Origin of the sequence: Saccharothrix sabaoui, from assembly GCF_051756985.1 — a bacterium.
GTDB lineage: Bacteria > Actinomycetota > Actinomycetes > Mycobacteriales > Pseudonocardiaceae > Actinosynnema.
Genome location: NZ_JBPKJK010000007.1, coordinates 57,672 through 107,669, shown reverse-complemented (window position 1 = coordinate 107,669; position 49,998 = coordinate 57,672). Strand labels below are relative to the sequence as shown.

The 49,998-nt window shown below is 70.4% G+C and carries 39 protein-coding genes and 3 pseudogenes (1 of these 42 cut by a window edge); 15 read left to right on the top strand and 27 right to left on the bottom strand.

Annotated elements, in window-relative coordinates; genetic code table 11:
• Positions 1 to 11: 11 nt before the first annotated feature.
• From ACR807_RS04100 to ACR807_RS04055, 10 genes are all read right to left on the bottom strand, one after another.
• The gene (locus tag ACR807_RS04100; RefSeq protein WP_438919831.1) at positions 12 to 1,070 is read right to left on the bottom strand and encodes a DUF4192 domain-containing protein; all 1,059 of its coding nucleotides are present in this window, start codon (positions 1,068 to 1,070) and stop codon (positions 12 to 14) included.
• Between the two features lie 101 nt (positions 1,071 to 1,171).
• Positions 1,172 to 1,372, bottom strand: a complete 201-nt coding sequence (locus ACR807_RS04095) for a hypothetical protein (RefSeq protein WP_438919830.1) — start codon at positions 1,370 to 1,372, stop codon at positions 1,172 to 1,174.
• A 738-nt stretch (positions 1,373 to 2,110) separates the two neighbouring features.
• A complete protein-coding gene (locus ACR807_RS04090) occupies positions 2,111 to 2,662 on the bottom strand; it encodes a hypothetical protein (protein WP_438919829.1) in 552 nt (183 codons plus the stop codon).
• 298 nt (positions 2,663 to 2,960) lie between these two features.
• Positions 2,961 to 3,506, bottom strand: a complete 546-nt coding sequence (locus ACR807_RS04085) for a hypothetical protein (protein WP_438919828.1) — start codon at positions 3,504 to 3,506, stop codon at positions 2,961 to 2,963.
• 121 nt (positions 3,507 to 3,627) lie between these two features.
• Positions 3,628 to 3,798, bottom strand: coding sequence for a hypothetical protein (locus ACR807_RS04080; RefSeq protein WP_438919827.1), 171 nt, complete (start codon positions 3,796 to 3,798; stop codon positions 3,628 to 3,630).
• 255 nt (positions 3,799 to 4,053) lie between these two features.
• Positions 4,054 to 5,475, bottom strand: a complete 1,422-nt coding sequence (locus ACR807_RS04075; RefSeq protein WP_438919826.1) for a hypothetical protein — start codon at positions 5,473 to 5,475, stop codon at positions 4,054 to 4,056.
• Between the two features lie 79 nt (positions 5,476 to 5,554).
• Entirely contained in the window at positions 5,555 to 7,024 is a 1,470-nt protein-coding gene (locus ACR807_RS04070) for an ATP-binding protein (RefSeq protein ID WP_438919825.1), read from the bottom strand.
• A 256-nt stretch (positions 7,025 to 7,280) separates the two neighbouring features.
• Positions 7,281 to 8,531, bottom strand: coding sequence for a hypothetical protein (locus ACR807_RS04065; protein ID WP_438919824.1), 1,251 nt, complete (start codon positions 8,529 to 8,531; stop codon positions 7,281 to 7,283).
• A 307-nt stretch (positions 8,532 to 8,838) separates the two neighbouring features.
• Positions 8,839 to 9,519 (bottom strand): hypothetical protein, encoded by a 681-nt coding sequence (locus ACR807_RS04060; RefSeq protein WP_438919823.1) that lies wholly within the window; start codon positions 9,517 to 9,519, stop codon positions 8,839 to 8,841.
• A gap of 3 nt (positions 9,520 to 9,522) precedes the next feature.
• Positions 9,523 to 10,137: a hypothetical protein gene (locus tag ACR807_RS04055; RefSeq protein WP_438919822.1), complete on the bottom strand. Its 615-nt coding sequence runs from the start codon at positions 10,135 to 10,137 to the stop codon at positions 9,523 to 9,525.
• 848 nt (positions 10,138 to 10,985) lie between these two features.
• Here ACR807_RS04055 and ACR807_RS04050 point away from each other — a divergent pair.
• Positions 10,986 to 13,166 (top strand): ATP-binding protein, encoded by a 2,181-nt coding sequence (locus ACR807_RS04050; RefSeq protein ID WP_438919821.1) that lies wholly within the window; start codon positions 10,986 to 10,988, stop codon positions 13,164 to 13,166.
• Between the two features lie 853 nt (positions 13,167 to 14,019).
• Here the strand turns inward: ACR807_RS04050 and ACR807_RS04045 are convergent.
• From ACR807_RS04045 to ACR807_RS04035, 3 genes and pseudogenes are all read right to left on the bottom strand, one after another.
• Entirely contained in the window at positions 14,020 to 14,376 is a 357-nt protein-coding gene (locus ACR807_RS04045) for a hypothetical protein (RefSeq protein WP_438919820.1), read from the bottom strand.
• A gap of 328 nt (positions 14,377 to 14,704) precedes the next feature.
• Positions 14,705 to 15,628: an alpha/beta fold hydrolase gene (locus tag ACR807_RS04040; protein WP_438919819.1), complete on the bottom strand. Its 924-nt coding sequence runs from the start codon at positions 15,626 to 15,628 to the stop codon at positions 14,705 to 14,707.
• Between the two features lie 102 nt (positions 15,629 to 15,730).
• Positions 15,731 to 15,865, bottom strand: a pseudogene (locus ACR807_RS04035) (IS5/IS1182 family transposase); the annotation flags it as partial.
• Between ACR807_RS04035 and ACR807_RS04030 the strand changes: the two are divergent.
• The 3 genes and pseudogenes from ACR807_RS04030 to ACR807_RS04020 form a co-directional block, all read left to right on the top strand.
• A pseudogene (locus tag ACR807_RS04030) lies at positions 15,864 to 16,400 on the top strand (transposase); the annotation flags it as partial. The pseudogenes ACR807_RS04035 and ACR807_RS04030 sit on opposite strands and share 2 nt — an antisense overlap.
• A gap of 200 nt (positions 16,401 to 16,600) precedes the next feature.
• Entirely contained in the window at positions 16,601 to 17,818 is a 1,218-nt protein-coding gene (locus tag ACR807_RS04025) for a PP2C family protein-serine/threonine phosphatase (protein ID WP_438919818.1), read from the top strand.
• A 400-nt stretch (positions 17,819 to 18,218) separates the two neighbouring features.
• A complete protein-coding gene (locus ACR807_RS04020) occupies positions 18,219 to 18,629 on the top strand; it encodes an STAS domain-containing protein (protein WP_438919817.1) in 411 nt (136 codons plus the stop codon).
• A 399-nt stretch (positions 18,630 to 19,028) separates the two neighbouring features.
• On the opposite strand, the gene ACR807_RS04015 is transcribed toward ACR807_RS04020, so the two are convergent.
• The 7 genes from ACR807_RS04015 to ACR807_RS03985 form a co-directional block, all read right to left on the bottom strand.
• Positions 19,029 to 19,241: a hypothetical protein gene (locus tag ACR807_RS04015; protein ID WP_438919816.1), complete on the bottom strand. Its 213-nt coding sequence runs from the start codon at positions 19,239 to 19,241 to the stop codon at positions 19,029 to 19,031.
• Positions 19,229 to 19,549 carry a hypothetical protein gene (locus ACR807_RS04010; RefSeq protein WP_438919815.1) on the bottom strand — a complete coding sequence of 107 codons (321 nt, stop codon included), beginning with the start codon at positions 19,547 to 19,549 and terminating at the stop codon, positions 19,229 to 19,231. The genes ACR807_RS04015 and ACR807_RS04010 overlap by 13 nt, the downstream gene beginning before the upstream one ends.
• Positions 19,550 to 19,839: 290 nt before the next feature.
• Positions 19,840 to 20,229 carry a hypothetical protein gene (locus tag ACR807_RS04005; protein WP_438919814.1) on the bottom strand — a complete coding sequence of 130 codons (390 nt, stop codon included), beginning with the start codon at positions 20,227 to 20,229 and terminating at the stop codon, positions 19,840 to 19,842.
• Between the two features lie 1,096 nt (positions 20,230 to 21,325).
• Positions 21,326 to 21,454 carry a hypothetical protein gene (locus tag ACR807_RS04000; protein WP_438919813.1) on the bottom strand — a complete coding sequence of 43 codons (129 nt, stop codon included), beginning with the start codon at positions 21,452 to 21,454 and terminating at the stop codon, positions 21,326 to 21,328.
• Positions 21,455 to 21,533: 79 nt separating this feature from the next.
• A complete protein-coding gene (locus ACR807_RS03995; RefSeq protein ID WP_438919812.1) occupies positions 21,534 to 22,055 on the bottom strand; it encodes a hypothetical protein in 522 nt (173 codons plus the stop codon).
• 587 nt (positions 22,056 to 22,642) lie between these two features.
• Entirely contained in the window at positions 22,643 to 23,011 is a 369-nt protein-coding gene (locus tag ACR807_RS03990) for a hypothetical protein (protein ID WP_438919811.1), read from the bottom strand.
• A gap of 486 nt (positions 23,012 to 23,497) precedes the next feature.
• Positions 23,498 to 25,933 (bottom strand): DUF7617 domain-containing protein, encoded by a 2,436-nt coding sequence (locus ACR807_RS03985; protein WP_438919810.1) that lies wholly within the window; start codon positions 25,931 to 25,933, stop codon positions 23,498 to 23,500.
• Between the two features lie 1,024 nt (positions 25,934 to 26,957).
• Between ACR807_RS03985 and ACR807_RS03980 the strand changes: the two genes are divergently transcribed.
• On the top strand, positions 26,958 to 27,458 hold the full coding sequence (locus ACR807_RS03980; protein WP_438919809.1) for an RICIN domain-containing protein: 501 nt from the start codon (positions 26,958 to 26,960) through the stop codon (positions 27,456 to 27,458).
• On the opposite strand, the gene ACR807_RS03975 is transcribed toward ACR807_RS03980, so the two are convergent.
• The 3 genes from ACR807_RS03975 to ACR807_RS03965 all read right to left on the bottom strand — a co-directional run bounded on the left by ACR807_RS03975 (position 27,455) and on the right by ACR807_RS03965 (position 29,581).
• Positions 27,455 to 27,988, bottom strand: a complete 534-nt coding sequence (locus tag ACR807_RS03975) for a sortase domain-containing protein (protein ID WP_438919808.1) — start codon at positions 27,986 to 27,988, stop codon at positions 27,455 to 27,457. The genes ACR807_RS03980 and ACR807_RS03975 overlap by 4 nt on opposite strands.
• 68 nt (positions 27,989 to 28,056) lie before the next feature.
• Positions 28,057 to 28,395 (bottom strand): hypothetical protein, encoded by a 339-nt coding sequence (locus ACR807_RS03970; protein ID WP_438919807.1) that lies wholly within the window; start codon positions 28,393 to 28,395, stop codon positions 28,057 to 28,059.
• Between the two features lie 550 nt (positions 28,396 to 28,945).
• Complete coding sequence (locus tag ACR807_RS03965) at positions 28,946 to 29,581, bottom strand: HAD family hydrolase (RefSeq protein WP_438919806.1); 636 nt, start codon at positions 29,579 to 29,581, stop codon at positions 28,946 to 28,948.
• Between the two features lie 262 nt (positions 29,582 to 29,843).
• Between ACR807_RS03965 and ACR807_RS03960 the strand changes: the two genes are divergently transcribed.
• The 5 genes from ACR807_RS03960 (at position 29,844) to ACR807_RS03940 (ending at position 41,196) form a co-directional block, all read left to right on the top strand.
• The gene (locus tag ACR807_RS03960; protein ID WP_438919805.1) at positions 29,844 to 30,902 is read left to right on the top strand and encodes an alpha/beta fold hydrolase; all 1,059 of its coding nucleotides are present in this window, start codon (positions 29,844 to 29,846) and stop codon (positions 30,900 to 30,902) included.
• Positions 30,903 to 31,180: 278 nt separating this feature from the next.
• Entirely contained in the window at positions 31,181 to 34,003 is a 2,823-nt protein-coding gene (locus tag ACR807_RS03955) for a DUF6603 domain-containing protein (protein WP_438919804.1), read from the top strand.
• A gap of 13 nt (positions 34,004 to 34,016) precedes the next feature.
• Positions 34,017 to 36,137, top strand: coding sequence for a hypothetical protein (locus ACR807_RS03950; RefSeq protein WP_438919803.1), 2,121 nt, complete (start codon positions 34,017 to 34,019; stop codon positions 36,135 to 36,137).
• Between the two features lie 17 nt (positions 36,138 to 36,154).
• Positions 36,155 to 39,577 (top strand): hypothetical protein, encoded by a 3,423-nt coding sequence (locus ACR807_RS03945; RefSeq protein ID WP_438919802.1) that lies wholly within the window; start codon positions 36,155 to 36,157, stop codon positions 39,575 to 39,577.
• The gene (locus tag ACR807_RS03940) at positions 39,574 to 41,196 is read left to right on the top strand and encodes a hypothetical protein (protein WP_438919801.1); all 1,623 of its coding nucleotides are present in this window, start codon (positions 39,574 to 39,576) and stop codon (positions 41,194 to 41,196) included. Before ACR807_RS03945 ends, ACR807_RS03940 begins: the two co-directional genes overlap by 4 nt.
• A gap of 142 nt (positions 41,197 to 41,338) precedes the next feature.
• On the opposite strand, the gene ACR807_RS03935 is transcribed toward ACR807_RS03940, so the two are convergent.
• A complete protein-coding gene (locus tag ACR807_RS03935; protein WP_438919800.1) occupies positions 41,339 to 41,911 on the bottom strand; it encodes a DUF6247 family protein in 573 nt (190 codons plus the stop codon).
• A 953-nt stretch (positions 41,912 to 42,864) separates the two neighbouring features.
• Here ACR807_RS03935 and ACR807_RS03930 point away from each other — a divergent pair.
• The 4 genes from ACR807_RS03930 (at position 42,865) to ACR807_RS03915 (ending at position 45,081) form a co-directional block, all read left to right on the top strand.
• Complete coding sequence (locus ACR807_RS03930; RefSeq protein ID WP_438919799.1) at positions 42,865 to 43,014, top strand: hypothetical protein; 150 nt, start codon at positions 42,865 to 42,867, stop codon at positions 43,012 to 43,014.
• A gap of 931 nt (positions 43,015 to 43,945) precedes the next feature.
• Positions 43,946 to 44,182 (top strand): hypothetical protein, encoded by a 237-nt coding sequence (locus tag ACR807_RS03925; RefSeq protein WP_438919798.1) that lies wholly within the window; start codon positions 43,946 to 43,948, stop codon positions 44,180 to 44,182.
• A 255-nt stretch (positions 44,183 to 44,437) separates the two neighbouring features.
• Positions 44,438 to 44,689, top strand: a complete 252-nt coding sequence (locus ACR807_RS03920) for a WGxxGxxG family protein (protein ID WP_438919797.1) — start codon at positions 44,438 to 44,440, stop codon at positions 44,687 to 44,689.
• Between the two features lie 257 nt (positions 44,690 to 44,946).
• Positions 44,947 to 45,081, top strand: coding sequence for a hypothetical protein (locus ACR807_RS03915; protein WP_438919796.1), 135 nt, complete (start codon positions 44,947 to 44,949; stop codon positions 45,079 to 45,081).
• 8 nt (positions 45,082 to 45,089) lie between these two features.
• Here ACR807_RS03915 and ACR807_RS03910 read toward each other — a convergent pair whose 3' ends face one another.
• The 3 genes and pseudogenes from ACR807_RS03910 to ACR807_RS03900 all read right to left on the bottom strand — a co-directional run bounded on the left by ACR807_RS03910 (position 45,090) and on the right by ACR807_RS03900 (position 49,225).
• On the bottom strand, positions 45,090 to 46,223 hold the full coding sequence (locus ACR807_RS03910) for a cytochrome P450 (RefSeq protein WP_438919795.1): 1,134 nt from the start codon (positions 46,221 to 46,223) through the stop codon (positions 45,090 to 45,092).
• A 1,408-nt stretch (positions 46,224 to 47,631) separates the two neighbouring features.
• Positions 47,632 to 48,645 (bottom strand): annotated as a pseudogene (locus ACR807_RS03905) (IS481 family transposase); the annotation flags it as partial.
• A gap of 148 nt (positions 48,646 to 48,793) precedes the next feature.
• On the bottom strand, positions 48,794 to 49,225 hold the full coding sequence (locus ACR807_RS03900) for a transposase (protein ID WP_438919794.1): 432 nt from the start codon (positions 49,223 to 49,225) through the stop codon (positions 48,794 to 48,796).
• 367 nt (positions 49,226 to 49,592) lie between these two features.
• Between ACR807_RS03900 and ACR807_RS03895 the strand changes: the two genes are divergently transcribed.
• On the top strand, positions 49,593 to 49,998 hold the 5' portion of the coding sequence (locus ACR807_RS03895) for a calcium-binding protein (RefSeq protein WP_438919793.1). The gene runs 620 nt beyond the window's last position; 406 of the gene's 1,026 nt are visible here — the first part of the coding sequence; it begins with the start codon at positions 49,593 to 49,595; its stop codon lies off the right edge, out of view.

Here is a 49,998-nt window from a genome sequence, read left to right as displayed (position 1 = left end):
GTCTGCCGGGGTTATTCGGGTTCGATCAGTCCCCTGCGCTCGATGTCCTCGACCGCTTGGTGCACGAGAGGGCGGAGGGCCTCTGGAGGCATCTGGAGGTCCAGGGCGGTGCGCAGCAGTCCGGCGAGGCGGTGGCCGGGGCGGGCGGTCTCGGCGCGGTCGAGCGCCAGGGAGGTGAGGACGCCATCTCCGCGCAGATAGGCGGACATGGCCAGCAGGGCGGCGGGCTCGGCGCACTGGGGGGCGGGGCACTGCCGGGTGAGTTCGGTCCACAGTCGTTCGGCGGCACGGGCATGCTCACCGGCGGCGGTGGCGATGCACGAGTCGCGCACCAGGCTGTCCGACAGGGCCACGGCCAAGGCGGCGACGTCCTGGTCGGAGAGCGCCCCGGAGCGTGTAGCGGTTCGCTTCACGTACCGCATCACCAGGCGGTAGGAGTCGTTCGTCGATCGCGGCCGGTCGTGCCGGCCGACCAGCTGGTCGATGAGGCTCGCCCGGCGGGCCAGGGCCTCTTGGGGGTCGGGGCGCAGTGTGGCGGTCAGGTCGTCGCGGCTGCCGAATGTGCGCTGGCCTTGCATTACGGAGGTCACGGCGAGCACGGAGGTGTTCGGGTCCGGCACGGTGCCGGTGTGGGTGGGGTCGTCGTAGTCGTGCCATCGGGCTCCGGCGGTGATCGTCGAGGTCCAGAACATGTGCAGTGGCATGTCGTGCTCGGCGAGTGCGGCCCGTATCTGTGCGACCAGGGCGTCACGCGGCAGGAGGTCGTCGTCGGGCTCACCGCCTCCGACGACGACTCCGAGGGCGATCGCGCCGGGGTGGCGCGCCGTGATCACGGTGACCTGGCCGATCAGGTTGCTGGTGAGCGTGTCGGAGGGCAGCGGGAAGCACATCGTCATCGTGATCGTGGCACCGGCGAGGACGTTGATCACCACGGCGTCGGCCGGGTAGTAGCCCATCAGGTGTGGCGCGGCGGCGATCAGGTCGCCGGGCTGGGTCAGTGTGGCCGGCGCGACCTGGTCCAGCGGGGACGTGGACGAGCTCGGGGTCGGTTCGGGCGTCGGATCGGACATCACAGGTGTGCTCCTTGAACAGATAGTGAGGATGTGATCGGGCAGTGCGGATGCCGCGAGGTGGCCGTGATCGGGCGCCTCGTGAGCGGGACCGGACCGGGTCAGGGCTTGCCCTGTTCGGTGGGTCGGTCGTGCGGGGCGGTGCGCTCGACGCGCATGCCGGCCTGGGCGGCGAGCAGGACGTAGACGTCGTCGGCGACGGAGAAGCCGTCCAGCGCGTGCCATTCCCAGCCGTCGTAGGGCACCTGAGTGCCGTCGAGGTGCTGCATGACGCCGGCGGGCAGGTATTTCAGGTGGTACATGCCTCGGGCGCGGAATGTAAAGGACGACTTCCCCGTCGGTGGTGTCGAAACGCGCGATCGGCGCCCTGTCGAGGACGGTGAACTCATTGCAGCGGCACAGGAAACCGGCCGGTGGACTGCAGGCTGCCGAGGCTGCTGTGCGTCCTGCGGGCCGGGTGTCGTGGACGGTGTCGCCGACTGGGGCGCCGATGGCGGTGACCAAGGGCCAAGCTCACTCGGCAGCGCAGTAGGGTTGTGAACTGGCGGTCCTTCACGGTGTGGCGGTTGCGCCCGAGTCGGTGCGGTTTCCATTCGACATCGGACGGAAGCGCGCGCGGCGACCGCCTGGGACAGCTGCGGCATATCCGGTTTGTTTGTTCGCCGGGTGCTTTGCGTGATGACAAGTCGGCGTCGAGTCGCGGGCCGCGCACAAGCCACAACAAGATCAACAACTTTGCACTATGGTATCCATGGATTTTTCGAGCTACGGCGGTGTCGAGTGCGGTCATTCCGGCTCTGCCATCGGTCAGCCGGGAGACGGTGGGGAAGGCGCCATCGTCGCCGTGCCCGGCTCGTGCAGCGGCCTGATCGTTGACCGCTACTGCCGTCGGCCGGTGTCGACGGGGCGTCGACGGGCGGCGTACGGGGCAGTGCGGAGTGGGCATGCCGCCACCGCGACGGCCACCGTGGTCTTGACGGAAGCGGCATGGTGGAAAGCGGATGTCTGCCCGGGGTGGTAGCTCCGGCTTCTCACGCTGGTCACCGCGCTCGGTGGTGGCTGGGGTGGTTGTCGCGTACTGCTGCGAGGCGCAGCTCCAGCGAGCGCAGGTTCCGTGAGTCGGCGGGGCTGGTGGCGCGCGTGCGGGTGCGTCGCACGAGGTCGACCGCGAGGTCGATGCCGCCGAGGATGGTCAGACTCGACTGCTTCCCCGCGGTGAACCAGCCGTGTGCGGTGTCCACTCGGCACAGCGCGGCCAGTGAGGGCACCGCGTGGGTGAGCAGCGTGTCGATCTCGACCTCGGGAACGACGAGCCGCACGGCCGCGCCGTCGACCAGGTGCGCGGTCAGCGCGGCGAGGGCGTCGTCGACGGCCGAGGCCATCGCCCGGCAGGTGGCGGTCTCGGCCGCGGACCGGCCGTCGGGGCAGGTGTCCTCCCACGTGTCGCGGGCATCGGCCAGGCGCCTGATCACCTCGACCAGGCTGTCGGGGGCGATGTCGGATATCGCGAACGCGGCGACGCGCTCGTCGTCCCAGGCAGGGTCGGGCGACTCCACGTCGAGAACGTCGAAGTCGGGGTTGTCACGCTTCACTCGGGTTACCTCATGAACTTTCCAGTGTCGAAGGGGAGATGACCGTTTCCCGGGTGGTGTGTCGGTCAGTGGAGCGAGGGTTCGTTGCCGTGGCCGCCGGCTGGCGCGTGGCTGTTGTGCGGTCGCGCAATGAGACCTCCAGCGTTGCGACGAGCATGATGACTTCGGCGCAGGCCGGGTGCGACCAGGTGCTCGGCGGGCATCGGCTCGGCGAGCACCTGGGCGAACGTGCCCATCGGGGCGTGGACCAGGGCATCGGTGTCGGGAGACGGGCTGCCGCTTCGGTGACCGGAGACGGTCATTCGATGCCTGCCGGAACCTCGTCGGCGATGGGAGCGCGCACCATCGCCGCCCCGGGCGGCCAGGGCGTCCACGAGTCATCGCCGGCCGTGACGATGACCGCTTGGGCGCGCTGCTGGAACTGCTCGGAGGTGATGCAGCCGACGGTGGCCTCCAGCGACAGCAGGTAGTGCTCGGCCTCGGCGTGCCGGTTGGCCGCGACCACCTCGGGCACCCTGTTCAGGGAGGTGACCAGCAGTTCGGGCAGTGTGTCGCCGTAGGTGAGGCGGGCCATGCGCCGAACGGCTGCGAGGCGTTCGTGCAGGTTGTGCACGTGGTGCGGCGGGCCGTCGGGCATGAGCGTGAAGGACGTGCGTCGTACCTGGTTGAGGACGATGTAGTCGTGTTCGTCGACGAGTTCGTAGCGGAGGCCGTCGGCGGTGTCGGTGATGGACGTGATCCGGTAGCGCCCCCAGTGGTCGTCGAGTGATCCGTGGTAGTTGACCCATCGGCCGACTTCGGCATGAAGCGGCGAGGTCGCGGCTGAGGCGTGCGGTGGCTGCATCGGCGTCTCCTTCTGGTGGGTTGACGTGATTCGGGGTTGCGGTCGGCCCGGCGAGCCGGGTCACCCGGTTGTGGCTCGGATCGCCGTGGCCGGTCTTGACACGCTGAGGTGGTCAGGACGTCTACTCGGCCCACTGGGCGAGTTCGACGGTGTGTTCGGCACCGGAACCCGGTCCCTCCCAGTACCGGTCGTCGACGTCGATGAGGCGCACCCGGGCGGTTGCGTCGCCGTTGTCGTGGAGCAGTTCGGCGGTGGCGCCGGGGTAGTGCGTTGACATGTGAATCTGGCTCATCGGTGCCTCCGGTGGGACGTCGGTGGATCGCGGCCCGGTTAGCACAGCGGGGGAGGGCCCGAAGGGCGTCACGCGCGCGGTGCTCGTTCATCCGGGCGGGATCGCGTAGCGACCGAGCGCAGCGAGGCTGGTCTCGCCTGGATGGACGGGCATGGAGTGCGTGACGTGAAGCCCTCGCCCGGTGTGCTGCCCTTGGCGCGGTTCACCGACGTCTCCCACCGGAGGGGCGTGTCTACGGCTTGGGGGCTGTGACGGTCAGGGACGAGCGGCGTCGAACTCGTGGACGGCGCGGTGCGAGAGGGCCCGGAGTCGAGCGGTGACGGTCTCGTGGTCGACGCCGGCGAGGCTGGAGGGCAGGATCGCCCACCGGTCGGTGGCGATGTGTCCGGCCTTGAGGAGCGGGGAGTGCGGGCCGTCGATGGTCTTCAGTTCGATCGGCGGGGTGTGCCCGGCCGTGGGATTGATCAGGAGCAGTCCGCTGCCGTGTGCGGGTGGGGTGGTGATGTCGTTGACGGGGATGGCGAGGCGTTCGGTGCCGCCGACGGTGCCCAGCGCCAGGTACTGCACCGGGCCGGTGACCTGCACGACCGTCAGTTCCCGCCCCCAGGCCGGCTGGTCGAGGAAGGCGATGACGTCGCCGGGCTGGACCCGGCGCAGCAGTTGCAGCTCGATGGGGGCGGGGGAGAACAGCTCCGCCAGCAGCGTCGCCGACTTCCGCAGCATCCCGGCGCGGTCGGCGGGGATGTACCAGGCGTCGATGTCGTCGAGCTGATCGGCGCGGTGCCGCAGCGCGTCGACCGCCCGGCGGGGCTGCCCGTTCAGGGCGGTCAGCGTCGCTTCGACGATGACCGCGGTGGACACCGCGTCCTCGACGCGGGTCTCGGTGGGGCGCTGGTCGGCGCGGCCGGTCTTGCGGCCGCCGTTGAGCTCGTCGAGCACGGTCCTGATCGGGCGCAGGAACGGTTCGGGTTTGCGGCCGTGCACCCAGGGCAGCGGTCCGTCCAGGATGTCGCGCAGGAGGGTGACGACGCTGTGGGAGGCGGCGTCGCGGGCGGGTGCGGCGGCGAGCGCGTGCAGCATCGCCGCGGTGTGCAGTGCCCGTGCTCCGGCGGCCAGGGCCGGTTCGGCGGTGACGTGTCCGGCGAGCAGGGGGTCACGCCAGGAGGCGACCTGTTCCAGGACTTCCCGCGGGTCGCGTCCCCAGTCGATCGGGGCGCCGGTAGTGCCGGGCAGGCGTTCGAGGGCGTCGAGGTAGTCGGCGAACGCCTCGTCGGACAGGTCCAGGCCGGCGTGGGTGGCGTCGGCGTGTGCGTAGGCGAGGGCGGCGAGCGTGGGCACGTGGGTGGCGGTGGCGATGTGCACGACGTGGCGGCGGCCGAGGCGGGTGGCGGGGGTGGAGCGCGCGGTGAACGACAGCAACCGGCGGGTGGGCGACAGGCGCAGGTCGGTGGCGGTACCGATCATGGCGATGGTGCGTGCCCGGCCGGTTTCCCAGGACCTGGTGGCGTGTGTGGAGGGCGGTGGGGTGGCGTCGCGCAGCACACGCAGCACCTCGTCGATGCCCGTCCACGGCGCTTCCTCGGAGACCTCGGGGCGCAGGGTGCGGCGTCGCAGCAGCGGCAGCGGGGCGTCGATGATCGGCTCGATGTCGATGTCGATGTCGGGGTCGGTGCTCATGCGGTGGTCCTTGCTGGTCGGTGATATCCGGATCGGCAGGGCGGTATGACTGGCGGTATGGCGGGGGCCGCCGGCCTGTTCAGGCCGGGGTGGGGCGGCTGTGCAGGCGCAGGGCGAGCGCTTCCTCGACGTGGCGGGGCTCGGGGTGGGTGCAGGCGTCGAGGTCGGCCAGTGACCAGGCGACGCGTCGGACCTCGTCGACGCCGTGCTCGCTGAGCACTCCGGCCCGGTGGTGGCGGTCGAGCAGCTCCCAGGAGGTGCGGGGGAAGACGCTGCTCATGGCCAGGGCGGCGGCGGGCACCTCGGCGTTGGTGGACACCCCTGTGTCGCGCCATCGGTGGGCGGCGCGCAGGCGCGCCGCGGCGACTGTGTCGGCCAGCACCGGCAGCGTCACCGCAGCCTGCCCGTGCCGGTCTTGTTCGGGCCGGTGGTCGCGGTCGGAGCGGATGACGTGCAGCCGGACGGAGACGCGGTCGTAGACGAGCGGCGGCACCTGCCGCATCTCGGAGGCCAGGTCCGGGCAGGACACCACGAGCAGCGGGTCCGCGGTGAACGAGGTGGGCGTGCCGTCGACGGCCAGGACCACGTCGCGGTGGTCGAGGACCGGCAGCAGCGCCTCCCACTGCTCCGGTGGGCGGCGTCCGGCGGAGGTCAGGTGGAGCACGCCGTAGGTGGTCAGCAGCGCCGCTCCGGGCCCGTGCGAGCTGCCGATCAGCGCCGATACCGACGCGCCGCCGTAAGGAGCCCGGTAGGGCGGGGTGTGATCGAGCGGCACGTCGTGGGCGGGATCGCCGTGGCGTCGGTTCCGGGCCAGGACGAGTGCCTGCTGGTCGGTCAGCGCGGGCAGCAGGGCTGCCAGTGTGTGGGCGAACAGGCCACGGTCGGCGGGGTCCGGTCCGGTGAGCAGCACGTGGTGTCGACCGGCGGCTGCCGCCGCCAGCCCCCGTGCGGCCCACGGTGAGAGCGCCACGTCGTCGAGGACGGGCGTGATCGAGCGCTCGGGCGGCTGCCAGGTAGAGGGGGCCTGGGTGAGTGCGTCGCGACGGCCGTGGGCGTAGGCCACCACCGAGGCCAGGGTATCCGCGCCGAGAACCCGGATCCCGTCGAGCGCGGGCGCACCGGCCAGCCCCGCGGCGGGAACGATGACCCGGCGAAGGTCGGTTCGGTCTTGGAGGGACCGCAGGCACGCCTGGATGTCCGATGTCGGGTGCACGCTGCCGTCGAGGCCCAGACCGCCCAGGAAGACGGTGTCCTCAAGCGGCGGCATCTGGCCGGAGGCGGTCAGCACCGCGACGGCGACGGCGAGGTCGTGCACCGGGTACTCACCCCCGGTGGCGGGGTCGCTGTCGATGCTCACCGGCCTGACCGGGTAGGGCAGGTCGGAGTTTCGGATCGCGGCCTTGACCCGGTCCCACCGCTCCGGTCTGACACGACGACGGCCCGGCGGAGAGGTGTGGGCGTGGTGGCCGACTTCGACAACGGTGGTGATCACGAGGTCCTGAGCGCCGCCTGCGATCGGCAGGAGGGAGCGGATATGAGCTGTGGCCATGGTCTTCCCTATGGATAAACCGAAAAGATCGGGGGGAGTGCGCGGACAGGACCGCGTCGAGGGAGGCGGTGGGGGAGCCCGTCGGGCAGGCGGTGGTGGTGAGCCCGCGGTCGGAGGGCCGCCCGAACGCTGTGGTTGGCCGCACCCGCCGGGGCGGGGCCTGGTGACGAGCTCTGGCACCGGCAGCACGGGCCCACCCGGTCTGGACTGGGTGGGCCCGTGCTGTGCACGCGGACGCCTGGGAGGCGGTGGCCTGCTACTTGACCAGGGCCATGGCGCGCAGGGCGAGGTCGTCGAGGGCGTCGGCGCGGGCGGGGTCGGCCACGGTTTGGCTGTAGCTGGTGATCGCGTTCGCGATGCCCGCCGCGGTGGGCTGGGCTGCGGCGATGAAGTGCCGCAGCACGCCTTCGCGTTCGGCCTCGGTGAACCCCAACTCGCGGCCCAGCACCTGCACGGTCGTCTGCGGCTCGGTGACCGGCGCCCCGGCCTGCTCCTCCAGCGTCGTGACCTGTCGGGCCAGGAACGCAGGTGAGAGCCATTCGCGGACGTGGTCGCGGGCCTGTGCTGCGATGACGTCGAGCTGCTTCTTGACGGTGTCCTGCGACCAGCTGATCGTGCCGCCCTCCATGCGCTGCCCGAGGTGGACCTTGCGGAAGGCCAGCGCGGGCAGGGTGAGGCCGTTGCGGCAGATCCGCACGAACAGCTCCGGCTTGAGCGTCACCGATCCGGAGCCGACCTCGGAGTTGGAGAAGCGGAACCCGGCGAAGACCACAGGCTCCGAGCCGGGCTCGTAGCCCTGGCCCTCGGCGGCGGCCAGGCGGCGCCCGGTGTCGAGGTCGGTGGTGACCCGCTGCCGGTCGGCTTCCAGGTCGGGGTTGGTGAAGGGGTTGCGGTAGCCGGCCAGCAGGCGTGGTGCCAGCCGCTCCACGGTGGGGGAGTAGACCTTGCAGTGCATGGAGGAGTCGGTCAGGTCGCAGGAGCGGATCTCGACCTGCACGTCGGCCTGCTTGATGCCGTCGAGCACGGCGGTGAGCAGGTCGAGGTTGTCGACCATGCCGAACCGGTCCGACAGCATGGCGCGAAGCACTCCCGGCTCGCCGTCCTGGCCGCGGAAGAGCCGCAGCAGGAACGAGCGGGAGTCGGCCGGGTAGACCACGCTGGTCGCGCCGGTGGCGGTGCGCTTGGACTTGCCGTGCAGCAGGCCGTTGACGTTGGCGTCGAACAGGTCGGGCCGCTCGGTGCGCAGACGCCGCAGGTACTTCGAGCCGATGCCCAGCTTCGCCGCGATCGTGGTGTCCGCGGCCGCGGTGGGCACGTAGAGCCCGTCGACCAGGGTGACGCCGTGGTCGTCGACGACCGGCTCGACCCCGGACAGCTCGATCGCGCCGCCGCGGGCCCGCAGGGTGGTGGCAGGGGCCACCACGTCGATCTTGGCGGCGTTCTGGGTGCGCAGCATGTGCAGCATGTGCTCGAAACCGGCATTGCGCACAGGGGTGGTCAGGGACACGAGAAGCTCCATTCCGCGAGGGCCACGCACGCCGTGGCGTACGTGGCCCTCGCATTCGGGTGATCGACAGCGGCGTGGTCGCTCGCCGTCATCGGGTGTGGTGGCGGTGGTGCCCCGCCCCGGTGTCGGCGGGGCGCGGCCGATCGGCCGTGGCGGCCGCAGGAGGGCACGCTGCGCTGATGGCGGCGTGCCTCTCGTGGCGTCGCGCTACGGCAGGCCGTCCCTGCCCCGCCGAGGCAGGGGGAGGCGGACAGCGGCGCAGGTGAGCGCCGGAGTGGGGTGAGATGACCTGCCTGGGGTGCCGCGGTCAGCCGCAGTCGCACTCGGCGGTGCCCGCGCTGGTGACGAAGGCGCAGCGCGGGGTGTGGAACGTGGTCAGGATGACGCCGCCGTCGTCGGACCGGATGACGATCAGCGGGTGGCCGTTGCGTTCGGCCCACCGGAACTGCTTCGGGTCCAGGCGCACCGGGTCGGCGTCGTAGCCGACGATCGTGGCGACCAGCGTCTGGAGGATTTCCCACAGGTCCGGTCCCGGTGTACCGGTGCTCTGCGGTGGTGCGGGGTGCTCGAAGCGGGCGAGCAGGCCGCCGTCGCAGTTCGACAGGTCGATCCCCGTACCCGGCCCGAGCACCCCGGCCAGCGCCCGCAAGGCCGGGTACACGAGGTGCTCGGGCTCGGGGTGGTCGGTGCCGATCCGGACGCTGTAGGCGCCGCGGGCGGTCAGGGAACCACCGGGACGGCGGCGCACGGCCAGCCGCAGCTTCTGCGCGGCGGTCATCGCATCGTCGTCGAGGTCGACGCCCAGCGAGTGGAACCACTGCCCCAGCAGTTCAACGGCGTCACCGCCGGACACGCTGCGTTCCGGGTCGTCGTGCTCAAGGTCCTTGTAGTGGCGCAGCAGACGCATCACGGCCGCGCCTTCGACGCTGTCGGGATCGAAGCCGGCGGCCTGCGGGGTGATGTCGCCGGTGGGTGGTTGTGGCGTCATGCGCTACACCACCAACGAGGAGAACATCGGCAGCCGGTATGCCTCCGACGCCGGGATCAGGTCGATGATGTCGCGCTCGCCCGTCCACCGTTCGACGAACCGCAGATGCACCGACAACCACTGACGGACCCACCCGGGCATGGCATCGCTGACCGGCCGGTGGCCGTGGCCGCCGTAGAAGGTCATGAACATCCAGTGCTCGTGCCGCCATGCGAGTTCGGCGGCGATCCGGATCGGGATGGAGGCCAGTTCGGCGGGATGCCACCGGGCGCCGTAGGCGGTCCAGGCGTCTCCGCCTGCCATGAGCGGCTGCACGACCAGCCGCCACGGCTCATCGTGGCCCACCAGCCTTCCCTTCGGGTCGACCGGGCGGACCTGCCGGCACTGCGGGCACCGGCCGTAGAGCGAGGTGGGGCGAAGGTTCGAGCGCGGCCCGATGCTGCCCTCCAGGGCAGGCTGACGACGACCGGCACAACGAATGGTGTCCAAAAACAAACCGTTGGAATTTTTCACGCGCATGATAATCTTTCCGTTGACATTCCGATCCTCGACGATTTCGCGATTATTGGGCGAGGTCGGCCGGTTATCCGACTGGGTATTGACGATCGATAAATACATGTGCTCGGCGACGGTTCTTTCCTGCCGCCCACCCGGTCGAAGCCCCCGCCGTCGTCTACGGCGTCGGGCCCCGTCCGGTGGGGCGCACTCGGATGGCGTCCGCGGCGGGGTAAGGGGGCAAGCCCTCTTTTCGGGCTTGCCCCCGGCCCGACGCGGGCGCAGAGTGCGCAGCCCCACCAGACGGGGCACCGCGCCGGATCCAGCCCCTCACCTCATCAGTGCCAGGCACAAGAGGGCTGGCACAAGCTTCCGGACACCGGTGGCGAGGCGCCGCGCCGCCTTCGAGGCGGGCGGGTGCGGCCGCATCAGCGCGAGCTGGGCCAGCGGCGAAGCAGTCGCCGCCGGTGTCGGCTGAGCGTGTTGAGCACGACCCGCAGGCCTCGTCGCTGTACTCGTACAAGGGTGGTGTGGTCGGAGAGCAGGTGCGCTGCCGCGAGCGGCGCGCGACCCCGGGCCTTCCGTCGCAGCCCCTCGGCCACCGCGGCCCGTCGGCGCTGTGGACGCGGATGGCCCGCTCGTTCCCGCCGCACACATACCGGCTGGCGGCGATGTGCCCCCGGTGACACATGCCCGACCTCGGCCTGTCCGGCGGCGCATCGCAGCGATGCGGCATCCGAAGTCGCGCAGCAACCGGTGGGCATCGCCCTCCGACGCGGCCCGGCGACCCGGTAGGCGGTGGACGGTGTGGTCCTCCGCGGGGCGATCGGCCCGACCCGCCCGGTCCGCGGCGCGAACGCGCCAGGGACCGACACATGCGCGGGTCCGCCTTTGTGCGGAGTGGCTCGGTGCGGCGCGGTGTATCGCTGGGTGTCCAGTCGTCGACCGGATCGGGGAGGTGTCATCCGTTGGTGACGTCCGAACCGCAGCTGCCTCGTGGTCCCGACTCCGCATTCGCCGGTGTCGGCGGCCCTGAGGTGTCCAACACGGCGTCCGATGTCGTGGGCGCGGTGGTGCAGGCCGGTGTGGTGCACGGTGGCGTGCACCTGTACGCACCGCCGCCCCGCACCTCGGTGGTGCCCTGCCAGCTGCCCTCCGCGCCGGCGCTGTTCGTGGGACGAGCGGCGGAGGTGGACCTGCTGGACCGTGCCCTGGTCGCGGCAGGGGTCTCGACAATCGGCGGCGCCGGCGGGATGGGCAAGACCTGGCTGGTCCTCGCCTGGGCGCACCGTCACCTGGACCGGTTCCCCGACGGGCAACTGTTCGTGGACCTGCACGGCTTCAGCCCCACGCGAGAGCCGATGGACCCGGCGGTGGCGGTGCGCGGGTTCCTCGACGCCCTCGGCGTCGACCCCGGACGCATCCCGGCCGACCTGGACGCGCAAGCGGCGCGCTACCGGAGCCTGGTCGCGGGGCGGCGCATGCTGATCGTGCTGGACAACGCCGCCACGAGCGGGCAGGTCGTGCCGTTGCTGCCGGGCGGCTCGACCTGCACCGTGCTGGTCACCGGCCGCACCAGGCTCTCCTCCCTGATCGACCGGCACGGCGCCCGCCACCTGACCCTGGACGTGCTGACCCACGACGAGACGCACGCCCTGCTGGCCGCTCGCCTGGGCACCGCCCGCGTCGTCGCCGAACCCGATGCCGTCGAGGAGCTGGTCGGACTGTGCGGGCGCTACCCGTTGGCCCTGGCGATCACCGCCCGCAACGCCGCCACCCGGCCCCTCGTCCCCCTGGCCGAGATCGCCGGCGAACTGCGCGAGCTTGGCCTGGAAGCGCTCGACCACGACACCGACCCCGCGGCCAGCCTGCCCGCGGTCCTCTCCTGGTCCCTGCGCCGGCTCACCGACGAACAACGCACCGTGTTCGCGCTGCTCGGGATCGCGCCCGGCCCCGACACCACCGTGTCCGCCGCGGCCGCCCTCACCGGCCTGCCTCCCGCCCGTGCCCGCAAGGCGTTGTCGGCGCTGGAAGAGGCCTCACTGGTCGAACGGCGGTCGCACGGCCGGTACGCGATGCACGACCTGATCCGCGACTACGCCACCACCACCGCCCACGACCTGCCCGACGACGTGAGGCAGACCGCGCTGACGCGGGTGATGGACTTCCACCTGCACACCGCCACCACCGCCGACCACCTCCTCAACCCCCACCACCCGTTCCTGCCGCCCGCCGAGCCCGCGCCCGGAGTGCGGCCGCTCCCGCTGTCCGACGACGCGGCGGCGGCCGACTGGCTGCAGGACGAACACGCCACCCTGCTGGCCACCCAGCACGTCGCCGCCGCTCTCGGCCACCACCGGGTCGTCTGGCACCTCGCCTGGGCGCTGAACAACTTCCACATCCGGCGGGGACACCTGCGCGACTCGCTCGCCTCGTGGCGGGCGGCGCTGGACGCCGCCGCTCACCTGCCCGATCCCGCCTCCCGTAGCCGCGCCCACCGGCACCTCGGCCGCGCCTGTGCCCGGCTGGGCCGCCACGAGGAGGCCGCCGCGCACCTCGACCGCGCCCTCGACCTGGCCACGCGTCACCGCGACACCGTCGAACAGGCCCACACCCACCGGGTGCTCGCGTTCTCGTGGGGCCGCCGGGGGGACGATCGGCGGGCCTTGGACCACGCCCGACACGCCCTCGACCTCTACCGCGCCGTCGGTCGGCCGCTGTGGGAGGCCGACGCGCTCAACTCGGTGGGCTGGTACTCCGCGCGCCTGGGCGACCTCGACACCGCGCGCGACCACTGCCACGCCGCCCTCACCCTGCACCGCCAGCACCACGACCCCGACGGCGAGGCGTCCATCATGGACAGCTTCGGGTTGATCGCCCACCGCGGCGGCGAGCACCGGCAGGCGATCGGCCACTACCGCCAGGCCCTCGTCCGGTACCGCACCCTCGGGAACACCTACTTCCTCGCGTACACCCTCGACAACCTCGGTCACCCACACGCCGCCCTCGGACAACACGAGCAGGCGCGCACGGCCTGGCAGGAGGCAATGGAGTTCTACCGTGAACAAGGCCGCGACACCGATGCCCGACGCCTCCGGCGACAACTCGACGATCTCGACGATTCCCTCGACACAAGTCCCGGCCGTACCTGATCGCTGAACCGGCCCGTGCTCCACCCTGCGTGGCGACCCGACGTGCCGCTTCGCCCCTTGCACCGGGACGTCCTTATCGGGAGACCTACTTCCTGGCTGCCCCTGGGCCGCACTCAGGGCCGATGTCCGGGTCGGGGTGGGCGAACAGTTCGGTCTGTACACCTGTGGGACGGCGGGGCCGCAGCACGGTCTTTACGCACCGGCGGCCTGCTGGTGACGCCCCGGCAGGCCGCGCAGCGGTTGCGCGCCGAGGCCGGTACGGCACCCACGGCGGTGTCGGCGTCGAGTCCGCCGCCCTGCGCGCACCGGTACACCACGTTACCGACGGGGGCCCGGCGAGTTCGCATGCGGCGTACGTGCCGCTGAACACGATGCTCTCGGCGAGACGCTCGGCAGCCTCTCACGATCCGCGCCCGCCAAACAGCGTTGGGAACCGCCGTTTACCGCTGGTGGTCACAGCCTCTGTGACCACCAGCGGTAAACGGCGGCTTCAGAGTGCAGGGCCTGTTGTTGTTCGAGCGTCGCCGGATCCGCGTGGCGGGAAGCCCCAGCGATAGTTGGCGGGCGAGGCGGATGCAGGACCGAGCTGCTACCGCACCGGTGGGCAGGTCGGAATGTAGGGCAATCCGGGGACGTGCTCCCCCCACTCGCTCTTGGGAATCCGCGCTCCGCGACCTGGCAGGCGAGGCTGCGCTCGGGGGCGCAGGCGAGGTCCCGCCGCGCGCTCAGGTCCCACACGAACGATCCGTATTCGTCCGACCTGAACACGATGGAGTCACCGACGACAAGGGGATGTGCCTCCACGACGTGTCCGACAGGAGGATTCTGGGCCGTGAATCCGGACTGAGCGGGTTCAGTCGGTTCCCGCCCTCGCCTTGACGGCGAGTATCCCGGTGCCGGGCGCCACCGTCATCGCCGTCTGGACCGTGCGTGGCAGCGTCGCGGTCAGGTCGTTCGTGGCCACGGATCGGATCTCGGTTGCGTCGGTGGTCGTGCTGACGACGTGTTGCAAGTCGTCGGTCAGGTGGGCGGAGGACGGCAATTCCCGGGTGGGGACGGCGCCGGACAGGTCGACCAGCCGGCTGCCACTGTCGAAGCCCAGGAGTGTCCACCGGCCATCGGCGCCGAGGTCAGCCGCAAGTGGCTGCCCCAGGTCCCGGGGAGTCCGGTCGTCGTGTCCCAGAACTCGGTGTGACCGTCGCGCAGCCACACCAGCGTGTGTCCGTTGGACGCGCTCGCCCGCACCTCCCGGACGTCGCCGCGAGCGATCTCGCTGGCGGCCGAGTAGAGGATCGTTACCGCGCTGTCGCCGACGATCGCGTGTCCGTTGTCGATGAACTCCACGTTCGGGGCGGCCGACGTCCCCATGTCGACGGCGTGACGACCTGCGTCGTGAGGTCCACAGTGGGCAAATGAGATCCTCGGTCCATGACGATCGCGTGCCGACCGTCCGGGGCGACGCTCGGGCTGACGGGGGTGATCGGGACGCAGGACGGCGATGGTCGGTGCTCGCCCGCCTCGTCAGGACAGGTGTTCCGCTACTCGTCGAGGTTGTCGGATGGGTGGCGGACCGAGGCTGCTTCGGCGCGTTGCGCCAGTGCGACGACGCGCTCGGCGAGTTCGGGCCACAATTCCCGCGGCAGGTTGTGGCCCATGCCGTTCACCAGCACCAGTTCCGCGTCGGGGATGGCGTCCGCCGTGGCACGTCCGCCGCTGACGTCGATCACACGGTCGGCGGCGCCGTGCACGACCAGGGCGGGCACCCGCAACGACCGCAGCCGCGCGGTGCGGTCGCCCGTCGCCACGGCTGCGAGCCCCTGCCGCTGGAGGCCCAGGGCGTCGTACCCCCGGTCGTGCACGACACCGGCCCGCTCGGCCGCCTCGGCCTCGTCGAACGCGAACACCGGTGACGCGGCGATCCGCGCCGCCCGCACCTGCCACCGGACGAATGCCTCCCGCTCGGGCGGCGGCAGGCCCAGTTCCGCGAACACCGCGAAGTCGGCCTCGCCCACGCCCGGCGCGCCGGTGCTCGACATCATCGACGTCAGCGACCGCACCCGCTCGGGATGCTCGATCGCGAGAACCTGCGCGACCATCCCGCCCAGCGACGCCCCGACCACGTGCGCCCCGGTCCACCCGAGCACGTCGAGCAGCCCGGCCGCGTCCGCCGCCATGTCCGACAACGTGTAGGACACCGTCGACAGCTCACCGGCCAGGGCCGCGGCGAAGTCGGGGACGGGCGCGTCGGGGAAGTGGGTGGACCGACCGGCGTCGCGGTTGTCGAACCGGACCACCTGCACACCGCGGTCGACCAGTTCCCGGCAGAACCCGTCCGGCCAGTCGACCAGCTGCGCGCCCGCGCCCATGACCAGCAGGACGGGCGGCGCACCGGGGTCGCCCAGGCGCTCGTATGCGATCTCGACGCGGGACGGGCCGACGTCCCGTGCTCTCTGCTCTGGCATGACCACGACGATAGATCGAACGAACGGTGGGGAAATCGTTCTGCGGTCCGATGTTTTCCCTTGAACCCAGGTCGTATGGTGGGAATGGGAACACTGAGTGTTTCATCCTGTGGGGGTCTCGTGGTTCTGGAGGACGTGGATGGCTTTGGCCAGGCGTCCGGCGCGGCAGGGGCAGCTGCGTAGTTTGCGCGGGACGCGCCAGGTCTTGAGGTGGGCGTTGGCGCGTTCGCCCGGTCGCGAGGTCTGCCCTGGCACCCGCGCGCAACGCCGCTGGTTCCACAAGATCGGCAACGTGCTGTCCGCGTTGCCGAAGTCAGCGCATCCCGGGGTGAAGAAGGTCCTGGCCGAGATCTGGAACGCCGAGGACAAACGGCACGCCTTGGACACTGTGACGGCCTTCGACACCGCCTACGGCGCGAAGTTCCCCAAAGCCACCACGAAGTTCCCCAAAGCCACCGCGAAGATCACCGATGACAGCGAGGAGCTGCTGGCGTTCTACGACTACCTCACCGAGCACTGGATCCACCTGCGCACCACGAACCCGACCGAGTCCACCTTCGCCACCGTGCGGCACCGCACCAAGGTCACCAAAGACCCAGGATCCCGCGCCGCCGGCATCGCGATGGCGTTCACACTCATCGAGTCGGCCCAGATCCGCTGGCGAGCGGTCAACGTTCCACAACCGGTCGCCCTCGTCCGCGCCGGCGCCCGCTTCGAGAACGGCAAACTCGTCGAAGGACCCGAGGAGCACGCACCACCCACCGCAGCCTAAAGATCTTCATCCACAGGTCTTGACTATTACTCTCGGATCGAGTAGAGAGATCCGATCGAGCAGTCGGTGGTGGGACGAAGGTGAGTGCCGTACTACGCTCGCAGGCACACCCAGTTCGTTCCGCGCCGGCTCGCATGGCCCCCGTCACGCGCTTGTGCTGTCCTTTGGGTGCGCGTCGGCGTGTCGGGGAGGGAGTGCGGATGACGGATGTCCGGCGGTTGGCCCGGCGGCTGCAGGTGTTGGAGGCGATCACCGACAGCGCACTGCGCGAGCTGGACCTGGACAAGCTGTTCGACGTGCTGCCCCGGCAGGTACGGGAGCTGTTCGCGGTCGACACCGTCACCGTGCTGCTGGTGGACGCCGGCGGCGGGCACTTGGTGGCCAGGGCGACCTCCGGCCTTGAGGAGGAGGTCCTTCAGGGCGTGCGGGTACCTGTGGGCTCGGGTTTCGCCGGCGCGGTCGCCAACCGCCGGGAACCGGTGCAGATCGACCACGTCGACCCCTCGACCGTGGTCAACCCGCTGCTGTGGGAACGCGGTCTGCGGGTCATGCTCGGCGTGCCGATGGTGGCCGAGGGCAGGTTGATCGGGGTGCTGCACATCGGCAGCACGGCCGAGCGCCGGTTCACCGACGAGGACGTCGACCTGCTCCGGCTCGCAGCCGACCGGCTGGCCACGGCGGCGCACCTGCATCGCTCGCGCTCCGAACTGGCGGCCGCCGCCCTGCTGCAGGACAGCCTGCTGCCCGACCGGCTGCCGACCACACCCGCCTGGGAGTTCGCGGCCCGGTACGTGCCCGGCGCGGAGAACGGTGTGGGCGGCGACTGGTACGACGTGTTCGAACTGCCCGGCGAGCGCATCGGCGTGGTCATCGGCGACGTGGTCGGCAGCGGGCTGCCCGCCGCCGTCGTCATGGGACGACTGCGCAGCGCCCTGCGCGCCTACGCCCTGGAGTTCCCCGACCCGGCGGACGTGCTGGGCAAGCTCGACCGCAAGGCCAGCCACTTCGAGGCCCACACCATGGCCACGGTCGCCTACGCCGTGATCGACACCGTCACCGCCCGCGTGGACCTTGCGCTGGCCGGCCACCTGCCGCCGGTGCTGGCCGGCCCCGGTGAACCGGCCCGGCTCGTCGACTCCCCGGTCGGACCGCCTGTCGGGTATAACCTGGCCGTTACCGGCCGCCGGGGCACGGCCCTCGACCTGCCACCCGGCGCGCTGCTGGCGTTTTACACCGATGGGCTGGTCGAACGGCGTGGCGTGGACCTCGACAGCCGACTGGAGCAGTTGCGCCGACAAGTGACGGCGACAACCGCGGAGACCGTCTGCGCCGGAATCATGGCGGACCTGGTCGGCAACCAACCCGCCACCGATGACATCGCCCTGCTCGTGTCTCGTCACCGTCCCGAACCCACCTGACAGGTCCCGAGACGGGGGCCTCGTGACCGGCGCGCGCAGGTGGAGGTGAACCGCCCGGAAGCGGCCGCAGGCGCGCGACGGGGTGGGGCGCGGTCACGACGACACTCGTCCGGGACGGTGGGGTACGGATCGGGCCGCTGGTGTTGTGCTGGAACAGCACCGCGCAGGACGGTCCGCTGAACCCGACCATGCGGAACACGACCCGGCGTCGGCAGACGTCGGACGCCGAACTGGTGTCGACCATGTGACGCACCTGTCCTGCGACGTCCGGCCGGGGACTAACCGTGTGGAGAGATGACGCCGCGCTTGATCCGCGACCCGGCCGGTGACCGGGCGGGGTTGAGAAGCCGGCTCTTCGACGTGTTGAGAGGCCGGGAGGACGTGCGTTGATGAAGGCGACGTGGGGTCGGCGCCGGTCACGGTGCAGTGGGACACCGCGGGTGGGGTGCCGGTGCCGAGGGTGGTGGGCGAGATCGACCCCGAGAGCGTGGAGACGCTCGGATACGAGCTGCTGACCTGGTTGGAGGAGGCGACCTCGGACCTGGTGATGGACCTGACCGGGATGCGGTTCCTGGTCTCGGCGGGACTGGCGCTGCTGATCCAGGCCGCTGCCCACGCCCAGCGGTGTGGAGTGGCGTTCGTGGTGGTGGTGGCCGGTCGACGCGCCGTGCTGCGCCACCTGTACGAGACCAGGCTGGACAAGGTGTTGACCATCTGCCCCGACCTGGACCGCGCCATGTCCGCCGTGCGCGGGATTGCCGCCGCCTCATCCGGTACATCGCCACTCGATGTGACAGCGGTGGCGGAATAAGCCGTTCCGACCGGGGGCGCACTCGGTACACCGCCAGGACGCATCATGGGTCTGCTGCACGGCGGGCCCATCCTGGGGGCCGGGTCGGAGCGACCGGGGATGTTGAGGATTGAGCGAAGTCCGTGAGCGGACATCCGCCGGCCACGCAGATCCCGAAGTCGGCGGACAGCGACTGATCGGCCACCGTCGCGGTCGGTACTGGGAGCGATGGGATGCCGGTACAGCTGCTGATCCCGAAGCCGGGATGCGTCCGCGCGGCGACGCCACGACATCGATGAACAGCATGTGATCTGCATCATGATGTTCGTGTACTGGATGGTGCGTCCCGCTTCCGCGGTTCAACGGTGCGGCCGGACGCATCTGTCGGGGAAGGATCGCATCGGTGGGTGACGTGGTTGGTCAGGGCATGGGGATTCGGCCCCAGACGACCTTGTGGTCGGTTCCTTGGCGCACGCCCCAGTCGTTGCAGATCGTTTGGATGATCTTCATGCCGTTGCCGCGGTGAAGGCTGGTGCTGGAGGACCCGACGACCGGGGTGCGGTCGGGGGTTGCGTCGTGGGCTTCGCCGAGCCGGTCGTGCCTGGCCGCGGCGGTGGCCGTCAGGTTGGCCATCGTCCCACCGGGGTGAACACCCCGCAGCTGCCGGCCGGCAGCCCGAGCAGCTCCGCGAGCCACCGTGCGGTGACCTGCTCGACGGCGACCGGTCCGGCGCCGATGAACCACGCGCCGGGGGACACGTTGAACCCGGAGACGAGCAGGTCACCGAGGAAGTTGTTGGCGCCCGGGATGAACGCGAAGCAGCCGGGGTGGCCCAGGCTCAGCGACCGGGACAGCACCTCGGTGGCGAGGAAGTCGACGAGCCCGCCCGGGTCCTCCGGGGCGGGCTCGGCCAGGATGAGGTCGACCTCATCGGCTTCCACTCGCCGGTGCACAGGCCGGTTCCGCTGCCCGCGCGGGTGATCCACCACCAGGTCGACGACCCGATGGCCGAGCGCGCGCATCTGCTCGGCAGTCAGATCCCGCTCGTGCGGGGCAAAGGTGGTCACCGCGGTGGGGCTTCCACGACGGTCGTGGCCCGGTGGACCGCGTTGACCCAGGCCCGGGCGACGGGGTTGAGTGCGGGCCGTTCGCCGACCGGGGCCGCGCGGTGGAGCAGCCGGACGAGCTCCAGTTCCTCGCCGGGTGCCCGGTCGCCGGGCCAGGCGTGCTGTCACAGCAGCGCCTCGCCGGGGCGCAGGTCGGTGAGCTGCTTGTGCCCGAGCGGCCGGAGCTCGCCGGTCTCCAGCCGGTAGCACCCGGATCCGGGGATCGCGTCGAGCATGCCGTGGTGGGTGACGGGCACGACGAGCTGGCTCAGCGGCAGGCAAGCGGTGCGGACGCGGCTCACCGGCACGGACGGGAGCAGCGACGCGAGGGCGTGGGCACCGACCATCGGCAGCAGGCCCGCGGTGATCTCCGGCGCTTGCACGAGCGACACCACGGTCTGGAACCGGGATTGATCTACGGCGAAGACCGTGCCGTCGACAGCCGCGACGAGGTCGAGCCCGAATGCGCCGCGAAAGCCCAGCTCGCGGAGTTGGTCGCCGACCTGTTCGCACACCTGCCGGCACCGCCTGCCGACCCTGTGGGCAGCCCGTCGTCGGCTACCAGCTGGTTGCCGCAGTGCGCGCCCCAGTACGGGTGAACTCGGGCAGGCCGACCAGCTGGTGCGACGCCGCGGAGCCGCGGTGCCATTGCCGGTGGCGCATCCGCTCACGGTCAGCGGCATGCCCGGCGTGAAGGCGGACACCCGCAGCGGCTCACCGCGCCAGTCGTCGAGCACCGCGCGCAGCTGCGCGACGTCGGTCGCCAGTCGGGTGCCCTTACCGGTGAGGTTGTTGGCGCGGCGCTGTACAAGACCGGGTGGCCACCGCCCACCGCCCAACAGGACTCGGCGTCACCGGGGTCGGCGAGGACCACCCCGGTTGCCGGCACGGTCACGCCCGCGCGCTCGAACAGCCGCAGGGAGTCGATCTCGTCAACGGCGATTTCCGCGGCGGCTCGCGGGGGCGTGAGCAGTCGCAGCCCGCGGCCGGCCGCCCAGGACTGCACACCCGTGCCGTCCTCGGGGGCGAAGGTGATCCCGACCCGTCCGGCGGGACCGAGCGCGCAGGGGCCGGCGGACCGGGTGGCCCGCCGGTCCCGGCGCTCGTACCCCCGTGACGCTGCTACCGGTGGGCGACAGGCAGGAGGTGTACCAATCGTTGACCTGGGTGACGACCGGCCTCGGCGCCGGCATGACACCCGGCGAGTAGCTCCAGGTCGAGGTCGTGGTGCACACGACGACGCCGGTGGCGGGCGTGTCGTCCGCGGTCGCGACGCCGGTCGGCGCGACTACCGAGGAGACGGCGAGCAGAGCGGAGCCGCACGCGACGGTCACGAGACGGCGACAACGGGAGCGGAACACGGCTGGTTCATGTTCGACGACCACTTCCGGGTTCGCGGTGCGGGTTCCGGCTGGATCGGAGGCGGGCCTGGCGGTCGCCCGGTGAACGGCCAGGCCGTGGTCGTACCCCGAAGAACGAGGGTGGGGAGCACGGGTGCGTTCCCCGTCGAGAACGCGTTCTTCGTCCGGCGGGCTCCCGTTGCGATCGCCCGGTACGGCTCGACTGATCGGCCGGCTTGCCCGGTACCAAGGTGCCGTCAGCCGGTGCGGTTCACGTCGCGGTCGCGGCGACGTCGAGCTTCTCCAGGTCGATGGGGCGCAGGGACGAGACCTCCACGCCGCCCAACTCGATGATGATGACGATCGGTCCGCCCGATCCGATGACGATGTAGTTCGGCATTGGTTCCTCCTCGTTCGCAAGTGGACTGCTGTCGATCGGGTGTGGCTGCCGCGGTGCCCGTCGCGCGGTGTCTACGGGTTCAGAGCACGGCGGTGAATGAGGTGGTGCCGCTGACGCTGGTCAGGCCTTGGGGGGTGAGGCAGGCGGTGAGGTCGGTGGCGGGCAGGATCTTGGTCTGCACGACGGTCGCGCCCTGGAAGAGTCCGTCGACCACGGTGCCGGTCAGGACCAGGACGGTGGTGCCGCCGGGTTTGAGGTTGATCTCGAAGCCGCCCTGGACGGTGCTGTGGTGACCGGTGTTCCAGTGGTAGGTGGAGGTGTTGGTGGTGGAGCCGGACAGGCAGCTGAACGTGCCGCTGACCAGGGCGGTGAAGGTGGAGCCGGTGATGTCGGGGTGGGTGGGGGAGACGCAGCCGCCCAGGGTGCCGGTGGCGGCGAAGTCGATCTGGCGCGGCAGCAGCGTCATGCCGGGGGAGTAGGTGCCCACCTGGGTCCCCAGCGGACAGTTGACGTCGACCACGGACGCCGACGCGGGGGAGGACAAGCCGACGGCGGCCGACAGGGTGACCACGGCGACGAGGATCAGGGAACGCAGACGCATGGGCTTCCGCCGTTCTCCGGAATCTTTCGGGGAGTCCGAGTTTCGCCGCCCCACCGTCTGTCCTCAATCGACCAAACGGCTTGCGGCGCAACACCGTGGGTATGCCGCCCACCGCAGAAGTGCGGAATCGGGCCGGACGGGATGGCGGCGTGCTTCATCGCGTGGGAAGCGGGGATCTTCGGTCGCGCGTACGGACGAGCGATCGACAGGATGTCGGTGGCGCGACAACGGTGCGGAACGACACAAGGACCCAATGGTCCGGTGGAATCGTTTTCCGGTGGTCACACGAGGCTTCCGGTGCAGACCGACACGTTCCGACCGGATGCTCATGCCATAGTGCCACGCTGTGGCATGCGGTCCACGACGGCCTCCGACGGCCGCGGTGGGCCCATGTCCGCATCCCGACGGACCTTGGTCGGGTTGACGAGCCGATCGCCGGTTGCGGCGGAGTGCATCGGCACCGGTGCGGCCGAGCAGCGGGTGGCGGTGGTCGCCACGTTCGTCGAGGCCGACACCCACTACCGCTGGGGCGGAGCCGTGACCGATACGTCACGACGATCCAGGACGCGCCTCCGCCGCACCGGGCTCTACTCGAAGGTGCCGACTCCGCCGAGGGTCCCGTACTTCAGACCGGTCAGCGCGCAGTCGACGTTCGGGAGGAACCAGGCGACCGGGATCATCTGGTCACCGGCCATCGCCCCGCTGGTGATGGTCGGCGACAGCTCGATCGGGCCCTGAGCCGGGTCGGTGTTGAACACGTAGACGAATTGGCTGGTTGCTGTGGGTGTCCACGTGATCGTGCCCGTGGCGACGACGCGGATCACCACCGAGCACGGGGTGTCGATGGTCGAGGTGGCGGTGGCGGTGTCCTCGACCACACCGGACTGCATCGTGTAGCCGGCGGCGGAGACGCAGTTGATCGAGCAGCCGCTGATGTCGCCGGGCCTGTCGGTCACCGGTCCGGTGATCGGCGGGTGAAATCGGTCTGGATCTGGATTTCACAGGTCAGGTCGCCCGGAGTGGCGATGGCCATTGGGACGGAGAGAAAGCCGAGCAACGCGATTCGGTTGGCCGTCTGTCGAGGTAGGTTCGAGTGGACAGGAGTGCGAGCCGTTGCCGTGGTGGATGCGTCGGGCGGGATCGTCGCAGGAGCCGGCACAGCGGTGCAGGACCGTGTCGGTACGTGCGGATGGGTTGCCCAGTAAGCAGATCGCCGTGCATCCGAGAGGCGAACCGATGACTGTCGCCAAGTGGCGCACCGAATCCTCGACGCCGCCTCGACGATCTGACCGACGAGTTGCGGCCGGGCGGATCCCCGCCGGCTGGCGGGCAGAAGGGAACGCCTGCTGTCGCCAAGGAGCGTTGCGTCGGGTCTCGCCATGCCGACAGCACCGGGGGCTCGACCGGTGGGACGTCGGGACGCCCCACCGGTCGGGGTCGGGTCAGCCCAGCAGGCAGAGCAGGGAGCAGGCGGTCGCCGAGGACCACGCCGAGTAGGACGGCGGGGTGTTGGCGGGCGAGTTGCGCGGCGTGTAGCTCGCCTTCGCCTGGTTGGTCAGTGGGAACAGGGTCAGCACGGCGTAGGTCGAGCAGTAGAAGCGCTTGGTCTCACCGGGTTGCAGGGTGAAGGTCCCGGCCGCCGCTTCGCACGCGGGCTCCTCGTAGTCCACGACCCGCGCGTCGGTGATGGCCACCGGGCCCTGGTTGGTGACCGTGATCCGCCAGTAGGCGGTCGCGTTGAGCAGGCCCAACGTGCCCACCGGGGCCTTCTTGGCCCATGGCCCCGCCCCGTTGGGGCCGCAGTGGGACGCGGTCTTCGAGGCGCAGATCTCCTTGTCCACCGTGATGACCGGCTGACAGGCAGGCCCCGGCGCGACGGGGACGGTGACGGTGTTGGAGGTGAACGCGCCGGTGGTGTCGACTCCGGTGGCGGTGTTCGACACGTCGGCCACGGCGCAGTCGGCGCTGATCGTGGTGCGGAAGCACACCTGGGGCGGGTCGCCGGTGAAGTCGACGACCAGCCTCGGTTGGTTGCCGCCGCCGAAGTCAGCGCCGTTGTTCAGCACCAACGTGGTGGTGACGGAGATCGTCGGGTGCGCGGTCGGCGAGACGCCGCTGAGGTCGACCGTGCCGTCGGGCGCGAAGCCGGGGGTGGCCACGGTGTCGCCGTTCTGGTCGACCACGGTCACGCGGGACGCGCCGAAGTCGACGTTGCCGGGAGTGACGCCGACGAGCCGCGCGGAGCCGTACCCCTGCACGTGGCCGGACGCGCCGTCGCAGTAGAAGTCGCCCGGGGTGAGCGAGACCTGGCCGCCGGAGCGCACGCACGGCGACGCGCCGGTGAGCGGGTCCATCGAGAACAGCACGCCCGCGTCGCCGAGACCGATCATGCAGCCCGTCGGGGTGTCGTAGGTGTAGCCGTAGTCACGGGTGACACCACCGTTCACGGTCGGGTGGGTGATCGGGTTGGGCACGCCCGCGCACGCCGACGCGGTGGTCCAGTCGTGGCAGATCGCCGCGCCGCCGTACGGGCCGCCCCAGATCGCGAGGTAGCTGCGGACGTGGCCGTTCGGATCGGTGATCACCTCGGGGTTGAACGCGATCACGCCGGCGGGCAGCCCCGCCGCCGAGGACGGGGCGGGCAGCGGCGAGCCGTCCAGGGCGTAGCAGGTCGTCACGCCGGGCGAGGACCCGGTCATGGTGGAGCAGGCGCCGACCTGCGCACCGGTTGTGCTGTAAGCGGTGTAGGCGTTGTAGGTGTAGTCGCCGGCCGCGCCGACGGGCCGGGGCGAGGCCCACCCGGCGCAGGCGGTGGAGGTGGCCGGGTCGAAGCAGCCCATGGCCGCTTGGCTGCCGGTGCCCGGCCGTGACGAAGAGGCGAACACCTTGCCCGCCACGACGGTCATCGCGCCGTAGAACCACGGGTTGCCGGGCTGGTCGCCGCTGGGCGGGACGATCGGCGCGTACGGCTGGCCGGGGCAGGCGGTGCGGGTGGCGACGTTCCAGCACAGGACCGCGCCCGTGCCGGCCAGGCCGTAGAGGTTGCCGCCGACTTCGACGAAGCCGGCCGTGTTGTTCGCGCCCGAGATGCCACCGGGGGTGGCCAGGGGCCAGTAGCCGCAGTTCGCCGCGGCGGCCAGGTCGAGGCAGCCGACCCCGACCGACGAGGTGGTCGCGGCGGTGTAGAGGACCTGGGACGGCGCGGCCGGGTCGCGGAAGTACTGGTGCGCCATCGGACTGCTGATGTCACCGGTCGCGCCGCTGCCCAACGGCCCGACGGCGGTGTTGAGCGGCTTGGGCCACGGCCCGCCCGCGCAGGGCTGCCCGGAGGCCAGGTCGATGCACACCACCTTCGGCGTGGTCGGGGCGGCGTGGTGGTAGATGTTCCAGGACTGCAGCGCGCCGGTGGGTGTGCGGTGCAGCAGCGGGGTGAAACCGTCGCCGCCGGTGGCCGTGGTGCTCGCCTGCACGGGCGGGGTCAGCAGGCCCGACAACGACGTCCCGTCCGGCTCGGCGGCCGGGTTCTGCGCTCGGACCGCGACGACACCGGAGGCGGGCTCGGCGGCTTGGAAGGTGGTGCCGTCGGTGGACCACGACGGCGTCCACCCGGGCGGCACGTCCAGCGAGCCGGTCACGTACGCCTGGCCGGCGCCCACGGTGTCGGTGATGGTGGCCGATCCGACACCTGTGCCGTTGTTGTCGTAGCCGACGACCCAGGTCGCGGCGGCGCCGTGATCGGCCGGGGAGGACACACCGACGACGGACTTCGCCAACGTCGACGTCGCGGCGGGCGCGGGATCGGCCGCCGCCCCCGGAACCGCCAGGACGGCGGCGACGAGCGCTCCTGTCGCCGACCAGATGACCACACGTCTTCGCATGACGATCCCTCATTTCGCTCTACCGGACAGCGGTCGTCGCTGTTCGGACTCAGGCACGTTAAGGATCTGTGTCGATGGAGAAACGCGGAGTCACCCGCCTGCCGCGCACGAGCGATCCAACAGCGCAGCACCCGACGGCACTCTCCTACCGACGCGAAGTATTCCAAGTGAAGGCCGCATGCGGTTTCATCCGGATGTCCCCGAGTTCGGCGTACTGCGCTTTACCGGAACGCGATAGTGCGAACTGCCTCCTACCGCGTCCGACGGCAATGGTGGGCGGTGGCAACCTCCTGTCACGTGCGAACGGCTCGTCCGCTCCACGCGGACCGCCGGCGGCGGCGTCTCGGGACGGCGGCAGGACTTGCGGCCGATTGCCGGTGACCAGTCTCGCCAGGCGTCCACCGACCGGCGGTGAAGCCTTGTCGAACAGAGCCCGTCGATCACGATGGGACAGCCACGTCAAGGTCATGGTTTCCGTCCGGTTCATCCGTTGGCCGGTTCTGCTTGGCCACTCGCCGGCGGCCGAGAACGTCACGTTGCCGGTGTTGCGGTACGAGGTCGCCGTGTCGCCCCGGACGAGTCGGTGCCCAGGGCTGGACCGGGCCGACCCCGCAGTACCCGGTGCGCCGGGCACCTTCCCGGACCGCCGCGAGAGCACCGGTTGGTGAGGCCGGCACTGTTCCGCGGTGGCGCCGGTCGCCTGATGACCGGGAAGCGGAGCTACTCGAACCAGAGCGGGCCCACTCGTCGCAGATACCGTGATGGTGGAGTGGTTCGGCGGTAGTCGAATCGGCCACCGATCCGGCGACTGCGGAGTCGGCAGGTGGGTGTGGTGACCACGTGTCACCACACCCGATGGCAGGGGGAGTCGTCAGCCCCGAGCAGGTGGTTCGAGAACACGGCCGAGGGACCGAACCACGTCTTCCGAGAACTCGTGCACATACTCGGAAGCGGCAATGGCAACGAAGCGGTTTCCGCAGTCCGAATCCGCCGGAGACCGTAGATCGAGGAGGGCAGGCAGCACATGTTCCACCGCACCTGGGCAGCGGTTCTCACAGCAACCGCTGTTCTGCTCGGCTCGTCACCCGCGGCTGCGGACCAGGACGAGTACCTGGTCTTCGTGGGCGGCGTCGACACCCGGACAGCTGTCTGGGAAGCCGGTCCCGTTCCCGGGATGCCGGTCTTCCTGAGGGAGTTCGAGAACGACCACGACGCGCACCAGTACTGGTACTGGAACCCCGAGGCGGGAACGTTCCGGAACCAGGCGAGCGGCCAGTGCCTGACCGCCGACGGCACAGCGGTGCGGCAAACGCCGTGTCGCGCCGGCGCGGAGGACCAGGTGTGGGACTGGCGTCCGGTCGACGACCCGGACATGTTCCCGGCCCTTCTGTCCAGCGTGGCGGACAGCGGCTCGTGCGTGACGCATGCGGGGCTGGACGATCCGTTGGTGCTGGAGCCCTGCGATGTCGGCCGGGCGGACCAGCAGTGGAACGTCTACGTGGAAGCGATGCGCTCCCTCGATTAGCCTCTGCGGCTTCGCTTCCCCGTGTGAGCGCGCCGCCGGGGATGGTGGCCGTGCCCTGTCGCCGACGGGGTACGGCCACCTGTTTTTCGGGCCAGGTCGGCGTAGACGATGACGTTGTCCCGGTAATCGCCGGTGGCGGGGTCGAAGGCGCCACCGCAGCTGATCAGGCGCATTCGTGGTGTGGTTGTTTCGCAGTAGACGGCGTCAGTGGGGAAGTGGTCATTGGGGCCGCGGTCGACTCGGCTGATGGCGAAGGTAGCGGTGGTGTCGTCATGGTGGATGACTTCGAAGCGGTCGCCGGGGTTGAGCTTGGCGAGGTCGTGGAAGATGCCGGGTCGGCCGTGGCCGAGCAGGACGGTGGGGCCGGTGTCGCCGGGTGCGGGGCCGTGTTTGTACCAACCGGCTTGGAGTGGCTGGTCCAGGGACGGGACCTCGGCGGTGTCGGCGTTGCTTGGTGGCCGGTCGGGCCGTGCCGGTGCGCGGTGCTCAGAGCGACTGAGGGTGCGCAGCATGGCGTTGGACTCGCTCAAGCTCCAGCTCCGTTCGAAGGTGCCCTCGGACGCGGCCAGGTACCGCCGGGCCGCGCCTATGGGGCGGACTACCGCCTGGAGCCCAGGCCGTGCAGGAAGGCGAGCAGGTGGGTGGCGGTGCAGAAGATCTCCTCGCTGACGAGGAACGGCATGCCCCCGTCGTCGCGGACTGCCTTGACCAACGCGGAGATACCTTCGTGGATCACCGGGTGACCGGGCACGATCCGGTGCAGGGACAGCAGCGCGAACAGGTGGGCGAACACGCCGCCCTCGACGATGTCCCCGTTCTGGCCGAGGCCGGTCGGACGCAGCAGGCGGGTGGTGGGTTCCGGGGCGACCGGAGTGACCCCGTTGTGGTGGTCGAACGCGTGCGACGAGGCGTCGACCCGGAACGGTTCGGGACCCACGACGACGGGGGATCGCCTTCAGTGCCGGCTTCTTGCGGTCGGAGGAGTGCCGGGCGGCGCCGGCGAAGGTGTGCTCGATGAGCCGGTGCCGATCGGGCACCGGGGTGCCGTGCAGGGGCGAGCCGATCACCGCGGCGTCGAAGGCATCGGCGTTCGCGGCACTGCGCGACAGGCATCCACGCAACCGGCCCCGCACCTGGGGCAAGAGACCCTCGCGCGCAGCAGGGGCAGCACCAACGCCGACTCGGTGACCCGGCTGCGCGGATCACCGACCACCGCCCCGCGTCCGGTCACCGAAGCCAGCAGCCGCTCGGTCAACCGCCGCGACGCGGCGGACATCGCCGGCACCGGCCGAAGAGACGGGAACGCCGGCACCGGCAGATCGACCCCGTCGCGCAGCAGCGCCGGCAGGCTCGTCCGATCGCACACCGGCCAGGACCGCTCACGCGACGGTGCCCTCGACGCGGGCGAGGGCTCGAACACCACCGGCCGGCCCGACCCGACGACACGTCGCCCAACGAGTCGCCGACCGCCACGGACCCGGGCCAATTCACGCCCACTTCCGCGCACCCGGCCAACTCCGCGCCGCCATCGCGTCCTTCGTCGCGAGCACCCACGAGGCCACCCGACCGGTGTACGGCCCGTCTGCCGTCTCGAACCGCGTGCCCCGGAACAGCTCCACACCCAGTTCGACGGCCAAGCAGGCCGCCAACTCCTCCGGTCCGCCCGAGATCAACGCGGGCAGGTAGCCGGCGTCTTTCAACGCCACGACCAGCGGAGCGGCGAAAGGGAACACCCGCCGACGCTGCCGCGACCACATCCGAGCCGCCACCGCCGACACCGCCCGGCACGCCACACCGGTCAGCATCGCGGCGAACAATCCGTGCAACCGCCCCGCGACCACCGAATCCTCCGGCTCTCCGGTCGCCGAAGCCCACCGCAACAACGTCAGCCGATCCCGAGCCGCCAACCCGGCATCGGCTGACATCGCCGGCAAGGGAGCCTCGACCAACGTCCCGTCGACATCCAGCACCGCTACTCGTATCCCAGGAGCACTCCCGACACCTCGACGTCGTCGAGGGGGAACACGATCATCTTCACCCGAAAGAGGTCCCGATCTCGCAAGGACGCCGGTCGCCTGACCGCCCAACAGTACTGCGCCCCAAGGCAAAGGGGGCGGATGCATCGACAGGACCGCACTGCACGCGTCCGCCGGGCTGGCGACAAGCCGGATATCACCGGAGAGTGAGAATTCGCCTCATCTGTCCACCCTGAGTAGGTCCCGGCAGGACACAGTGGTGTGAAAAGCGTCCATCCTGCTGATCCGGCCCTCGTCCGGACCAGGGTGACGACACTTCACGTGGTCGATCACGCCATGGGCACACGGGACTCCACCATTTACAACATGGAGTAGCACTTTGACTACTGTGGGTTCACTCCTATGGGGAATGGTCGGAATCGCAGATGCCCGCCAGGCTCGGAACCACACGGCGTGCGGGCCCACCGGGCGGAAAACGCCGACATCGGATCAGCAGCGCACCGGTCACCGAAACCAAGCCCGCGTAACCACGCCTGTCCATGTGAGCCCGTCCCAACGGAAAGGCAACGTCGTGACCACGCCCGACGAACCCGGCGACTACGCACCCACCAACGGCATCCGACTGTGGTACCGCGACGAGGGCGACCCCTCCGGCGATCCGCTGCTGCTGATCATGGGCCTGAACTCCCAGCTGATCCTGTGGCCCGATGAGATCATCGCCGCGCTCGGCGAACGCGGCTACCGGGTGATCCGCTTCGACAACCGCGACAGCGGCCTGTCGGACAAGATCGCCGCCACCATTGATCCCGACCTGGGCAAACCGGTGTACCACCTGGTAGACATGGCCGCCGACACCGTCGGGCTGCTCGACCACCTCGGTATCGACCGGGCGCACGTGGTCGGTGCCTCCATGGGCGGGATGATCGCCCAACTCGTCGCCATCCACCACGCCGAGCGGGTCGCCAGCCTGTGCTCGATCATGAGCACCACCGGCGACCCGCGGGTCGGCCAGCCCACCTTCGAAGCCGCCCTGGCCCTGCTGGCGCCCACGCCCCCCGAACGCGACAAGGCCATCGCCCACATCGCGAACATCTACCGGATCATCGGCTCCAAGACCCACGCCGACACCGAACGCGACCGCCGCCGACAAATGGCCGAGGCCTCCTACGACCGGGGCCTGCACCCCGCAGGCGCCAAACGGCAGTTCGCCGCGATCGCGGCCGCCGTCAACCGGACCCGGGGCCTGCAGCAGCTCACCATCCCGACCGCCGTCATCCACGGCGTCGAGGACAGCCTGATCAACGTCAGCGGCGGCCGGGCCACCCACGACGCCATCCGTGACTCCACCTACCTCGAACTCCGCGACATGGGCCACGACCTGCCCCAACCCCTCTGGCCGCAGCTGATCGACACCATCGACGCCAACGCCCGCAAGACCGTCGACACCCCTGCGGCCACCGGCGCCTGACGGCCGGGTGCCGGCGCCCCGGCAGTTCCGGTCCCGGCCGCCGGGTCGGACCGACACGGCGGCGGAAGTGAAGCGCTCCGGGATCGGCGAAGACCCCGGTGCGCCCTGGGTTCACGGGGTCGCGTTTCCGGATCTCGTGCCTGTACCGCGCCGGCCACCACCCCCTGTTCAACGCCGCCACACGGCAGTGTGGCCCCGATTCCGACACAGCGAAGGCCGCCCTGGTCGGTGCAGCGCCGCGAGCGTGCTCCGGCCGACAGCCCGACGACGGCTGGACGATGACGTTGGACAAGGCCCAGCTCGACATTCGTCGTTCCCAGCTCCGAGGAGTGTGGATGGTCATGCAGGTCGGCGAGTTGCGCGAACTGCTCGAGGACGGGCAAGGACGGGAGGTGGTCTTGTCCGACTCGGTGCTCGGGGTCGGTGATCCCTTCCGCCTGCTGACCCACGACGGCGTGCTGCGGGTCGACGCCACGGCGAGCGATCCGGTGGCGCTGCGGGTCACCGGAACCACCCGCACCGCGCTCGCCGGAGAGCCGGTGCCGGTGCGCCTGGTGTTCGAGCACCACGGCGAAGCGGTGGTCCGGGTGGTCCTCGAGACCGAGCTGCCGGAGCCGGGGGTGCGTGCAGGAGATCTCGCCCGGCGACTGGGTGTCGACATGCCGGACCTGCCCGACAACGGGGTGACGCGGCTGCGGCTGGTGGCGGAGCCGGCCTTGTTGACGCTGAGCGGACTGGGGGAGCACGACCGGATGGCGTTGCTCCGCCGGGACGACGAGCGGCTGCTCTTCGTCGAGAACACCGGTTGGCGGGTGCTGTGCACGTCGAACGAACTGACCGAGCAACGGCTGGCCGAGCTGGACCTGCGTCTGCCCGCGGGGCTGGCCGCCGGGGACTGGCTCCTGCTCCCGGACGGCACGGCGGTGCCCATCCGGGGCGAAAGGGTGCGGCCCCCGCTCGACCCCCGGCGCGTGGACGGCCTCGGTCGCGCCCTGCCCGCCGCGCCCACGACGACCGGGTCGACACGGGTCGGCACCGCGAGGGCCGTGCCGACCCGTGACGGCTTCGCCGTCCTCGGCCTGCCCGGCTCGGGCCGCAAGGCGGGTTGGGGCGGCATCGGCGATGCGGCGCAGGGCAAGGGCGTCAGCATCGACCACGACGCCCCACCGCTGAAAATCGCGGGCGCGTTGAACGTCGTGCCCGCCAAGGCCCCCTACCGGGTGATCGTGGGCGGGGTGCTGCTCTGGTCGTTCAAGGCGCTTTACGGCAGCGCGATGGGTGCCGTCGTGGTGCCCGAGTCCGGTACCGCCCCGTCGTTCTTCGGGTTCGGCGCGGTCGGCGCGGACCCCGGCATCGGCATCCCGGGGCTGCGGATCAGCGGGATCGCCGCGGGTATGGGCTACAACAGCCGCATGCGGGTGCCGGGTTCGGTGGACGACCTGGACGGCTTCCCGTTCCTGCAGGCCCTCAAGGACCCGGCCGCCATCGGCGGCGACCCGGGTGACCCGGTCTCCGTGCTGGGATCCCTGGTCAAGGGATCATCTCCCTGGGTCGCCCCGAAGCGGAACGAGCTGTGGCTCGCCGCCGGACTGGCGTTCAGCGTGGCCGAAATCGTGCACGCCCGCGCCTTGGCCGTGGTGCAGACCGGCGACGAGCTCACCATCGCCCTCATGGGCTTGGGCGGCACGGAGTTCCCCAAGGGCGGTGGGAAGAAGTACGCGAAGGTGGAAATAGGGCTGTTGGCGGTCATCAAACCACGCCAGGGGGAGCTGATGATCAGCGCCCAGCTCACCCCCGACTCGTTCCTCCTGGACGAGAACTGCAAGCTGCGGGGCGGGGCGGCGCTGAAGGTCTGGTACGGCGACAACTCGCGCGCCGGCGACCTCGTCTTCACCCTGGGCGGCTACCACCCCAACTACCAGGTGCCGTCGGCGTACCCGCTGGTGCCGCGGGTGGGGTTCGACTGGGCGCTGGGTGGCAACGTCACCGTCTCCGGCGACGCGTACTTCGCCATCACCCCGGAGGCGGTGATGGTCGGCGGTGGCCTCGACGTGCGCTTCCACGCGGGCCCGGTCCGCGCCTGGTGCCTGGCCGAGGTCGATGCGCTCGTCCGGTGGAAGCCGTTCTCCTTCGACGTCGGCGTCAAGGTCTCCATCGGCGTCTCGGCCTCGGTCAAAATCCTGTTCGTCCGGATCACCATCACGGTGGAGGTCGGGGTGAGCCTGCGCGTGTGGGGCCCGCCCACCGGCGGGCAGGCCAGGATCCACCTGTGGTTCATCTCCTTCACCATCGACTTCGGCCACTCCCGCAGCGCTGTGCCGAACACGCTGGACTGGAACGGGTTCCGCGAGATGCTGCCGCCGGCCGGGAGCAACGTGCGGGTGATCCCCGGCGCCGGGCTGATCGAGGTGCCGGTTCCGGGGGGCAGCCGTTCCGGCGACGCGTGGCTGGTCTCCTCGGCGGGGTTCTGCTGCACCACCGACTCCACCGTTCCCGTCACCGAGCTGTACCTGGACGGGCGCACCGGTGCGCCCGCCGAGCGCGGCGGCACTCTGAACATCCGCCCCATGCAGGAGACCGGTCGCACCAGCGTGCAGGTCGTCTCGCTCACCCGCGACGGAACCGAGCACAAGCTCACCGCGTGGTCGCGGATCCCGGTCACCGCCACCGTGCCCCAGGCGTTGTGGGGCACCGGCACCGGCACCACGCTGCCCACCGGCGACGGACACCTGATCAAGGATCAGCTCGTCGGGATCCGCCTGGCGTCGCCGCCGCTGCGCAACGGCACCTCCACCGGTTACATCGGCGAGGACGCCCTGGCCTTCGACCCGATCCGCCCCAACGGCCCCCGCCCGCTCGATCCCGACGCGCCGCCCACCGGTGCGGTGCCCCGACGTCCCGCCGGGGGAGGGGTGATCCGCCGCATCGTCGACACGGTAGCCGCCGACCGGCAGGTCGAGGCACGTGAGCGGCTCGCCGGCCGGCTCGCCGACGCGGGCCTGGACCTGGGGTTGCTCGACAACGACCTGAGTGCCTACAGCCGCGCCGCCGGGACCGCCTTCACCGCCGAGCCGATGCTCGCACCCGCCACCAGCCGATAAGAGGACGCACACCATGGCCACTGTCGGCCACCGCACCCGGTTCTTCGACCACCGCCTGCCGTCGCTGTCCGCGGGCCGGTACGTCCTCACCGTCGAGCAGACCATCACCGGACTCGACACCGGCAATTCCCTGCCCACCCGCCGACAACCGTTCGACGTGCGGCAGTCGCGCTTCACGGTGGATGCCGACGACATCCACGCCTGCTACCCGGTCCCCGGCGCGGTCGGCGCCTTCCACGAGGTGCTGCCGCACATCACCCTGGACACCCCCGCGCTGCCGTGGTTGCGGCAGCTGAAGGAGATCGCCGCGGAAGTGCCGTGGCTGGCGCTGCTGGTCTTCCGCGAAGGCGAACTCCCCGAGGACCCCGAGGCTGTGGGCCAGGTCGTCGTGTCCACGGTCGACGAGCTCCTGGCGGGTGGAGCCGGTCCGGGGCAGCCACCGGCGATCGGGGCCGAGAGCCTCTTCGACGACGAGCGCGAACTGGCGTGCCACAGCATCCACGTGTCCGCGCAGCTGTTCACCACCCTGTTCCCCAAGCCGTCCGAGATGGCGCTGCTCGCCCACGTCCGCGAGGGCGGACCGCCCGACGCGACGCGCAACTCCGACCCGGAGCCCGAGGAAGAGGACCTCAACGCCGTCGTTGTCGCCAACCGCTTTCCCGCCCAGTCGGGCGGGCAGCACGCGGTCCACCTGATCTCGCTCGACGGTGTCGAACCGTACCTGCGCGGCACCAGCACGCTCCCGAGCGGCGGGCTGCGAATGGTCTCACTGCACTCCTGGTCCTTCGAGGCACTCGCCGGCAACACCTCCGGGTTCGGCGGCTTGGTGCAGCACCTCGCCGCCGACCCGGCCCCGCAGCTGCGACTGCCCATCGACACCTCCGCCATGGACCCCGACACCCGGCAACGGCTCGACAGCGGCGCCACCGCGCTGCCGCACCGCCTCGAGTCGGGGGAGCGCACCGTCGGCTTCTACCGCGGCCCGTTCACCGCCACCCCCGCCCAGCCGCTGCCCCCACCCGCCGCGGCGCGCCTGGAATCCCCCGGCGAAGCGCTGATCTACCTGGAGCAGCACGGCGTCTTCGACACCGGCTACGCCGACGCGTTCAGCATCGGTCGCGTGCTCGCCCTCGCCGACGCCCCGTTCCGCACCGGACTCCTCGCGTTCCGCAAGGCCGCCCGCCGTGCCGCCCGCCGCCTGCTCGCACACCCCCGACTCGTCGACCGAGGATCCCGCGAGGCCGCCGCCCTGCTCGGGACCAACCTCGCCCGGAAGGACTTCGACCGGCTGCTGACCACCGAGGGCCGGCTGATGGACGCGCTCACCCGCACCGGCGCCCAACTCAACCAGGCCGAACGCCGCCCCGTTCCACGCCGGCCACCGCCCGCCCCGCCGAGCGCCGACGACCTGCGCACCACCTTGGCCGACGCGGACACCCGCGACGTCCTCAGCCGTGCCACCGCCACCCAACTCGACCCGGTCCGGGCCTGGCTCGACCGCCTGGTGCTGCTGGAGATGGTCCCGTTCGAGCACCTGGTGCCCGACGAACGCATGCTGCCCGAGGAGAGCATCCGCTTCTTCCACGTCGACGCGGGCTGGATCAGCGCCGCCGTCCACGGAGCGCTCAGCGTCGGCGTCGGACACGCGCTCGACGCCGACCTCAACAACCTCGCCGCCCGGGTGCGGGACGCGCCCGCGTGCGGGGTGCTGCTGCGTTCCCGACTCGTCCCGAACTGGCCCAAGACGGTCATCGCCGGATTCCGCGGCGACACCGAGCTCGAACCGGTGCGCCGGGCCGTCTACGGCACCGATGTGCTGCTGCTGCTCTACCCGCGGGTCATCGACACCTTCGCACTCGCCGAACCGCCGCAAGGACTGCACTTCGGAATCGGCCTGGGCGGCACCATCGAGCTGCGCAAACTCACCCCTCCCGACATCGGCACCCCCATGGACGACTTCCCCGACCCGCCCGGTTTCGGCCGCTTCCTGCGCCCCGCGGGCGATGTGCTCGACATCGCCGACAAGCTCGCGCCCGCGCTCGCCGCCGCACACGGCCGCGACGGGCTGTCCCCGGCGCAGTTCGCCCTCCAGATGATCAAAGCCCCGCAGTCGCAGACGTTCGACCGCCGCTGACCAGAACGGACCCCGCCATGCCCAACCCGACTCTGGTGGTCCCGGTCGAGGTGTCCGCGTTCGCCGTCAACGCGCAGACCCGCGACGCCGCCGACCCGTACGTATTCCAGCGCTGGCAGGCCAACTTCCGCGCCCTGACCGAGGAGAACAGGCCCTCCGAGCCGATGCCCTTCGACGGCACCGAGCAATGGCGGGACAAGCCCGAACGACTCGGCGTCTACCTTCAGTGGCAGCTCCCGGAGGCACTGTGCCGAGGCCACCAGGACGACGACAGCGGCGAGGTCGGCGACTTCCCGCTCGTCCCCAACCGCTGGCTGGTCACCCGCCGCGGCGCCGCCGGCATGCGGTCGTGGATCGTCGAGAGCGACCACCTCGACCCGGACAGCGGCACCGTGTCCTACCTGGACCCCGCCGCGCCCACCCCGACCGCCACCAAGATCGGGCGACGGCACGAACTCACCGCGCAGTCACCGTGGCGCGAACCCGACGGCGTCCGCGAGCCGTTCCTCACCGCCCTCGGACCGGGCCTGCTCACCTTCTCCGTCTTCCAGCCCTACAACACCAACGTGTTCTCGCTGCACGACACGCTGGAGGACGTCGAGGGCGACGCCCGGCTCAGCTACCACGTCGTCGGCTGGTACGCCGACGAGAGCAGCGACATCCTCAACAGCGGTGAGGACGTCACCGACATCCTGGACCGACTGGAGTGGAGCCTCGCCTCCACCCTGGGCAGCCCTCGCCGCTCGCTGCACGTCGGCAGCGCCCTGGGCGTCGACTGGCAGCCCGACGGCGACATCCCCGAATCCGACTGCCCCGACCCCGACGACATCGCCGTCTCCATCGGCAACAGCGCCGCCGAGGCCGCCGCCGTCCTGCAGGACACAGCCGGCGGTGCGAACGGGCTCAGCGAGGACGAGGCCCGCCTCTACCGCGGGTTCCTCCTCGGCGTCCTGGCCGAACTGGACCGGCCGGACGGGGACCTGTTCCCCGATCGCGCCGCGCACCACAACGGTTTCGGACCGGTACCCGGTGGATACGCCTGGCGCGTCGTGGACCGCGGCGCCCCCACCGGCCTGTCCGCCGGCGAGCGCGCCCGGCAACGCGACGTCGAGCAGGACCTCGTCACCGGTCTCAACGCCACGCAGGCCCGGCTCGACGCCCGCGAACGCGCCCTGGCCGACGCCCAGCAACACCTCTACCACCTGTGGGCCCTCGACCGGGAAACCCGCAAACCCCCCGAGTTCACCCGCCGCGTCGGCACCGAACTAGACCCGACGAACCCCGACGGCGCGGCGGGCGTCGTGGCCGCGCTCGCCGCCGAACTCCGCACCCTGCGGGAGGAGATCCCCTGGGCACGCGACGCCGACACCCTCGCCCGACGCGCCCACGCCTACGCCGTCGACCACGGCCTACCCGCCGGCCGCGTGCTCCAGCGCGTTCCCCTCGACCCGTACGAGCAGCACGCCGACCCCGTCCTGATGTTGCAGGGCGCCAACCTCAACGCCCCCATGACCCGCGGCAGCGCACTTCCCTGCCGCACCGGGGAACGCCTGGTCACCGCGGTCGGCTCGATCACCGCCGCGAGCGTGGCCGCAGACGTCGCCCAGGTGAACACCACCGGGCTCTCGCCGGTCGTGCCGGCCCTGCTCACCGAGTTCTGCATCCTCGACCGGGCACGCGAGAACGATGTGGACCTGGGCGGCGCCACCGGCACCCTCCCGGCCCTGGGCAGCGACCCCTGGCGGCAGCCCTGGCAACCCCTCTACCTCATGTGGAAGGCCGAGTACACCGCCCTGCCCTTCCAGGACGCCGACGGCACCCAGCGCTGGGAGTTCGACCGCTACCGGTACGGCTGGCAGGGCGGGGAGTTCGGTGACGCCATCACCGTCTCCGGACGCCAGACCCTCGCCCCGACCAGCGGCCACGACCAGGACGGCAAGTTCGCCGCCTACGCCCACGGCCGCGGCGACCTGCCGCCCGGCCTCATCGACGCGCTGCGTGCCCAGGTCCGCAACCTCGACCAGCTCTCCCAGCGCCTGGACGGGCTGAGCGCCGCCGTCGGCCAACGCGACCCGCGCGCCACCCTGCGCGCCATCGGCCCCGTCGCCGACCTCATCGGCAACGGCGACCAACTCGCCCCTGACCCCGGACCGCAACCGATCTCCGACTGGGACGAGTGGGAGCCCTCCGACTTCCAGGAACTGCGTTGCGGCCAGCTGCTGTTCACCGACCTGTCGGTCGTCGACCGGTTCGGCCGCGCCGTCAACCGCATCGACAACCGCCTGCACTTCGACCTCCACATCCCGCGCACCATGATCCCCCGGCACCCGGTCGGTGAGATCGCCGTCGACCGCTACGTCGAGCTGAGCCCTCGCCTGCTCCAACCGGCCCGGTTGCGCTTCGACTTCCTCTCCGCGCGGACCGACCAGGACGTCGCCCTCACCCCCGGCGCCAACCCGGTCTGCGCCTGGCTGGTCCACAACCGCCTCGACCGGTCGGTCGCCTGCTACGACCCGGCCGGGCACGCCCTCGGCGACCTGCGCACCGTCCTGGGCACCGACGGCGCCCGGACGGTCGGCTGGACCGCACTCCCGGACTCGCAGGCGCCCGAATTCGACCAGCTCGCCGAAGTGGCCCCGCACGCCCACCGCTTCCTCGACCCCATCCGGCGTGGCGGACCACAGGTGCTCGACACCTTCCGCGCCACCCTCGACGACGCACTCACCACCGTCGACCCGGAAGGCCCGGACGACCAGAGCCTCGCCTTCCTCCTCGGCCGCCCCCTCGCCCTGGTCCGCGCCCGCCTGGACCTCGACCTGTGCGGCCCGGTCCGCACGGACGTGACCTGGCTCAACGTCATCGACCGACCGCAGCCCCGCATGCCGCACTACGAGTGGATCGTGCGGCTGGGAGAGGCCGCGCAGACCGACGACGGCTTGATCGGCTACGCGCACAACGACGACTACGACCACTTCGAGACCATCGTGCCACCGAAAGGCGACTCCCGCGGTTACCTGCGCTACATCGACAAGGGTGAACGGTTCAGGCTCGCCTTCGCCGGCGAGAGCAGCGCGCGGGTCACCCTCCTCCTCGATCCCCGGGCGGCCGTCCACGCCACCACCGACATCCTCCCCGTCGCCGCGCTCCACGTTCCCGCGGAGTTCACCGACGCGGCCCTGACCGGCATGACCGTCAACTTCCGGGCCGGCCCGATCCTCGCCGGCAGCGCACAGGACGGTGCGACCGTCCTGCCGCACCCGGCCACCGCCACCGGCAGCTGGACCTGGGTCCAACGCACCGGCGCCAACTGGGCGGAGACCCCCATCACCGTGCCGGACCCCACCGAGCTGCCCGACTCCCACCACCCCGAAATCCGCTCGGGTTTCCTCGTCCTCAACGACGCCGCGCAATCGGCCCGTACCCGTGGAGCGCAGTCATGAGCACCGTGATCCAGAGCATCACCCACACCCCCGAGACGCGGACCACCGCGACCGCACTGGAGTTCGGTTACGACTCCGACCCGAGTCCGGTCCGGGTCTCCCCGTCCACCGGCAACCCGGAGTTGGCCAACCTCTTCATCGTCGGCAGCCGCCGCAGCCGCGAAGCCATCGAGTGCCGCAAGATCACCCTCGTCATCCCGACCGGAACCGCGTCCCCCGACCTCGCCCTGGACCTGGAGGGGATCAAGGCCCGGGTCAGCCTGGAGGACTGGACGCCCACACCGAACCCGCAGCAGAAGACCATCACCTTCCTGCCCACCTCCGGACACTCGACCATCAGCAAGGACGAGGGCATCACCATCGAGCTCCTGGACGTGCGCGTCAACCGGGAGGTCGGCGTGGCCCCGCTCCGCATCGAGACCGAACACCGCGTGGTCGGCGAACAGAGGTGGGAGACCGACACCGTCACGCTGGAGATCGGCAAGTTCCCCGCCAGCTTCTACCTGCGCAACTTCATCGCCACGCCGCTGTTGATCGACAACGGCGACGACGTGCGGCTCACCTGGGAAGCCGGCGGCTACGGCACCCTCCGGCTGCTCTACGACACCAGCGACTGCAACATGCACGGACAGGCGAGCCACACCGTCGCCGAGGTCACCAACACCACCGTGTTCTACCTGCGCGCCACCGTCCAAGTCGGCACCGGCACAGCGGAACACATCCTCAGCACCACCGTGAGCGTCCGCGTCCCAGACCTGGAGGTCGGCGACCTCTACGTCTACGGCAGGATCGGCAACCTGCGTTCGGCCACGAGGCCCGCAGGCGGTGGCTTGTGGACCGCGTCGAACGTTCCCGGTCTCTTCGGCACCCAGACACCCGGCCTTTTTCGCTACGGCAACCAACTGCACTGCGCGGGCACCGGTTTCCTCACCGACGATCTCCGGTGGATCACCTTCATCGACGGCTCCTGGGCCGACGTACCCATCCGTCTGAGTCTTCCGGTCGGAGCCGAACCCGCCTTCACCGAAGTTCGAGGCAGGGTGTGCTGCGTCTACCGAACCCCTGATGACGCGATGCACGTCACCTACGGTGAACGGGACGGCGCGCAGCTGTCCTGGAGTTCCCCCACCCGTATCACCGCAGCGAACTGGACAACCAGTCATCGGCCGGCCCTCACCAACGAAAACCCCAACTTGGTCAACTGCGTGTTCCGGCGACCGGACGGATCGCTGTACTGGGGCTCTGTTCCCACCACCGGGTCATGGTCTGCCGCCGAACCGATCGCCAGCGGCAACAAGACGACCCACGCACCGGATGCGGCCATGTGGGGCCTGATCCCGATGTGCGCGTACCGCACCGAAGACGGCTCGATCTACGTCCATGCCGTCACCATCTCCAACCCCAGGCCCATGCCCGGAGCACGCACCTCGGAAAAGCCCGCGCTGGTAATGAGCCCTGGTTTGAGGTGCGCCTACCTCGACGAGAACACCCGTCTGCAACTGCGCACGATGTCGGCGATCAGTACGTGGTCGCCACCGGTCGAGATCTCTCCTCTGCCCGCCACCACCAGCCCGTCGCTGGCCGTGCTCGACGACGTACTGCACGCCACCTTCCGGTAGCCGACCCCTTGGCCGGCATTGGTTTCCCGCGTGGTCAGCAGCAAGTAGGTGATCAGTCCACGCCCCTGGCCGAACGTCAGGTGCAACAGCCCGCCATCCGGACTGTCCGGGTTGAGCGGACCGCCCCGCTCGGGGACCGGGGTCAGGATTTCGAACGCCTCGCCGAGCGCGACAAGCGCCTCGGGCGGGAGCGCCCGGATCTGCTCCTGCGCATCAGGATCGATGTCGAGGGTGTACGCCATGATCGTCGTCGCCGCCCGGGCCACCGGCGACTACAGAACCAACTCCGCCCGCAACTCGTCCCACGACACGCTGCCAGGCCGGGGGCACTCGTACGACGGACCTCGACGGTGGTGTCCACCAGCTGACGGGCCGCCCCCCGGGTCTCACGGGTCAGCACCGCGACCCGCCGCCACACCTGCGCGGTCGACCGCAACTGGTCCAGACGCAGAGTCCGTCGGGCCGCGGTCAACGCGGCATCGAAAGCGGCATCGAACTCGTCGGCGTGCTCCGGCAGCAACGCGGCACGGATCAACTCCGGCGAACCGAACAGCGCGGCCGCCCCGCCATCACCAACCCACTCGGGCACCGACTCCAGACCGTCCACGTCCGCAGCCCGGCCAACAGGCCTGTCCCGCTCGGGCGAGCGGGCAGTCGGAGAGCTCACACACCGGATAGCAGGCCCGACCACCGCCACCGGACGCCGGGACACCATCGCGACCCGGGTGTCGCCCGCCGAGGTCCTCGCAGGAGAGCACGCCGGACGCGGTACCGGTGCGCCGACCGCTGTGCGAGGCAAGTCGTCCTCCAGGCCGCACACCTCGACCAAGGTGCGATGTCGACCACTGAGGGGTGCCGGGACGCCGCACTGCACCGCCGTCCGGGAGAACCGGGTGCTCCCGGACGCCCCAGCGCACGCCGCGTCGGTGGTCGAGCACGCCTTCCTCGCCGTGCGACGCCTGCGCACCGCCCGTTCGCCCCAGGCGGCGCGACCCGCGTCCACCGATTGGCCGGCACGTGCGCGCCCGCGGAGGCCACATGGACTCTCACTGGGCACACAGCCGCCCCGGCTACCGCCACCCAGGTGCGAGGCCTGAACAGGACGAGAGAGGAGCGGTGAAGAAGCTCTGCACCGGAGAAGGCGAACTGTTCAGCAGACTTGCTGCGTTACCGTCCCCGGCGAGGAGCGCCCGGTCCGGTCGCCGCACGCCGCGAAGAGGACGCATGGCAGGTCGTGGCCAATCCCGGCTTCTCGGCTCCGGCCGACCGCACCGGCCCGGACGTGGACCTGTACTGCCTGGCCTGCGCCTGGCGTTGTTCATGTCACTGACCTCGGCGATCGACCAGTACTCACCCGGGGGAGGGCTGGATATGGCCTGCGGCGCTGCCGGCGTGCTGTACGCCCCGCTCGGAACCGGCGCCCCCATTGCGAACCGGCCGAACAGTGGCTGATCCGACACAGCGCGAACGGGTCACCCCGCACTCCGTCGGGTTTCTACGACGGCCTGTCCGGCACGGCCTATGCGCTGGACCGTCTGGGACACCGCCAGCACGCACTCGTCCTCGTCGAGCGCGTGCTGGCCGAGGACTGGTGGCAACTGCCGTCGGACCCGCGCGGTGGCCTGGCCAGTATCGGGCTCACCTGGCCCACCTGGCGGAGTCGACACCATGGCCTGGTACGCCATGCCCTACTGCGGTGAACTCGCCTTTCCCGGTGAACAACTCATGTGCCTGTCCATGGACCTGGCCACCGGAACCACGGGCTGCCTGCTCGACCCCGGCGCGGCACTGCACCCCGACCAAGAGGGCTCGGTGTAGGTGGTTGGGGCGTGCCTCGACCCGTACACCGGCGGATCAACGAGCCGGAAGACTCCGACCTGTCGGAGGACGAGCCGGCGCGATTCCGCCGGTCGGTCAGCGGTCGAAGTGGAAGAGCACCGTCGGCTCCACCGCGCCGGGATTCCGACGACGGCACCGCCGCGAGCGGTGGATCGTGATCGCTCGGACCATCCGTGATCGCTCACGTTGAAGCTTGGCGCGACCACCGCTGCTGTTCCCTGTTCGCGATCGTGAACGACTCCGACCGAGCCTGCGCCCCCTGCTGCCGATCCGTCGCCCGTGCGTGGTCAGTTCCGTACAAGGAGCTGAAGATGTGAACTGCACAAGTCGATCGCGGATGGGTTGAAAGCATACGAAGCTCCCGGCGATGGTCTTGCTTGCTCGAGAAGTCATCCACCAGGATCGTCACCACATCTCCACCACGGTCACCACCCACGACGCCGGGTCGAAAAGAACTCGGGTGTCTGCGCCACTGCGGAACATGGCGGTGTCGTAACACCGTCGCCGCCTGCGCGACCGACCGGTATGCACCGTGCGATTCCTTCTGCCTTGGCTACTGTATCGCCGCTGCCCTGTCCGCCGCGTGCACGTCGACTCCGGATGCCGCGCCCGCCGCCGACGCCGCCGCCGCGCCGTCGGCGACATCCACGACGAGTACCGCCGCCGCGTCTGCCATCTCGCCCCGTGGCCTGGAGGTGAAGGCCGTCGAGCAGTCGGCCAGTGTGACCAACGCAGAGGGTGTCGTCCTGGGCCGATTCACGCTCGGCGCCGTCACGGTGGACGGCCCTTGCGCAGGTCGGTTCTCGCGGCCGGCGCAGCATGGGCACATGATCCTGCTCGCGATCCACCTCGACATGTCGTCGATCGTGACCGTCAACAGTCGGCCCATCCGCGCGGACGACTTCACCTCGTGGACCCGGACGGCGTCACCGCTACCAACCTCCACACCGCGGCGTCGGATGCCTGCCTGCCGGACGACGAGCGGTTGCCGGCGGGGCCGTACGAGCCGATCCGGAAGTACATCGGCTGGCTGGCCCTCGACGCTCCGCACGCGAGCGGGACGATCACCTACCAGCCCACCGGCGCGACAGGGCCTGTCAACATGAAAGGTGGCGCCGGATGGGAGTGGGTCGTACTCCCGGCGTGACACCGCGCCGCCATGTTGTCGGTTCCGTCAAACGAGTTCGAGTGACGTGCCTTGAGTGAGTTTCCACCGAACGGGCGTGGTTGAGACCGCTGTGCGACGGCCGCCGCCATCCTTGACCGACCCGTCGTCGAGGTGCTCACCGCAGGTACACCATGCCAGCGTCACTCGGGTGGGTGTTGGTCGTCAGGGTCCGCATGGTCCGCAGCTTCGGCGGTACCCAGCCACCAAGACCATCGACGGATCTGAGGAGATGACATGGACAAGGTGAAGCGCTTCATCGCGGCACTCGTTCTGGGCGCGGGCCTGGCCGCCGTTCCCGCCGCTGTCGCGTCCGCGGACGAGACCGCCCCTCGTGCCGTGGCGACGGTGACGGCTCAGGAGAACAACGATGACGACGACGGGAGCGGCAACTGGGGCTTGCTGGGGCTTCTCGGTTTGTTGGGTCTCGCGGGCTTGGCGGGCCGCAAGAAGCGCAACGTGACCGACCACAACGTGGCCGGGCGGTGACCTGACCCGGCAGAAGGACTTCCATGCGCTTCGGCAACACCAGCGTCGAATTCCTTGGTGGCCGTGCTGGCTGCCTGACGATGCTGGTGATCTCGATTCTGGCCTCGGTGCTGCTTACCGTCCTGCTGAATGCCCTCCTGTGACCACCCGTGCGAGGTCCAAGATCAGAAGAAGCAGACGCGACCAGATCGAGCACCTTGCGCTGGAACTCGGGTAGGTAACGCCTGGGCGTTGTGGGCTCCCCTCAGGACTTCTGAGTGCGTTTCGAACTCGGACCTGGCTACCGCTGCCTGACCATCCGCTACGAACGTCACGCCCGCGACTTCTGCGCCTTCCTCACTTTCGCCACAGCACTGATCTGCTTCAAACGACCCACCGAACTCGCCACGTGAGACGTGGTCTACGCCGCCGGGATCAGGCGCAACCGCAGGTGGCGGGGGGCGTGCAGGGTGTCGAAGGTCGGTGTGGGGGTGCGGTGAGGAGCCAGGTGGTGGTTCCTCAGCACGGCCGCGAGGACGACGGTCAACTGAGTGAGGGCGAATTGCGAGGCAGGGCAGGTGCGAGGGCCGAGAGCGAAGGGCAGGTACGTGCCGGGCGCCGGGTGGAAGTTCTGGCTCCAGCGCTGCGGGTGGAACCGCGAGGGCTCCGGGTAGGCGTTCGGGTCGTGGTGGTTGAGGTAGGGGCTGAACAGCAGGCCCGCCGCCGCCGGAAGGCCGCGGGCCGGCGCGGTGAGCTGCCGGCGCAGCCGCCACACCGGTGGGTGCAGGCGCAGGGTCTCGCGGATCACCGCCCGGCACAGCGGCAGGTCCGCAGTCGGGTCCGTCCGCGCGGCGGTGACCTCGGTCCGGGCCTGCTCCTGGATATCGGGGTGGGTGGCCAGCTCGTGCAGGGCCCAGGCCAGGGCAGTGGCGGGTACGTGGTGGCTGGACAGCAGCATGGTGCGCAGCGCCAATGTCACGGTGTGCTCGTCGAACCCGTGGTCGATCAGGGCGGCCGCCAATCCGGTGGCTGGAGGACGGGTGCGGACGTGGTGTCGGATGGCGTTGTATGTGGCGCGCTGGGCGTGCCGCAGCCGGAGCCCGGGCCGGAGCGTCCGACGGGCCCGGTCTGCCAGGACCAGTTCCCGTTCGACCAGGGAGGACAATGCCTCGGACGGTTCGCCGAGCAGGTGTCGGACGTTGATGGCGGAGGTCAAGGCGATGGTTTCGTGCCCGATGTCGACGACGCCGGGCGACGGCCAGCCGGAGACGACCCGGGTGGCCTGGGCCGCGATCACCGGGATCGCCGAGGTCAGCCGGGACGCGGTGAGGAAGGGGTGCACGACGCGGCGCACCGCCATCCAGGTGGCCAACCCATCCGGTCCCCACGACGTGATCCTGGTGCGTCGTGCGGCCCTGGCCGTGGACGTGTCCCTGCTCGCGAGGAAGCGCTCGGTCTCGGTGGGGTCGGTCACCAGCCACAGCCCGCGTTCGAGTTCGGTGACGCCTCCACCGGAACCCGCCGCCGCGATCAGGACGTCGAGTGGTTCGGTCATGGCTCCTCGCCCGCGCGTGGAGGGCGACTTCGCCCGGACCGCCGGCGACGCTCGGTCCGGGCGAAGCGGGTCACACCGTCGGGTAGGCGTAGTAGCCGGTGTTGGTGGAGCGGCGACGACGCATGATCTTTCGCAACAGTTTCATCGCACCCGTCCTCGTGTGGGGGAAATCCAGTATTGCCAGGTTTTTTCGCCGAGGTCAAGGAATCGCGAACACGATTCACCCTGATGCGTCGACATGGATGAAGGCCGCAGGCCGTCATTCGGGCTCGGTAGGTCAGCGAAGAGACAGGTGCCGATGCAGAGGCTGTGGTGAGACCGGTTCGGTGAGACTGGCGGAGGGTGAGGTCAGGCAGCTCGACGACGTGCGTGGTGGAGCCGCCGGGTGAACTTACCCGCAGTCCCTGTTCTCGGCGACGACCAGAGTCCCGGCACGGTGCTGTTTGCCGATTCACAGGACGGCGGTGACGGTGCCGCTGACGCTGGTGGGTCCTTGGAGGTGAGGCAGGCGGTGAGGTCGGTGGTGGGCAGGATTTTGTTCTGCACGACGGTGGCGCCTTGGAAGAGGCCGTCGACGGCGGTGCCGGTCAGGACGAGGACGGTGGTGCCGTCGGGTTTGAGGTTGATCTCGAAGCAGCCTTGGACGGTGCTGCTGTGTCCGGTGTTCCAGTGGTGGGTGGAGATGTTGGTGGTGGAGCCTGCCAGGCAGCTGAGCGTGTCGCTGATGGTGGAGGTGAAGGTGGCTCTGGTGATGTCGGGGTGGCTGGGGACAGGCAGCCGCCCAGTGTGCCGGTGGCGTGGAAGTCGATGTGCCTGGGGAGCAGTGTCATGCCGGGGGAGCAGGTGCCGATCTGGATGCCCAGGGCGCAGTTGACATCCACCACGGACGACGAGGCGGAAGCGGGCACGGGGGACAGGCCGGCGGTTCCGAGGAGTTCGCCCACCAGGGCGACGAATAGTGAACGCAGACGCATGAGGGTTTCCATTCCGTAATTCCAGGGGGTAGGTCGAGTTTGGTGATCCCGGCGTCCGCTCTCAATCGGCTGAACGGCTTGTAGCAGAATGCCGTGCGCGGGTGTTGTCCGCCGCAGAACTGCGGAGGCTTGTGGTGGGCGGCTTCGCCTGAGGTGGAATATCTTTTCACCGCTTGGACCTGTCGCGTTGGTTTGCGTCCTCGGTAGGAAGGAGTGCCGCATCGCCGCACACGTGATCGGAGCCGCTTGTGAGCACCTCTGCGGAACGCGACTGGACCACCACTCCGGCCACCGCCGAGGAGTAGATCGACCGGGCTCGGAAGGTCGCCGTGCTGTTCGCCGTCGACGCGGTGGCCCGTGACCGGGCGGGCTCCGCCCCGCACGCCGAGGTGGCCCTGCTCAAGGACTCGGGTCTGATCACCCTGCTCGGTCCGGTTGTATGAGGCCAGGACGTTGGTGACGTCGGTGTGGAGCCGTGTGGCTGGTGGTCGGTTTCCGGCGGTGGTGTGGGGGCGATGGTAGTTGTAGTGCACGTTCCACACCTGTAGGGCGTCGGTGCGGTGTTGTTCGCTGGTCCAGGCGTGGGCGTAGAGGAATTCCTCGGCCAGGATGCGCTGGTGGCATTCGACCTTGCCGTTGTGGCGTGGGGTGTAGGGCGTGATGCGCTGGTGGCGGGCTCCGCGCAGCACGGTGGCGAAGTCGTGGGCGCGGTAGCAAGGGCCGTTGTCGGTGACGATGCGGTGGATGTGGGTGATGCCGTGGGCGGTGAAGAACGCCCGTGCGCGGTGGGTGAAGCCGATCGCGGTGACGGCTTTCTCGTCGGGCAGGGCTTCGGTGTAGGCCAGGCGGGAGAACCCGTCGACCGCGGAGTGCAGGTAGGTGTAGCTACGCTGCCTGCCGGACTTGCCGGTGGTGGTGTTCTTGGCGCGTTCGACCTGTTTGGCCTGCTCGCTGCCCCGGCCGTGGACGCGCCAGCCGCCGCCGTCGGGGATCACGCCGACCTTCTTGACGTCCAGGTGGACCATGTGGCCGGGCCAGCGGGCGGCGGTCCGGCGGGGCACGCGGTTGTTCTCCCCGGTGGGGTCGAGGAACCGGCGGCGGTTGAGCCCGAGGTGGAGCAGGTGCCGGCCGACGGTGCGCACCGACACGGCCGTGCCCTCGGCGGCGAGTTCCAGGGCGATGCGGCGGGTCGAGTACTTGCGGTCCCGGCGCAACCGCTCGATGTGGACGACGACCTCGGCGGGGGTGGCGGTGGGCTGCCGGTGCGGCGCGCTGGGACGATCCAGCAGGCCGGCCTCGCCGAAGCGGCGGTGGCGGTTGACCCACTTGGAGGCGCACTGCCGGGAGATGCCCATCTCGGCGGCGACGTGGGCGATCGGACGGGTGCGGCAGCGCTGGACCAAGCGGTGGCGGCCTTCGACGGACAGCGGGGCGTTACGGTGGAGCACGGACGGGTCTTTCCGCTCGGCGGATGTGTTGGTCGCACTTCTCATCCTGCCGCCGAAAGACCCGTCCCTCGTCTCAGGCCCTACCAGCCGTCACCAACGTCATGACCCGCAACATCTAGTGGTCGTGCCCGTTAGTTCGTCGGGTTGATCATGCTGTCAGGGGTTGTGGTGCGTGGCGGTCGTGACGGCCGATCCGTGTGAGTAACTGGTTGAGGTCGTGGGGGGTGAAGGTCCAGTCGAAGGGGTGGGCGGTGGCGTTGTAGTGCTCCTGGAAGGACAACAGCCGTTCGGCGACCTCGTCGAGGTCGCCGAAGTCGTCGGGGGTGAGTGTTTTGCGTTGCACGGCGGAGAAGTAGATCTCCACCTGGTTCAACCACGAGGCGTGTATCGGTAAGTGGACCATGTGGGCGTTGGGGAAGGCGTCGTTCATCCGGGCAGCGGCGGCCCAGTTGCGGTGAGACGCCCCGTTGTCCACGATCCAGAACACGCGGCGGGCACTGGCGTAGGGCTCGGTGGTCATGACCTGGTCGACCAGACGGGAGAACGGGACGATGCCCGTGGTGGGCTCGCAGCGGCCCATCACACGGGCATGCCGGACGTCTTAGGCGGCGAAGTAGGCCAACGTGCCGCCCGCAGGAGTATTCGGACTCCACCCGCATCGGCCGGTGGGCAGGGTGTCGTGGAGCCGGTACCGGGCCTGCACGACCCGATCGCCCACAAGCGCGCCGAGGTCGGCCGCTACGCGCTGCTCGACGAGGTTCCCGAACCCACCTGGTACACCTGACCGTCGAGCCACAGGTTACCCGCCGTCGCCATTATGGGAGTATTCCTCGATTTTCGGTCGTAACGCGCTTTCCGGTGCGGGCGATGACACGTACGAGTTGCGCAACTCTCCCAAGTGTGGTCGACCGGTTCCGCGTCGCGCGGTGAACTGGAAGGAGATCGCTGTGCGCAGATCCAGTGCCAGACCCACCCTCGGAGCGGTGGTGAGCCTGGTCGTGGCGGCTTCGTGGTCGCTGGTGGGTGTGCCCGCCGCGCACGCCACGACGACCTGTGACGGACTGCCCGCCACCATCGTGGGCTCCGCGAGCGGCGATACCCTCACGGGTACGAACGGTGACGACGTGATCGTCGGCTTGGGTGGGGACGACACCATCGTCGGGCTGGCCGGCAACGACCGGGTCTGCGCCGGGGACGGTGACGACACCGTCTACGGCGAGTTCGTCGTGGTACCCGACGCCCTCCCCGGCCTGCCCGCCCCAGGCCCGCTGGAGAACCTCTCCGACCGGGTGTTCGGCGAGGCCGGCGACGACATCCTGGTCGGCAATTCCGGGACCGGCGTCATCAGCGTCT

What these genes read in the sequence shown, in the direction of transcription:
- ACR807_RS03945 (WP_438919802.1), top strand. Translation starts at nt 36,155, where the DNA reads ATGCCCAACCCGACTCTGGTGGTCCCGGTCGAGGTGTCCGCGTTCGCC.
- ACR807_RS03930 (WP_438919799.1), top strand. Translation starts at nt 42,865, where the DNA reads ATGGCCTGGTACGCCATGCCCTACTGCGGTGAACTCGCCTTTCCCGGT.
- ACR807_RS04075 (WP_438919826.1), bottom strand. Translation starts at nt 5,475, where the DNA reads ATGAGCACCGACCCCGACATCGACATCGACATCGAGCCGATCATCGAC.
- ACR807_RS04080 (WP_438919827.1), bottom strand. Translation starts at nt 3,798, where the DNA reads ATGAGCCAGATTCACATGTCAACGCACTACCCCGGCGCCACCGCCGAA.
- ACR807_RS04085 (WP_438919828.1), bottom strand. Translation starts at nt 3,506, where the DNA reads ATGCAGCCACCGCACGCCTCAGCCGCGACCTCGCCGCTTCATGCCGAA.
- ACR807_RS04055 (WP_438919822.1), bottom strand. Translation starts at nt 10,137, where the DNA reads ATGTATTTATCGATCGTCAATACCCAGTCGGATAACCGGCCGACCTCG.
- ACR807_RS03985 (WP_438919810.1), bottom strand. Translation starts at nt 25,933, where the DNA reads ATGCGAAGACGTGTGGTCATCTGGTCGGCGACAGGAGCGCTCGTCGCC.
- ACR807_RS03900 (WP_438919794.1), bottom strand. Translation starts at nt 49,225, where the DNA reads ATGGGCCGCTGCGAGCCCACCACGGGCATCGTCCCGTTCTCCCGTCTG.
- ACR807_RS03940 (WP_438919801.1), top strand. Translation starts at nt 39,574, where the DNA reads ATGAGCACCGTGATCCAGAGCATCACCCACACCCCCGAGACGCGGACC.
- ACR807_RS04025 (WP_438919818.1), top strand. Translation starts at nt 16,601, where the DNA reads ATGACGGATGTCCGGCGGTTGGCCCGGCGGCTGCAGGTGTTGGAGGCG.
- ACR807_RS03995 (WP_438919812.1), bottom strand. Translation starts at nt 22,055, where the DNA reads ATGCGTCTGCGTTCCCTGATCCTCGTCGCCGTGGTCACCCTGTCGGCC.
- ACR807_RS03980 (WP_438919809.1), top strand. Translation starts at nt 26,958, where the DNA reads ATGTTCCACCGCACCTGGGCAGCGGTTCTCACAGCAACCGCTGTTCTG.
- ACR807_RS04095 (WP_438919830.1), bottom strand. Translation starts at nt 1,372, where the DNA reads ATGTACCACCTGAAATACCTGCCCGCCGGCGTCATGCAGCACCTCGAC.
- ACR807_RS04060 (WP_438919823.1), bottom strand. Translation starts at nt 9,519, where the DNA reads ATGACGCCACAACCACCCACCGGCGACATCACCCCGCAGGCCGCCGGC.
- ACR807_RS03935 (WP_438919800.1), bottom strand. Translation starts at nt 41,911, where the DNA reads ATGGTGTCCCGGCGTCCGGTGGCGGTGGTCGGGCCTGCTATCCGGTGT.
- ACR807_RS03960 (WP_438919805.1), top strand. Translation starts at nt 29,844, where the DNA reads ATGGTCGGAATCGCAGATGCCCGCCAGGCTCGGAACCACACGGCGTGC.
- ACR807_RS04040 (WP_438919819.1), bottom strand. Translation starts at nt 15,628, where the DNA reads ATGCCAGAGCAGAGAGCACGGGACGTCGGCCCGTCCCGCGTCGAGATC.
- ACR807_RS03965 (WP_438919806.1), bottom strand. Translation starts at nt 29,581, where the DNA reads ATGCATCCGCCCCCTTTGCCTTGGGGCGCAGTACTGTTGGGCGGTCAG.
- ACR807_RS03910 (WP_438919795.1), bottom strand. Translation starts at nt 46,223, where the DNA reads ATGACCGAACCACTCGACGTCCTGATCGCGGCGGCGGGTTCCGGTGGA.
- ACR807_RS03920 (WP_438919797.1), top strand. Translation starts at nt 44,438, where the DNA reads ATGGACAAGGTGAAGCGCTTCATCGCGGCACTCGTTCTGGGCGCGGGC.
- ACR807_RS03950 (WP_438919803.1), top strand. Translation starts at nt 34,017, where the DNA reads ATGGCCACTGTCGGCCACCGCACCCGGTTCTTCGACCACCGCCTGCCG.
- ACR807_RS03955 (WP_438919804.1), top strand. Translation starts at nt 31,181, where the DNA reads ATGACGTTGGACAAGGCCCAGCTCGACATTCGTCGTTCCCAGCTCCGA.
- ACR807_RS04100 (WP_438919831.1), bottom strand. Translation starts at nt 1,070, where the DNA reads ATGTCCGATCCGACGCCCGAACCGACCCCGAGCTCGTCCACGTCCCCG.
- ACR807_RS04000 (WP_438919813.1), bottom strand. Translation starts at nt 21,454, where the DNA reads ATGCCGAACTACATCGTCATCGGATCGGGCGGACCGATCGTCATCATC.
- ACR807_RS04070 (WP_438919825.1), bottom strand. Translation starts at nt 7,024, where the DNA reads ATGGCCACAGCTCATATCCGCTCCCTCCTGCCGATCGCAGGCGGCGCT.
- ACR807_RS04015 (WP_438919816.1), bottom strand. Translation starts at nt 19,241, where the DNA reads ATGGCCAACCTGACGGCCACCGCCGCGGCCAGGCACGACCGGCTCGGC.